Raw genomic sequence first — 57671 nt, forward strand, 5'->3', positions numbered from 1 at the left:
CCCCAACCCCTCTCCCCCTAAAGGGGGCGAGGGGCTTTAGAAGCACCCCGCCGAACCCTAAGCTTCGCCGCGGGTCTCGATTAGGGCGGCGGCGATCGCCTCGGTCGGCGACTTTCCGCCCCACAGGACGAACTGGAACACGGGATAGAAACGCTCACATTCGTCGATCGCGGTTTCGACCAGCAATTCGACCTGGTCGAGCGAGAGGTGGTAATCCTCCTGCCCGTCGAGCAGCGCAGCATGGCGGAACAGGACGATGCCGCTCGACGACCAGAGCTCGAAATGGCCGAGCCAGAGCTGTTCGTTGATCAGCCCGAGCGTCTCGTACATCTCCGAACGCTTCTCGTTCGCGACCTTGATATCGGGCAGCGCCAGGAACTGGAGGACGCGGTCGTCCTCGCGCCAGACCGCGCGCAGCTCATATTTGGTCCAGCTGCCGTCCATCGTCGCGACGATCTCGTCATCGCTGACACGCTCATGCGTCCAGCCATGCGCCGCATAATAGGCCTCGAGCATCTCGATCGGCGCACCGCTCGCGCGATCCGCTTCATACTCGTCCAGGGTCATGCAGGTGTCGCCAGTGCCGTTTCCATGGATGCACTCGTGCAACCGCACGGCCCCGAAGACAAGGCAAAACCGCCTATTGCGGAGATTGAACCGGGGACTTTCCGGTGGATCAGCCTGTGGATTTCGGCTTCCCCTTGGCGGCCGCCTTTGGCGCGGGCTTCGCTGCCGGCTTCGGCTTGACGCCTTCGAGCGCGTCGAGCCGGGCACGCAGCGCGTCGGCCTCGTCGCGCGCGGCCGCGGCCATCGCCTTCACCGCCTCGAATTCGTCGCGGCTGACGAAATCCAGGCCACCGATCCATTCCTTCGCACGCTCGCGCGCCGAAGCCTCGGCCTCGCGGCCAACCCCGGCCAGCGTTCCCGCCGCGCCGTTCACGAACTTCACGAAATCGTCGAAAACACGATTCTGCGACTGCATATTATCCTCCAGATCGGAGATTGGCCCTTGCTACAGGTCTATCTGGGCCTTGGGGGTCGCGGGCGCAAGGGTCGCGGCATCGGGATTGAGGCGATCGATCTGGTAATTGAGCGTCGCGGCGAAGCAGAGCCAGGCGAGATAGGGCAGCATCAGCAGCGCAGCGCCGGGCCGGACGCGCCAGAAAGCAACCGTGGTCGCAACCGCCAGCACAAGCATGGCGAGGATGACCCAGAAAGCGGTGCCGATCTGGTGTGCGGCGAAGAAGATCGGCGACCAGGAAAGGTTGAGCAGGAATTGGCCGACGAACAGCGCGATGGCGATGCCCCGCCCGGCCGCGCGGCGCGCGTTGAGAATGACCGCGAGTGCAAGCCCCATCATGATGTAGAGCAGGGTCCAGGCAGCGCCGAATGCCCAGCCCGGCGGCATGATATCGGGTTTCGCCAGCGCATCGAACCACGGATTGCCATAGCCCGAATTGGCGATCCGTCCCGACGCGACGCCGAGCAGGACGATGAGCGGGACCGCAATGAGCGCCCATCGCGCAAAGGACCAGCGAAGTTGACCCTTTGACGCGATTTCGCTCATGCGATGCTCCCTATTCCGCCGGCGCGGGCACTGGCGCCGGACCGCCAAGCTCACTGTCGAGCGCGCGCCCGACTGCCTCCGGCGACCCCGTATAGCGCGCCAGGCGGCTGTAGAGAATCGGAATGAGGAACAATGTGATGAAGGTGGCGATCGAGACCCCGAACACGATCACGATGCCGATCGCGATGCGCGATGCGGCGCCCGCCCCGCCCGTCGTCACCAGCGGCACCGCGCCCATCACCGTCGCGATCGAGGTCATCATGATCGGGCGCAGGCGCCGCGCCGCCGCGCGGCGGATCGCCTCGGCGATCTCGACGCCTTCGTCGCGGATCTGGTTGGCGAATTCGACGATCAGAATGCCGTTCTTGGCAGCCAGGCCGACCAGCATGACGATGCCGATCTGACTGTAGAGATTGATGGTCTGGCCGGTCAGCGCCAGCCCGATCACCCCGCCCGCCACCGCGAGCGGCACGGTGGTGATAATGACGATCGGGTGGATGAAGCTTTCGAACTGCGCGGCAAGCACCAGGAAGATGATGAGGATGGTCAGGCCGAAGACGATCCAGATCGAGCTGCCGGTTTCCTTGAACGCCTGACTCTGGCCGCGATAGCCCACGGCCGTCACCTCGGGCGAAGCCGCCGCCTGTTGTTCGAGGAAGGTCAGCGCCTCGCCCAGCGAATAGCCGGGAGCCAGCGAGCCGCTGAGCGTGATCGCGCGCATCTTCTGGAAGCGGCCGAGGTCGCGGGGGCCGGCGGTTTCGCGCGTGGTCACCAGGTTCGACAGCGGCACCAGCGCCCCCGTCCGGCTGCGCACATAGATTTGCGACAGATTCTGGAGGTTCGACCGGTCCTTCGCATCGGCCTGGACGATGACGCGATATTCCTCGCCGCGATCGAGATAGGTCGAGACGCGCCGCGAGCCGAGCAGTGACTGCAATGCCTGGCTGATATCGTCGACCGACACGCCGAGATCGCCGGCGCGCGCGGTGTTCACGTCGATGCGGAGCTGCGGCTTGGTTTCCTTATAATCCGAATCGAGGTTGATGATACCGGGATTGGAGGCGGCCGCCGCCAGGATGCGATCGCGCGCGAGCACCAGCCCCTCATAGGTAGTGCCGGCGATCACGAAATTGATCGGATTATTGGCGGAACCGCCGCCGCGTCCGCCGATCGGCGCACGCACCGATGCGTTGCCGCGCACCGTCGGCGTATCGCGCAGAATGGCATTGATCTTGTCGACCACGTCCTGCGTCGTCTGCTCGCGTTCTTCCCACGGCTTCAGGAAGATGGTGAAAGCGCCATTGTTGAAATCGTCGGTCGCGCTGAAGCCGCCGGGGGTCCGCGCGATGATGTTGGCAACGGTGCCTTCCTTCACCATCGGCAGCAGCTTGTTCTGCACATCCATGACGTAATGATCCATCGTGTCGAATCCGGTGCCTTCCGGCGCGTTCATCTGGACCTGGGCGACGCCCATATCCTCGGCCGGGATCAGTTCGGATTTCATCAGCGTGAACAGGCCGCCCGCCGCAGCGAGGAACAACAGCACGCCGCCAATCGTGATTGCAGGCTTGGCGATGATCCGGTCGAGCCGGCGGGCATAGGCGGTTTCGAGCCGCTGGAAGCGATCGTCGATCCATTGGGTGAAACGCCCGCGCGCCTGATGCTTGAGCAGTTTCGAGCAGAGCATCGGCGCCAGGCTGAGCGCGAGGAAGCCCGAAAAGGCGATCGCCGCGATCATCGCGACCGCAAGCTCGCGGAACAGCAGCCCGGTCTGTCCGGCCAGGAACATCACCGGCACGAACACCGCACAGACGACCAAAGTCGTCGAGATCACCGCGAAGCCCACCTGGCGCGTGCCCTTGAACGCGGCGACCAGTGGCGTTTCACCCTCCTCGATGCGGTGATAGACATTTTCGAGCACGACGATCGCGTCGTCGACCACCAGACCGATGGCGAGCACCATCGCAAGCAAGGTCAGCAGGTTGATCGAGAATCCCGCCATCCACAGCACGGTGAAGGCGCTGAGCAGACAGATCGGCACCGTGACCGCCGGGATCAGCGTGGCGCGCACGCTGCCCAGGAACAGGAAGATGACGAGAACGACGAGCACCGCCGCCTCGATCAGCGTTTCCCAGACCCGTGCGATCGCGCGGCTGATGAATTGCGAATCGTCGGAACCGACCATGATCGTCATGCCGTCGGGCAGGCTTGGTCGGATCATATCGGCTTCCGACTTGGCGCGATCGGCGACCTCAAGCGTGTTGGCGCCCGACTGACGCACGATGCCGAGGCCAACCGCCTGACCGCCGTTCCGGCGGAACTGGGAATAGGGATTCTCGGCCCCCTCCTCGACCCGCGCGACATCGCCGAGGCGAACGAGATAGCCATTGGCGCCGCGGCCGACGACGAGCTGCGAGAATTCCGCAGCCGTGGTGAAGGGACGCTCGACGCGCAGCGTGACGTTCTGGTCCTTCGATTCCAGGCGGCCCGCGGGCAGCTCGACATTCTGGCGGCGCAGCGCATTTTCGACATCGGCGGGCGTGAGCTGGAAAGCGGCGAGCCGCTCGGGCTTCATCCAGATGCGCATCGACGGCCGGGCCTCGCCCGCCAGGAAGACGCGCGCCACGCCGTCGATCGCGGAGAAGCGGTCGACAAGATTGCGGTCGGCATAGTCGCTGAGCTGGAGCCGGCTCCAGCCCGGCTTGGAAACGACAAGGAACAGGATCGGCTGCGAATCCGAATCCGCCTTGCGGACCTGCGGCGCCAGCGCTTCCTCGGGCAGATCCTGAACCGAGCTCGACACACGATCGCGCACGTCATTGGCCGCGGAATCGATATCGCGACCGGGATTGAATTCGATGGTGATCTCGGACTGGCCGTCGCGCGACCGCGAGCTGATCGCCAGGATCCCCTCGATGCCGGCAAGCTGCGCTTCGAGCACCTGGGTGATGCGCGATTCGACGACGGTGGCGGCGGCACCGGTATAAACGGTCTGGACCGAGACCACCGGCGGATCGGTGTCGGGATATTCGCGCACCGACAGGCTCATGAACGCGACTGCGCCGACGACGCACAGCAATATCGCGATGACGGTGGCGAAGACCGGCCTGCGGACCGACAGATCGGAAAGCTGCATTCGCCCGCGCCCTTAGTCGCCGGAGGCTGCCGGGCGCTCGCCGCGTGCGCCCGCGAGCGCAACCTTCATCCCGTCGGTGAGCTTGACCACGCCTTCGGTGACGATGCGCTGGCCGGGCTTGAGCCCCTGGAGGATTTCGACGGCGCCGTCCTGGCGCGCGCCGATCCTGACCGGGACCCGTTTGACCTTGCTGTCCGCGCCGACAATGAAGACGTAGCTTTTGTCGCCCTCACCGACCACGGCGAGTTCGGGAACCGAAAGCGACGTGCGCGCGGCCGATTCGACGGTCACCGTCATCAGCATGCCGGGCTTGATCGCGCGATCGGGATTGGGCAGCAGCGCCCGTACCGTCACCGCGCGCGTTTCCGCGCTTACGACCGGATCGATGCTGGCGATGGTGCCGTGGAACGGCCGGCCGGGATAAGCCGCGGCGACCGCGTCGATCCCCTGCCCCACGGCGAGCGTCGACAGCAATGTCTCCGGCACGGTGAAATCGAGCTTGATGCGCGAAACATCGCTGATCGTCGCGATCTCGGTCCCCGCACTGACCACCGCGCCCGTCGAAATATTGCGCAACGACACCCAGCCGCTGAACGGCGCGCGGATCACGCGATCGCCGATCGAGGCACGGGCCTCCGCCGCCTGCGCGGTCGCCGACGCGGCCAGCGCGGTCTGCGAGTCCACCGCAGCGCGTGTCGCGAAACCGCGTGCCTTCAACGCGGCGAGCCGATCGAGCTGCTGGCGGGCCTCGGTCGCGCGCGCGCCGGCCTCCTGAAGCTGTGCGGTTTCCTGGCCCTGGGCGAGCACGGCGACGACCTGCCCCTGTGCGACATAGCCGCCATCGCCGAAATTGAGGCGCGTGATGCGCTCGGTCACCGGGGCGGAAAGCACCACTTGCTCATTGGCGAACGCCGTGCCGACCGCATCGATCCGGTCGATGAAGCGCTTGGCCACGGTCGCGTCGGCACGCACCAGCGGCTCGCCGCCATGCCGGGCTTCCTTGCCGCCGCCACAGGCGGACAGGAGGAGCATCACTGGGATAACGGCGGATATGCGCATGCGCGTCGATCGATGTTCCGGAATGATGGGTCTTGCCCCCGATCGACCCAGCTCGAACGGTAGCAGAGCCGGGTATCGCGCGGGCACGCGCTTGGCAATTCCTTAGTCTGTCGCAAATTGTCGCAAAGGGAAAAAATTATCGATCGATGAAACATTTCTGTAGCCATAGCCTTCGCGCAAGGCGCGTGGAGCACTCACCGACATTTCAACGACGCGCGGCAACCAGGAACTCGACATTGCCCTCCGGGCCGGTGATCGGACTTTCGACGACACCCGCGACCGTCCAGCTGCGCCCCTCGAGCCATGCCACCACCTCGGCGCAGACGCGCGCATGGACGGCCGGATCGCGCACCACCCCACCCTTGCCGACCTCTTCGCGGCCCGCCTCGAACTGCGGCTTGATCAGCGCGACCAGCCGCGCATCGGGCGCGGCGAAGGACAGCGGCACGTCGAGCACCTTGGCCAGCGAGATGAAACTGGCGTCGCAGACGATCAGATCGATGGGCTCGGGGATATGCGCCGCCGTCAGGATACGGGCACTGGTCTTTTCATGGACGACGACGCGCGGATCCTGGCGGAGTTTCCAGGCGAGCTGGTTGGTACCACTGTCGACGGCGTAGACCCGGCGCGCGCCGTTGGTCAGCAGCACATCGGTGAAGCCACCGGTCGACGAGCCGACGTCGATCGCCACCGCATCCGTTACGTCCCAGCCGAAATGCGCGATCGCATGGGCCAGCTTGATCCCGCCGCGCGACACCCAGGGATGATCGCGGCCACGCACCTCTATCGGCGCGTCCTGCGCCAGCGCCTGCCCCGCCTTGTCGATCTTGCGCTCGCCCGAAAAGACGAGGCCGGCCAGGATCAGCGCCTGCGCACGCGTCCGGCTCTCGACGAGCCCGCGATCGACGAGCAGCTGATCGGCACGGGATTTAGGCATAGAAGGGAGTCATGATCGTGGGGGCCTGCGAATAAGCTGCGCCCCGCAATGCAGGAAAGCTTTGGCCACGCCAAGGACTAACGCCCCCGGCATCCAGCGGTTCAGCCGCCGTCGTGCTTTTCCAGATAGCTGCGCATCAGCTTGACGGCATGTTCGCTGAGCGAGACCAGCACGCGGCGATGATCGCGCCCGTCGCTGTGGCGGACGAGCAGACCGCGATCGAGCAATTGCTTCACCCAGCGCTGCGCGGTCGAAAGCGGCACGCCGGCGCCAAGGCTGGCATCCGACAGACAGATGGGCTGACGTCGCTCATGCGCGATGAACAGATCCAGGAGAATATCCCAGGCCGGTTCGCCGAATATGTCTGAATCGGGCGCGAACAGCGCCCTCCGGCTACGGCGCGCCTGATAAATCCGCAGCGCGCGCTGAAGCGGTGAAAATGTACGATCCTGTTCCATGGCCCCACATCCCCCCAAAGATAATCCCCGTATCTCGGCGGCTATTCGTGGTTCTTACACGCAATCATGCCAAATATCCACCCATATCGGAAATAATATTCATCCAATATGGCAGTAATTTCCTAACAATACTTGAAAAAAAGCTACGCCCTCTGGCGACGCGATGTCGTCATTCCCGAATTATCAAAAGATATACCGTACGCGGAACAGGTTACGCAAGACAGGTGTCTAAAATACGAAAACCGAACCACCCACCCCAGGCAATGCAACTGGTCTCATCTATACGCCCAAAGCTTCCGATCTGCAATTGTTCGAAGAGCAATGCCGAAATGGACTGGGTGCGTAACGAAATTTACGGCGCGCAGGGCCGTGCGGCAAACGCCGACGCATCCCAGCGCCGACGAAAGCGAGGCCGATTTCAGACCAATTCGGACCAATCCACGACTTCGATCGCTTGCGCGACCTGGAATCTGCCGCCCTTGCGCTGCCCGACAAAGCCGACCAGTCGGTCGGCTTCACACGTCGCGATCAGGCGCGAGCGCCCTCGATCACGCCGCTGCTATTGTGGCGCAGCGCCTTGAGCACGGTATCGACGATATGCGGCGCGTTGAGCCCCGCCTCGTCATATTGCTTCTCGGGCTTTTCCTGATCCTGGAAGATATCGGGCAACCGCATGGTGCGCAGTTTCAGCCCGGCATCGATGAGCCCCTCGTCGCTGGCGAGCGTCAGCACATGCGCGCCCAACCCGCCGACGCTATTCTCCTCCACCGTCACGGCGACCTCATGGGTCGTGAGCAATTTGCGGATCAGCGCCTCGTCGAGCGGCTTGGCGAAACGCAGATCAGCGACGGTGGTGCTCAGCCCCCGTGCGTCGAGCTGGTCGGCGGCCTTCAACGCCTCTTCCAGCCGGGTGCCCAGCGACAGGATCGCGACTTTCTTGCCCTGACGGACGATGCGGCCCTTGCCGATCTCCAGCCGCTCGGGAATTTCGGGCAGCGCGACGCCGGTGCCGTTGCCGCGCGGATAACGGACCGCGATCGGCCCGCTGTCGTGCATGGCGCAGGTATGGACCATATGGACCAGTTCGGCCTCGTCGGCGGCGGCCATCACGACGAAATTGGGCAGGGCCGCCAGATAGGTGACGTCGAAACTGCCGGCATGGGTGGCGCCATCGGCGCCGACCAGCCCGGCGCGGTCGATCGCGAAACGCACCGGCAGGTTCTGGATCGCGACGTCGTGGACGACCTGATCATAAGCGCGCTGGAGGAAGGTGGAGTAGATCGCGCAGAATGGCCGCATGCCCTGCGCCGCGAGCCCCGCGGCGAAGGTCACCGCATGCTGCTCGGCGATGCCGACATCGAAGCTGCGGTCGGGATAGGCCTGCTGGAACTTGTCGAGCCCGGTGCCCGACGGCATCGCCGCGGTGATCGCGACGACGGTCTCGTCGCGCGCGGCCTCAGCCATCAACGCCTTTGCGAACACCGCGGTATAGCTGGGCGGTCCCGGCGGCGACTTGGCCTGCTCGCCCGAAACCACGTCGAATTTCTGGACGCCGTGATATTTGTCCGCCGCCGCCTCGGCCGGGGCATAGCCCTTGCCCTTCTTGGTGACGACGTGGATCAGGATCGGCCCTTCCTCGGCGTCGCGGACATTCTCGAGCACGGGGATCAGATGGTCGAGATTATGGCCGTCGATCGGGCCGACATAATAAAAGCCAAGTTCCTCGAACAGCGTGCCGCCCATCGTCATGCCGCGCGCGAACTCGTCGGTCTTGCGCGCGGCGTCGTGGAGCGGGCGCGGCAGCCGCCGCGCGAAACGCCGCGCGAGATCGCGCAGGCCCAGGAAACTGCGCGAGGACACGATCCGCGACAGATAGGCCGACAGCCCGCCGACGGGCGGCGCGATCGACATGTCGTTGTCGTTGAGGATGACGACCAGCCGGTTGCCCGCCTGTTCGGCATTGTTCATCGCTTCATAGGCCATGCCGGCGCTCATCGCACCGTCACCGATCACCGCGATCGCCTTGCCCGGCTTGCCCGCCAGCTTGTTGGCGACCGCGAAGCCGAGCGCCGCGGAGATCGAAGTGGAGCTGTGCGCCGCCCCGAACGGATCATATTCGCTTTCGCTCCGCTTGGTGAAGCCGGAAAGCCCACCCGCCTGGCGCAGCGTCCGGATGCGGTCGCGCCGCCCGGTCAGGATCTTGTGGGGATAGGCCTGATGACCGACGTCCCAGATCAGGCGATCCTCGGGCGTATTGAAGACATAATGGATCGCCGTGGTCAGTTCGACCACGCCAAGGCCGGCGCCGAGATGCCCGCCGGTGACGGATACCGCCGAGACCATCTCGGCGCGGAGTTCGTCGGCGAGCTGACGAAGCTGGTCCGGCGCGAGCTTTCTGAGATCGGCCGGAGAAGCGACGGCATCCAGCAGCGGCGTCGCGGGTGAATCGGACATGCTTTCCCTCTTTGCGGGCTCAAGTCTTAGCCCCGCAACGACAAACTGTCGAACGGAACCGTCATGGCAATGCGGTGCAGAATCGGTGCAGACCCTTAATAGTGCATCAGCATTGGTTGAAATTCGGGTCAGGGCGGAGCGAGAATGGTGCCGACCGAGAACCGGAGCGCAGCGTACATCAGTACGTGAGCACCGGAAGCGCAGGGCGGTGCCGTTCGCAGTCCGCCCTCACCCGAATTTCCCTAGTCGCAGTCGGAGCAGCGGCCATGGACCTCTATAACCGGCCGCTCGGGCGAGAAACCCGCCTTGCGCGCCGCGGCGCGGACGCCGGTCGACAGGCTGTCGTCGTCGAGATGCGTCGCCTGCCCGCAGGTGTCGCAGACCAGAAAGATGCAATCGTGCAGGCAATCGGGATGCGCGTTGGCGACATAGGCGTTCACGCTCTCCACCCGGCGGGCCAGATTGGCGCCGACGAACAGATCGAGAATGCGATAGACGCTGTTGGCGGCGACGCGGCGGCCCCGCGCCTTGGAGACGGCTTCGGCGATGTCATAGGCGGATGCGGGCTTTTCGAAGCCGGCAAGCACGTCGAAGATCACGGCGCGCATGTCGGTCCATTGCTCGCCCGATTTCTCGAGCGCAGCCTTGGCGGCATCGGAGAGCGCGACGCCTTCATGCTCATGATGGTGATGATGCTGGGCCATGCCCCAATCTAGGCATGGCGGGCCCGCGCGGCAAGCGCTGCCCTGCGGTTCGATGCTAGTTCGTCGCCCGCCGGTTCAGATCGTGGCCAAGCGCAAGCACGGCGACGCCGAGAATCGTGTACATGATCTCGCTGCCATCATGGTTGAGCGTGATCGCGCCCATCATCATGCCGATGCCGAGCGCGCCGACCGCGGCGGGCAGGACGAAGCCATGCTCGCGGATGCCGACGCCCAGGGCGATGATACCGAGCCCGATCGCGAGGACCAAGCCGACCTCATGAATGCGGTGATCGACGAGCACGCCCCCCGCAGAGGTGAGCAGCACCACCGCGATCGCGCTCGCCACGCAATGGACGACGCACAGCCCCGACAGGCCAATAGCCAGCCGGTCCAGCGACCCAGTGCGAGAAACGATGTTGTTCACGACGACTCCAATTGCCCACCTATTTGGCACGGGCGACGCAAAGTTACAATATATCATGTTGGCGATCACCGAAGCACCACCCCGCGCTTGTGCCACACCGCGCCGCGCGGCATAGCGCGCGGCATGGCACTCGCGCGTCCGGCATCGCCCAATCCCGCCCCTTCCCGGCTGATCGTCTGGCTTCGCTTCGTCGCGGCCTTGGTGTTCGCGATGGTCGTGGTCGGCGGCATCACCCGGCTCACCGAATCGGGGCTCTCGATCACCGAGTGGAAGCCGATCACCGGCGCGATCCCGCCGCTGACCGACGCGCAATGGCTCGCCGAATTCGCCAAATATCAGCAGACCCCGGAATATCAGCAGATCAATCGCGGCATGGATCTGGCCGCGTTCAAGTTCATCTTCTTCTGGGAATATATCCACCGGCTGCTCGGCCGCGTGATCGGCCTGGCCTTTGCGTTGCCGCTGGCCTGGTTCTGGTGGAAACGGCAGATTCCGGCGGGTTACGGCCCACGCCTCGTCGCATTGCTCTTGCTCGGCGGGCTCCAGGGCGCGGTCGGCTGGTGGATGGTCACCTCGGGCCTCGCGCAGCGCACCGATGTCAGCCATTTCCGCCTCGCCACCCATTTGCTCGTGGCGCTGTTCATCATCGCCGGCCTGCTCTGGACCGCACTCGACCTGCAAATGCTGGCACGCGATCCGAGGGCCGGTGCGAAGCGGGCGCGGTTGAGCGGTTTCGGTGCGCTCGTCGCCGTCATCCTGTTCGTGCAATTGCTGTTCGGCGCGTTCACCGCGGGGCTCGATGCGGGCTATCTCTCCAGCACCTGGCCGCTGATGAACGATCATTTCTTCCCGGAAGGGGTGACATGGCTCGGCTCGGCGCTGGCGACGATCGGCAACGACCCCTTCCTGATCCATTTCATCCACCGCTGGTGGGCATGGGCGGTCGTGATCGCGCTGGTAATACTGGCGCGCCGGGCGAAGCGCGCCGGGGAGCGCCGCGCCGCGATCGCGATCCACGCCGCGGTCGGCACGCAGATCCTGCTCGGCATCGCGACCGTGGTCACCGGTATGAATTTCTGGCTGGCCGTGCTCCATCAGGCGGTCGGCGCGCTGGTCGTCGCCAGCGCCACCTGGGGCCTGCACGTCATCGGGCGCCGCGCGGGGTGACGGCGGCGACGGTCTATGCGGTGTTCGGCTCTGCCGAGGATGCCGAACGGATCGGACGCATCGCCGTCGAGGAACGACTCGCAGCCTGCGTCAATATCCTGGCGCCCTGCCGCTCAATCTATCGCTGGCAGGGCGCAATCGAGGACGCCGTCGAAGTGCCCGCCTTGTTCAAGACGCGCGCCACGCTGGCCGAGCGGCTGATCGCCCGTATCGCGGCGCTCCATGATTATGACGTGCCCGCAGCCGTCGCCTGGCCGGCAACCGCCATTTTCACCCCTTTTCACGACTGGATCGCGGCCGAGACAGGCGATTGAAGGTGCAGGATTAATCCAACGGTATCCAGATACCCGTTTGGAAACCCGCGGCTTGCTTGACTTACCGGGCATCATCGGTCATTAGCCCGCTCCAACGACGCCGTCCGCTGGGGCGGCGTTGCTCGTTTCAACCATAGAGGTCCAGGCCCATGAAGGCGCTTGCGAAGACCACCCGTTCGGTAAAGCCGACCGAGGTGGAGAAAAAATGGCATCTGATCGATGCAGAGGGTCTGGTCGTCGGCCGCCTCGCGGTCGTGATCGCCGATATCCTGCGCGGCAAGAACAAGCCGAGCTACACGCCTCACGTCGATTGCGGCGACAATGTCATCGTGATCAACGCTGACAAGGTCCGCTTCACCGGCAAGAAGCTGCAGGACAAGATCTATTACAAGCACACCGGCTATGCCGGCGGCATCAAGGCGGTGACCGCCGCCAAGATCCTCGAGGGCCGTTTCCCCGAGCGCGTGCTCGAAAAGGCCGTGGAGCGCATGATTCCGCGTGGTCCGCTGGGGCGCCAGCAGATGCGCAACCTGCGCGTCTATAACGGCACCGAGCATCCGCATGAGGGCCTTCAGCCCCAGACGCTCGACGTCGCTGCCATGAACCGTAAGAACAAGGTGGGTGCCTGATGTCCGATACCCGTCAATCGCTTTCCGACCTGGCCCAGATCGCCGGCGGCGAAGCGCCCGTCGCTGCGCCGGCTGCCCCGGCTCCGGTTTCGGCCGAAGGTGAGCCCGTCGCGGTTGCGCCCGAGCCCGTCCGTCCCACCATGCCGCTGCGCGATCGCGAAGTCGACGCACAGGGCCGTGCCTATGCCACCGGCCGCCGCAAGGATGCGGTCGCCCGCGTCTGGATCAAGCCCGGCTCGGGCAAGATCACGGTCAATGGCCGCGACCAGGAAGTCTATTTCGCGCGTCCGACGCTGCGCCTCGTCATCAACCAGCCGTTCGGTGTCGCCGGGCGCGAGGGTCAGTATGACGTGATCGCCACCGTCAAGGGCGGCGGGCTTTCGGGCCAGGCCGGCGCGGTCAAGCATGGCATCAGCCAGGCGCTGACCAAGTTCGAGCCGGTGCTGCGCGCGCCCGTCAAGGCCGCTGGCTTCCTGACCCGCGACAGCCGCACGGTCGAGCGTAAGAAGTACGGCAAGGCCAAGGCCCGCCGCAGCTTCCAGTTCTCGAAGCGCTAAAAAGGATTTCGAGGCAGGTGCATCACCTGCCGGCTCGGAAATCCTGGCAATCAGAACTGCGGCTCACGCCGAACGAAAAAAGGGGGTGGTCCGGGAACGGGCCGCCCTTTTTTGTTGTCACATGAGCGGTTAGGAAAGCCCCATGACGTTCGACGATCCCATCATCGCGAAGATTGTGACCTTTCTCGACACGATCGGCATTCCGGCGATCGCCGGCCCGGTCGAGGGGGAAACGCTGTTGCCCGGCCTGACGGTCCAGGGCGGTACGCTGCTCTTCGATCCGGATCGGCTGACCTGGCCTGGAGACTTGCTGCACGAGGCCGGGCACATCGCGGTCGCCGATCCCGCGCTGCGCGATCAGCTTGGCGATGTCGACACGGATCCCGGCGCGGAAATGGCGGCGATCGCCTGGTCCTATGCAGCGGCACTGGAGATCGGCATCGATCCGGCGATCGTGCTCCATGAAGGCGGCTATCGCCAGGTCGGCGGCGGCACTGCCATTCTCCACAATTTCAACAACGGCAAATATATCGGCGCCCCGATGCTGCAATGGTACGGCATGACGGCGGAGCCGCATCAGGCAGAGGCGTTCGGCATGCCCGCCTATCCGACGATGACGCACTGGCTGCGCCAGAAAGTCGATTGAGAACGCCGCTTTCGCGCTTTCTCAATCCCCCGGCTTGAGCCAGCCGGTGTAGCGCACCACCCGGCCGACGATCGGCACGCGGATATCGACCATCAGCCGGAAGCGACCATCCTCCTCCCATTCGCGTGCATCGATCCGCGGCGCCAGCAAGCGCGGCAGGGGAATCCCGAATGCGCTCCAGCGGCGCAGGACCATAAGCAGTCCGTCGCCGTCCGACGGCAACGCAAAGGCGAAGCGCAGCGGACCGAAACGCTCGACCACATAATCCCCGTCCCGGCTCAGCCGACTCGTGAAACAATGGCCGCCGAAATCGCGCGTCCAGCATTCCACGCCCTCACGCTCGGCAAAGGCGACGCGAAGGGGATAATCGCCCGGCGGCGGGAAGCGCATGACCCGGCCGATCAGCCGGGCGAACAGGTTCGCGCCGCGTTCCACCCGCCCCTCGCCCGCCGCGCCGCCATCGCCGTTCACGCTATGGATCGCCTGGACCATTGGCGACAGCGCGGCGAAACGATCACCCATGATCCGGGCATAGAGCGGAATGACCGTTTGCTCACAGGTCTCGTGCCGGATCGCAAGCGCGGCGAAGGCCGGATCGAAATCGGCCAGGTCGAGCATGGCGGAGGCGTCGCTGGCGCCCGGCGCGACGGCATCCGCCAGCATCCGTCCAGCGAGCAGCGCCGCCGCCATGACCGGCACTTCCAGCCCATCCCCCTGGTCGGCGACGAGCGTCCAGCGCCGTTCGAGGGCATCGCCCTTCAACACCACGCGCATCGCCGAACGGGCCCCGCCCAGGCCCAATGTCATCCGGTAGAGCGGCAGCAGCCAGGACGCGCCGCGCATCAGCGACCGCGTCCATCCCCAGCGCACCGGCCAGCTCGCCAGCCAGAGAGCAATCATCTGGAACCCCAGTTCGGTGCCGGCGCGGAACGTCACCGCCGGGCGGCCGGGCAATGAAGCGGGCATCCGTTCCAGATCGGGCACATCGGCCAGCGCGACCAAGCGCCCTCTGACTCCGTGCCCATCGGACAGCAGGAAATCGGCGCGGCGCAGTTCCTGCCAGCCAAAGCCGTAAGTCCAGCGCCGTCCACGCCATAACCGAACGGGCCGGCCGACATAGCTGAGGATCGCCTTCGCCACCGACACGCCCGCGCTCGACCGGTTGGACGCGCTGATCGCGATTTCCACCTGATCGATGCGCATAAGGCCGACGGCGAGATGGCGTGACACTGCCCCCGACAAAGCCGGCACGCTCGATGCACCGGCGACGATCGCCACTCCCGCTTCGCGCGCCGCCTTGTCGAGCGCGCCGATACCGGCAACGAAATCGCGCGCATCGGCCAGATCGAGATAGGGAATATGCATCGCGATGCATGCTTCGGGCACGATGTAACCGCCGGTCTGGAACGGGCCCGCCGCGTCGATCACCAGATCGGGGCGGATGCGCGCCATGACCAGCCCGATGCCGCGCGTGCGGTCCGCCACCACCGGCTCGGCATTGGCCAGCCCCGCGCAGAATGCCGCCCCCTTCTCCGCGCTGCGCCCCGCAACCAGCACATGATGCCCGGCGGCGATCAGCCGCCGGCTCAACCGCGCACCGAAGCCGCCATAGCCGCCGATGACGAGGATCCGCTTCACAGCAGCCGTGCCCGCTGCGCCGCATCGGGAACCCAGCAGGTCGCACGCCGCCCGAACAACCGATAGCGATTGCGCGCGACCCAGCGGTAAAGCGGATCGCGCAGCCCGCGCGGGACCAGGCCGAAGATGCCGAGCGCCCGCCACGGCCAGCCAAGCCCGCGCCAGATGGCGAGGATCGCGTCGCTGTTTCGCAGGGCGTGGTCTCCGCTCACGACGATCAGCGTATCGGGATCGGCCGGATCGATGCCGAAACGGCGATACAGCGCCTGGCCCGTTTCGCCCTGCATCGCCGCCAGCCGGAAATGGCCGCGCCGGTCGTGCCGGAGGATGAAAGCGGCGTTGGCGGAGCACAGCACGCACATCGCATCGAACAGGATGATCGGCGCTTCGCTCATATGTCCCGCTCCGGATCGGCGTGATGCACCTTCACTCCTAATGCAGCAATCGCGCATCGGCGAGCGGCCGATGCCGGTGCGGCCGCTCCCTCGGCGCGGGCGCGCCGACGATCCGCGCAAGCGCCGTCTCGATGCGGGCGTGATGAAAGCCGAAGCCGTGGAACACCGCCTTTACCGGCAGCACGCGCTGGCTGGCCAGGAACAGCTCGTCGGCAAAATCGCGCAGCACCAGCCGCAGCGGCGCAGCGGGAAGCGGAATCATTGCGGGCCGATGGAGCGCGCAGCCCAGTGCCTTGACGAAATCGGCATTGCGCACCGGATTGGGCGCGACCGCATTGACCGCGCCGTGAAGATCGGGCGTCGCGATGGCGAAAACGATCAGCCGGACAAGATCGTCACGGTGGATCCAGCTCAGCCATTGCCGTCCGTCGCCGATGCGGCCACCCAGGCCCGCCTCGAACGGAAAAAGCAGGTTGCCGAGAAAACCGCCGGCGCTCGCCAGCACCAGCCCGATGCGCAGCCGGACGACACGCAGGCCGAGCGTGGCGATCGCGTCCGCCTCCTTTTCCCAGTCCGCACAGAGATCGGCGCAAAAGCCGCGGCCGCGCGCGCCGCCTTCGTCGAGCATCTCTTCGCCGGCATCGCCGTAAAAGCCGATCGCGGAGGCGTTGACGAGAACCGCCGGCGCACAATCGAGCCGCGCGCACAGCGCATGCAGCGCGCGCGTCGTCCCGATCCGGCTGGAGCGGATCGCGGCGCGGCGGCGGCGAGTCCAGAGTCCTCCGGCAATGCTCTCTCCCGCCAGATTGACGATGGCGTCGATCCGGTCGGCATCGCCGACCTGGTCGAGGCTGGTGACGATGCGCAGTGGTGCCGGCAGATGCCGCGCATGCGCCGGATCGCGCGTCAGCACTGTCACGTCATGGCCGGCCCCGGCCAGCGCCTCGACCAATCGCGTGCCGACCAGTCCGGTTCCGCCTGTCACCAGGATCGCGCGGCGCCCGTCGAGCATGTCCGCAAGCGCCGCGCCGTCCGCTTCGACGATCCGGGCGCTGCGCCGGGCAGCGACCAGGTCGCGCACCCCGCTCACCGCCACGCCGATCGCGGCAAGCGCGAACAGGACGGAGAAGACGCCGTTCCAGCGCAGCGGAAGATCGCTCGGCGCGGCAGACGCGGCCCAGAGCGCGGGTAGCAGCAAGGCGAGGATGAGGCCGTAATTGAGCGTGAGCAATGTGTGCGTCACGCGCTCGGTCCAGGGCAGCAGCCGGGTCCGGTCCTCCTCGACGAAATCCCACAGGGTTACAATCGCCTCGCCGGCAAGCAGCAGCATCAACAGCGTCGCCCAGCCGCCTTGCGGTGCACTGAGCCCGAGCGCGAGGAAGACGATCGCATAGACGAGGTTGCGCACGCCGTGCAGCCGGAGCTCGGTCGCCTGGCCGGGACGCCAGGCAAGCCGCTGGGTGAGTTCATGATGATAGAGCGTGTCGAACGCGCCCATCGCGATCTGGGCGATCAGCAGCATGCCCAGCATGGTGTCGATCATGCCGCGTCTCCTTCATCGGGGTCGGCGAAGATCGCCAATTGATGGATCAACTCGCCGGCGAGCGGATGGACGAGGTCGAGCGTGAAAGCGAAACGGCCGCCGCCGCAATCGACATGACCGATGGCGAGATTGCCGGGGGCCAGCCAGCGCGGGAAGCGCAGCCGAAAGCGCCCGAGCCGCAGGAAATAATGGTCGCTGAGGAACCATAATATGCCGTCCCCGGCGGCGAGGCGGAGCGCGATGCCGAAACCAAGGCCGAGATATTCCTCGATCCCGGTCGGGCCGGTGAAACGCTTGGCACTGAAGATCACCTGCGGAAATCCGGCGCGGCGGCCATATTGGCGTGTCCAGAACTGACCGCCGCCCGCAATATCCTCGGTCACGGTCACACAGGCGGGGACCCCGGTGTCGCGATGCAGCGGCAGCGGCGCCCCCACCAGCCGCGCGAGATTGGCGAGCAGCCAGCCGAGCCGGCTCATCCGGCATTCCGCCACTTCGCCGACATAGGTGACGCAGGCCCCTGCCGCGATCCGGCGACGAAAGCGCGCGCGCACCGCCGCTGGCAGCGCGCTCCAGCGCTCGGCGCCCAGCAGGCTGCGGAACGGATGGACCGCATCATCCATTGGCGCGGCGCAGGTCCGCCGCCACAGATGATAGCGGGTCCGCACCCCCCGTGCCGCCGCCAGTTCCATTTTCGCCTCCTTCGATTATTTCTGTATGAACAGAAATTGATAGTCGTGACTGTTTCGCGACCGTACCTTGCATTCAGTCTTTGGTTTTCGATCGCCCCAGCGGCAGGAAGTTGAGCACCTTCCGCCCCATCTTGATCAGCAGCATCAGCCGCGCGGGCGGGATGGTGATCATCTCGCGATGCCAGTCGTCCATCGTCGTCACGAAATCGTGCATTGCCTCGATCCGTTCCTTCGCAGTGCGGGAGATACGCGGATCCTCCTGCGCCTCTGCACGGCATTGTTTGAGTGCGGCGACGGCGGGATCGACCTCACGCTCCTTGCGGCCCTGGGCGATGCGGGTCAGCATCTGCCACAGATCGACCTCGGCCTCGAAATGCTCGCGGCGGTCGCCCATCACCGGCACGCGGCGGATCAGTTTCCAGCCGAGCAGTTCCTTGAGCGAATTGGAGATGTTGCTGCGCGCGATCCCGAGCTTGTCGCCGATCTCGTCGGCGTTGAGCGGCCGGTCGCTGAGATAGAGCAAGGCATGGATCTGGGCGACCGAGCGGTTGACGCCCCATTGTCCGCCCATCTCCCCCCAATGCAACACGAACTGCCGCACCGCAACGGGGAGAGTTTCGGTCTTTTCGTCTATTTCTGTCATAACAGAAACTTCTGACAATTCGGAGCGAGTGTCAAGCGTGATATTTTGGGGATAACCGGACAAGCCCCACTCGTCGCTCCAGCGCAAGCTGGAGCCTATGTGATGCGTCCGCGCTCACTGCAGTTCGAATATCGTATAGGCTCCAGCTTGCGCTGGAGCGACGAGGTAGGCGGGCAGCTAAACCCTAATGATCGCTCGCCCCAGAAGCCCCGATGCCGGTTTCGGCGCGCAGGCGTTGCGCGGGATAGCCGGCCTTGTCGATCGCAGCGCGTGGGCTGTTGTCGATCAGCGAGATCAGCCAGATTGCGAGGAAACCGGCGGGCACCGAGAAGATCGCGGGCGAGCTGTATGGGAAAGGTGCTGCCGCAAAGCCCAGCACATTCACCCAGATCGCTGGCGACAGCACCGTCAGCACGAAAGCCGTCAACAGGCCGATCGTGCCGCCCAGCGCCGCGCCGCGCGTCGTGCAGCCGCTCCACAGCAGCGACATGATCAGCACCGGGAAATTGCCCGATGCGGCGAGCGCGAAAGCCAGGCTGACCATGAAGGCGACATTCTGTTTCTCGAACACGATGCCGAGCAGGATGGCGAGCGCGCCCAGCGCTAGCGTGGTGATGCGCGAGACGCGCAGTTCGTCCGCCGAATCCGCCGCCCCCTTCTTGATCACCGTCGCATAGAGATCGTGGCTGACCGCCGACGCCGCCGACAGCGTCAGCCCCGCGACCACCGCGAGGATCGTCGCGAACGCCACCGCCGAGATGAAGCCGAGAAAGGCATTGCCGCCGATCGCGTGTGCCAGATGGATCGCCGCCATATTGCCGCCGCCGCGCAGCGCCTCGCCGTCGAGATAGGCGGGATTCGTCGCCACCAGAACGATCGCGCCGAAACCGATGATGAAGGTGAGGATGTAGAAATAGCCGATCCATGTGGTCGCCCACAGCACCGATTTGCGCGCGGCCTGCGCATCGGGAACGGTGAAGAAGCGCATCAGGATATGCGGCAGCCCCGCCGTGCCGAGCATCAGCGCCAGCCCGAAGGAGATCGCGCTGATCGGATCCTTGATGAAATTGCCCGGCGCCATGATCGAGAGCCCCTTGGCCGCCGCCTCGGCGGGGGTCGCGCCCGCCGCGATCGCCATGTCGGTCTTCACCTCGACCGCGCGACGGAACAGCGCTTCGGGCGAGAAGCCGAACTGGGCGAGCACCATCACCGCCATGAAGGTGGCGCCCGCGAGCAGCATCACCGCCTTGATTATCTGGACCCAGGTGGTCGCGCGCATGCCGCCGAACAACACATAGGCCATCATCAGCATGCCGACGACGACGACCGCATAGCCATAGGGCAGTCCGAACAGCAGCTTGATGAGCTGGCCGGCGCCGACCATCTGCGCGATCAGGTAGAAGCACACGACAAGCAAGGTACTGCCCGCGGCGAAGCTGCGCACCGCCGGCTGGGCGAAGCGATAGGATGCGACGTCGGCAAAGGTGTATTTGCCCAGGTTGCGCAGTTTTTCCGCCATCAGGAACAGCAGGATCGGCCAGCCGACGATGAAGCCGGTCGAATAGATCAGCCCGTCATAGCCATCGGCGAAGATCTGCGCGGAAATGCCGAGAAAGGAGGCGGCGGACATATAGTCTCCCGCCATTGCCAGACCGTTCTGGAAACCGCTGATGCCGCCACCCGCCGTGTAGAAATCGGACGCGGTGCGCGTGCGCTGCGCGGCCCGGCGCGTGATCCACAGGGTCAGCGCGACAAAGGCCAGGAACATGGCGATCGCCACCCAGTTGATGGGCTGGCGTTCGGCCTGTCCCTCGAGCGCGGCAGCGGAGGCGGGCGCGGCGACGAGCAGCGCCAGCACGATCAGGAGGCGAGGATTCATGCCCGATGCGCCGCCAGGATTTCGGCCATGCGGCGATCATAGACGCGGTTTGCGCGCCAGACGTAGAGCCCGGTCAGCAGGATCGCGAAGAGGATCAGGCCGATGCCCGCGGGAATGCCGAGCGAAGTGACCCCGCCGCCAATCGGCGTGGCCAGTGCCGCCTTGTCGAAGGCGATGAGCCCGATATAGCCGAGAAAGGCCGCGAACATCACGATCGAGAGCGTCCAGGCGAAACGCGAACGATCACGTACCAGTGCTGCATAGCGCGGATCGCGCTCCAGCCTCTCGGCGACCGGATCGACCATGTTTCCTCCCCCTCTTTGATTGGACAGGCTTGTGTCATGGGCGACGGGGCGCTGTCCATCCGCTTCCAGACGAAATGCGATGGCGGATTCCGGACGGGACGGGAGTCTGCCGGAATGTCCCATATTCTCGCCAACACCGTTCGGCTGAGCTTGTCGAAGCCCCGGCCCTTTCTTTGCTCCGCACTTGAAGAAGAACAGGGCTTCGACAAGCTCAGCCCGAACGGTGTTGGGATATGCTGAACGGCGATATGTCGCGCGGCGTGCCTTTCAGCCCCGCACCCGTCCCCCCGCCGGTTTCAGCGCGGCATCGATCGCGGCCATCAGTTCGGCCTGCTCGAACGGCTTGCGCAGGATCACCGCACCATTGCCCGCCGCCGCGTCGAGCGCGTCGCTGTCGGCATAGCCGGTGACGAGGATGATCGGCAGTCGCGGATAGCGCCGTCGCGCCATCAGCGCGGTTTCCGCGCCATTGAGGCCGGGCATCGCGAAATCGAGCATCAGCAGGTCGGGCGCATGCACTTCGAGATCGGCGAGACACGCCTCGCCATCGGCGAGCGCGGTCACGGCATAACCCGACTCGCCGAGCACGTCCTTAAGGAAGCCGCGGACATCGTCATCATCATCGACCAGCATGATGTTGCCGCCGCGGCGTGGCGCGGACCGGCGCTTATGCGCCGAGGCGGGCCCGGCGACCGCGATCAGATCGGCAGCGGGCAGATAGATCGAGACCGTCGTCCCCGCGCCCACCGCACTCTCGATCATCACCGTGCCCCCCGACTGGTGCGCGAGGCCATAGACCTGCGCCAGCCCCAGCCCGGTTCCCTGACCGAACGGCTTGGTGGTGAAAAAGGGCTCCACCGCGCGTTCGAGCACATCGGGGGTCATGCCGGTGCCGGTATCCTCCACCGCGACCGCGACATAGTCCCCGGCCTCGTAGCCGACGCCGCTGTCCAGCCGTTTGCGCCGCGCCGAGAGCGTCAGCGTGCCGCCGCCCGGCATCGCGTCGCGCGCATTGATCGCCAGGTTGAGCACCGCATTCTCGAGCTGGTGCGGATCGCACATCGCGAAGCCGGCGGCTCCGTCGAGTTCCGACCGGATGGTGATGCCCGGTCCCAATGTCCGCCGCATCAGATCGACCATCTGGCCGATCTGCGCACCGACATCGACGGGTTTCACGCTCAGCTTCTGCACCCGCGAAAAGGCGAGGAGCTGGCCGGTCAGCTTGGCGGCGCGGCGCGCGGCTTCCAGCGCGCCCTCCGCCAGCCGCTTGTGACGCGGATCGGTGACCCCCGCCGCAACGATCTCCAGCCCCCCGATCACCGGTGTCAGCAGATTGTTGAAATCATGGGCGATCCCGCCGGTGAGCTGGCCGACCGCCTCCATCTTCTGCGCCTGGCGCAACGCGTCCTCGGTCGCCACCTGCGATGCGAGCGCGGCCGCCACCCGCTCCTCCAGCCGATCGTTGAGCCCGCGCAGATCGGCCTCCGCCTGTTTGGCGACGGTCACATCATGGGCGACGCCGATAAAGCCGATATGCGCGCCGTCCGGCCCCCAGCGCGGCTGGCTCTGCGAGCGCAGCCAGTGCCATTCGCCGTCGGACAGGCGATAGCGCGCCTCCAGCGTGAAGGGCTTGTGCGAAGTTTCGCCCGCCACCTGCTCCTTCAGGATGCGCGGCAGGTCGTCGGGATGGAGCAGATCGCGCCAGTCATAATCGACCGCTACGTCGTAGGACGCACCCAACATCTCGCAATAGGCGCGGTTGACGAATTCGCGCTTGCCGCCAAGCTTGCTGACCCACATCGGCACCGGCGAGGAATCGGCGATCAGCCGGAAGCGTTCCTCGCTTTCGCGCAGCGCCGCTTCGGCATGTTTGCGTTCGGTGATGTCGATGACGACACCGACGAAGCGCCTGACCCCATCGGGGTCCCGCGCACGCACTTCGCCGCGACGCGCGATCCAGCGCTCCTCCCCCGTGTCCGCACGAAAGATGCGATATTCGGAATATTGCAGGGGATTGGGATCAGTGCCGATTCGCGAGGTGCCGGCAAGCCCGCGATCGTCGGGATGGATCCGCGACACCAGCATGGCATCGGTGACCGGGCTGTCGGCCGGCAGGCCCCAGAGGCGCCGGAACGCATCGGACACGGTCAGCACGCCGACTTCGGGAAACCATTCGAACACGCCAACCTGACCCGCTTCCTGCGCCAGGCGGACACGCTCGGTCTGCTCGCGCAGCGCGGCCTCGCTCATCCGCAGCGCCGCTTCGATCGCGCGCTGCGCCGTCACATCCCAGCTCACCCCGATCATCCGCGACAATGCGCCATGCTCATCGCGACGCAGCCGGCCGCGTATCTGCAGGACATGGATGCTGCCGTCGGGCCAGATACAGCGATACTCGATGTCGTAATCCTCGCCCGTCTCCAGCGAGCGCTCGGCCGCGGCCTGCATGCGCGGCAGATCGTCGGGATGGATCTGGCCGAGCAACATTTCATAAGTGAAGGGTTCGTCGGGCAAGCGGCCGTAATTGGCCTTGCAATTGGGCGACGCATCGAGCGTCCGGCTGAGCACGTCAAATTCCCACCAGCCCATGCCGCCCGCATCGAGCGCAACGCTCAGCTTTTCTTCGCCCGGAGTCGTATCCATCACGCCGTCACCCCGATCGGAGACGGTGCCGTTGGTCCCGCCGTCCAGTTCGTTCGACATCTTGTTACGCCAGTGCAAACATATGATAAATATAACCTAACATAGCTTCATTGCACCATCGGAATCGGGTTGCGATGCGCCCGATGCGGGCATCACCCGCACCGTCACGTCGAGCGTGCCATGCGCCAGGACAAGCTCGTTGAAACTCGGCGCAGTGGTCCGGACACGTTCGGACAATGTGCCCGCGCCGATCAGCCGTACCGCGCGTCCGCCGACGGGATGGCGGAAATCGAAGGGATCATGGACATGCCCGCTCAGCACGACATCGGCACCCGCCGCAGACAGCGCGGCCAGCGCCTTTTCCCCGCCCAAGGTGCGGCTGCGCTTCGTCATTGCCTGGGTGTCGATCAGCGGGTGATGGCAGGTCACGATCTTCAGCCGGTCCGACGGGCAATCGGCAAGCGCCCTGACCGCCATCGCCAGGCTGACCGGCCGGACGACACCCCATGACCAGTTGCTCCGCCATTGCGCGCGAGCAGTGGTGCGCAAGGGTATGGTGCAGATGCCGGCGACCTCCAGCCGGTCCTCGATCGCGCGTTCGACCCGGCGATAGCGGCGATAGGGCGCGAACAGTCGCGCGATCGGGTTGAAATAGGGCAGGTCGTGATTGCCCGGCTCGATCGTGACGGGAAGATTCAGCCGCTGCAGCCATTCGGTCGCCGCCGCGAACTCGGCACCGCGCGCGCGATAGGTCAGGTCGCCGGTGATGATTACCGCATCGGGCCGCTCGGCGGTCACGCGTGCGGCGAACCAGTCGAGCGCGCCCTGATCCTCACGTCCGAAATGAAGATCGCTGACATGGAAAATACGCGCCGCCATCTTCGCTCAACTGCGGTGGCGGCGATCCGTTCCCCGAGCGTCACAAAGTGACGTGTGGCGTATGACCCGCCATACGTCACCCCGGCGCGAGCGCATCGATGATGCGGCAATCAGCGATCGTGCCCCGTCCGCATTGATCGATCAGGCTGGCGAGTTCGCGGCGCAGCGCGGTGAGATCGGCGATCTTGCGCTCGACCGAAACGAGCTGCGCGCGCGCGATCTCGTCGACCGCGCCGCAGGGCCGCGCGCGATCGTCCGACAGGTCGAGCAAGGCGCGGACCTGATCGAGCGGAAAGCCCAGATCGCGCGCGCGCCGGATAAAGGACAATCGGGCCAGATGATCGGCGCCATAGGCACGGTAATTGGCCGATGTCCGGCCAGGCGCGGCAAGCAACCCGGATTTCTCGTAGAAGCGGATCGTCTCCACCTTGGTGCCCGTCGCCCGCGCCAGCTCGCCGATCTTCACAGCCGGATTCCGATACGCGATGCCGCCAGCGTCATGCCGGCATAGAGCATGATGGTCAGCACACAGCCCATCGCCAGCGCCGGCCAGAAACCAAGCCCTTTACGGAGCAATAGCGGGATCAGCAGGAACATCGGCAGCGACGGCAGCACATACCAGAATGTCGCCCCGGCATGCGCGGCCATCCTTTCCGCGTCGTGCGTATCGCGCCACAGCCAGATCATGCCGAGGATCGAGATCAGCGGCAGAGACGCGACCAGCGCTGCGACACCGGGGCTGCGCCGCGCGATCTCGGAGACCAGGGCGATCAGGATGCCGGAGATTCCGGCTTTCACGAACAGATAGAACATGGCTTGACCCTGTAGTTGCTACAGGGTGCATAAGCCGAGTCGTCTTGAGGAGTCGAGTAAAGATGGCGGACAGTTGCTGTGGTGCGAAAGCGGGCAAGACCGCGCTGAACGATCCCCACTGGCGGCGCGTGCTGTGGATCGCATTGCTGCTCAACGCGGCGATGTTCCTCGTCGAGTTCGGCGCGGGCGCCTCCGCCGATTCGCGCGCGCTGCAGGCCGACGCGCTCGATTTCCTGGGTGACGCCGCCAATTATGCGATCAGCCTGGGCGTCGCGGGCATGGCGCTGGGCTGGCGCGCGCGGACCGCGCTGCTCAAGGGTGTCACCATTCTGGCGTTCGGCCTGTGGGTGCTCGGCTCCGCGATCTGGGCGTTCATGACGGGCACTGCCCCCGAACCGCTGGCAATGGGCGCGATCGGTACGCTCGCACTTGTCGTGAACGTCGCCGTCGCGCTGATGCTCTATCGCTACCGCACCGGCGACGCGAATATGCGTTCGGTCTGGATCTGCTCGCGCAACGACGCGATCGGCAATGTCGCGGTGCTGTTCGCGGCGCTCGGCGTGGCCGGCACGGGCAGCGCCCTGCCCGATCTGATCGTCGCGCTGCTGATGGCGGCGCTCGGCATCAGCGGCGGCTGGCAGGTGATCCGTGCCGCCCTGTCGGAGCTCGCCTCCGGCCGGTCGCTTGCCCGGCAATCCGCATCATGATAGCGCCCGCCCCATGTTCCGCCGCGCGCTGAGCCTTGTCCTGCTGCTGACCGTCCTCGTGGCGGGCACCGGCGCGCCCGCGCTCGCGCACATCCATCAGGGGTTGGGCGCGCATGCGTTCGAACATGATGGCGGCGACGCGGCGGAAGCGCAGGACAGGTCCGATACCCCGGCCCCGACGCCCGGCGACCAGCCGTCGCATGTCGGCCACCACCATCATTGCGGCGCCGACATCGCCGTCGCCTGCGCCGATGTCGCCGATACCGGCCTCGCCGCGCGCCTGATCCTGATTCCCCGCGCATCGGCCACCATGCCCTCGCGCGCGCTCGCGCCCCCCATCGAGCCGCCAGCCGCCTGATCCAGCCGCACCGCACGGACCGCTTGCCGTCCGTGCCGTTCCCGCTGATCAGGAGCATTCCCAATGCCTATCCATTCGCGTTCGGCCCGTGGGCCGAATGCTGTCGTCCGATTGGGCGGCGCACTCTGCGTCGCTCCGCTGCTACTCGCCCCATTGCTGCTCACTCTGTCGACGGCGGCCGCCCAGACCTATGGCCCCGACGGTCCACCGCCGGACGCCACCACCACCATGCCAGCCGCGCGCACCGGCCCATTGCCGGCCGCGCTCTCGCTCGATCGCGCGCTCGAAGAGGCGGAGGCCCGCGCCCCGGCGATCGTCGCCGCGCGGGCGGCGCTGGAGGCCAGCCGGGGACGGCTGCGTCAGGCCGGGCTTCGCGCCAATCCGCAGCTCGACGTCACTGTCGAGAATTTCGCGGGCACCGGTCCCTATGCCGGCGTCGACGGGACCGAGACCAGCGTCCAGCTGAGCCAGCGGCTCGATCTGGGCGGGCGTCGGTCCGCGCGGATCGGCGCGGCGCAAGCCGCATTGCATGCCGAGGAAATGCGGCTTGCCATCGCCCGGGCCGATCTCGCGCAATCGGTGCGCAGCCAGTTCGGCACCGCGCTTGCCGCCGAAGCACGGCTCGAAATGGCGCGCATCACGCGCGACCGCGCCACCGAGCTGTCGCGGATCGCCGAGGCGCTGGTCGCGGCGGGCCGTGAGCCACCGCTGCGCGCCTATCGCGCCCGCGCCAATGCGGCACAGGCCGATGCCGCGCTGAAAACCGCAGAGGCGGACGAAGCGGCGGCGCGGCGGACACTCGGCGCGCTGCTGGGCAGCGAGATGCCGGTCACGCGCATCGTCGGCACGCTCGACCTGACCAAGCCGGCAAGCGCCGCGCCACCCACGACGCTCGACGCGCGGCTGGCCGAGGCAGATCTCGCCGTCGCCGAAGCCGGGTTGAGGCAGGCGCAAGCAGAGGGACGGATCGACCCGTCGATCGGCATCGGCGCGCGCCGGATCGAGGAGACCGGCGATCGCGCGCTGCTCGCCAGCCTGTCGGTGCCGCTTGCGATATTCGATCGCAACCAGGGCAATATCGCCGCCGCGCGCGCCGATATCCGGGCGGCGCAGGCGCTGCGCGACGCGGCGATCGCGCAGGCGGCCGCGCGGATCGGCAATGCCGAGACGACGTTCGACGCGGCGCTGATCCGCGTCCGCGCGTTGCAGGACGTCGCCGCGCCGCAAGCGGCGGAAGCGGTGCGGCTGGCCGACCTTGCCTATCGCGCCGGCCGCATCCCGCTCACCGAACTGCTCGACGCGCAGGAGGCCTTCGCCGCCGCGCAAACCCAGCTCATCGACGCGCATCTCGCGCTGGTGGAGGCGCGCGCCGTGCTGGCGCGCGCCCCCCCCCCCCCCCCCGCCGCTCAATAAGGATCCGACCCAGATGGATATCACGCAGAACCGCACCCGGCTGATCGCCGGTGCAGCCGGCCTCGCCCTGCTCACAGGCGTGGGCGGCGTGCTGATCGGCCGCACCATGCCGACACCCGACACCCCATCCACGCCCGCCGCAGCCGAAGCCGAAGCTGAGGAGGATCATGGTCCCGAAGGCTTTGTCGCGATGGACGCGGCGCGCGCCAGTGCCGCGGGCATCGTCGTCCAGCGCACCGTCGATGGCGCATTCGGCGCCGAGATACTGGCGCAGGCGATGGTGGTGGCGACGCCCGACGGCGAAGCCGCGCTTACCGCGCGCGCCGACGGCGCGATCATCCGCATCACCAAGCATCTGGGCGACAGCGTGCGCGCGGGCGAAACCGTGGCGCTGCTCGAAAGCCGCGATGCCGCGACCTTCACCGCCGACAGCAACAGCGCCGCCGCCCGCGCCAATGCGGCCCGGCTTGCCTATGCCCGCGAAAAGCGCCTGTTCGATGCGCGCGTGACCGCGCGGCAGGATCTGGAAGCGGCGCAGAGTGCGCTGGCCGAAGCGGAAGCCGAATTGCAGCGCGCCCGATCCACCGCCGCGGCGGCGGGCACGGCCGGCGGCCGCCATCTCGCCGTCACCAGCCTGATCTCCGGCCGGATCACCAAGACCGATGCGAAGCTGGGCCATTATGTGGCGGCGGGCACGGAACTGTTCCGCGTCTCCGATCCGGACCGCGTTCAGATCGAAGCCGCGATCCCGGCATCGGACGCGGGCCGGATCATGCGCGGCGACCGCTCCGTCGTCGAACTGACCGACGGCAATGTCGTCGGCGCCGCCGTGCATTCTGCGACGCCGAGCCTCGATCGGCAGAGCCGATCGGCGACCGTGCTGCTCGATCCCGAGGCGTCGGGGCGGCTGATCCCCGGACAGGGCGTGCGCGTCCGCATCGCGCCGCGCAGAGCGGGAAGCGCAAGCGGCATCGTCCTGCCCGAAGAGGCGGTGCAATCGGTCGGCGGGCGCGATGTCGTGTTCGCCGCCACCGCCAAGGGTTTCCAGGCAGTGCCCGTCACCACGGGCCAGCGCGGCGGCGGGCGGATCGAGATCGTCGCCGGGCTGAAACCCGGCCAAGCCGTCGCAACGCGCGGCGCCTTCCTGCTCAAGGCCGAGCTCGGCAAGGGCGAAGCGGAGCATTGATGCCATGATCCATCGTCTTCTCGACGCCGCGATCCGCTTTCGCTGGTCGGTGGTGTTCATCACCCTTCTCGTCGCGGTCTATGGCGCGTTCCAGCTCATGAAGCTGCCGATCGACGCCGTTCCCGACATCACCAACAAACAGGTGCAGATCAACACGGTCGACCCCGCGCTCGGCCCGCTCGATATCGAGCGGCTCGTCACCTTTCCGATCGAAACCGCGATGGCGGGCATTCCGGGGCTGCAAAGCACGCGATCGATCTCGCGCAACGGCTTCAGCCAGGTCACCGTCATCTTCGAGGACTATAGCGACCTCTATTTCGCGCGCGCGCAGGTCGCCGAGCGGCTGAACCAAGCGAAGGGCACCTTGCCCGACGGGGTCGAACCGCAAATGGGGCCGGTTTCGACCGGGCTCGGCGAAGTACTGATGTACGTCGTCGATTTCGACGCCAAGGCACCGCGCGCCGCGGGCAAGCCCGGTTTCCAGCCCGACGGATCCTATCTCACCATATCGGGCGAGCGGCTGACCGACGATGTCGCGAAGCTCGGTTATCTGCGCACCGTGCAGGATTGGGTGATCCGGCCGCAACTGCGCTCCGTCCGCGGCGTCGCGGGCATCGATTCGATCGGCGGCTATGAAAAGCAGTTCGTCGTCCAGCCCGATCCCGCGAAACTCGCGACCTATGGCATCTCGTTCAGCGAGCTGGCCGAGGCGCTGGAGCGCGCCAACATCTCGGTCGGCGCCAATTTCATCCAGCGCGGCGGCGAGGCTTTCCTCGTCCGCGCCGATGGCCGCATCCGATCGGTCGACGAGATCGGCCGCGCCGCCGTGGCGACACGTGGCGGCGTGGCGGTGGCGGTGCGCGACATCGCGACCGTCCAGATCGGCGGCGGCCTGCGCACCGGCACTGCGTCGCAAAACGGCCGGGAGGTCGTGATCGGCACCGCGCTGATGCTCGCCGACGGCAATAGCCGCATCGTCGCGGCGTCGGTCGCCGACAAGCTGGAAAGCGTGGCGAAAACGATGCCGCCCGGCATCAAACTGACCACGGTGCTCGACCGCTCCACCCTGGTCGATGCGACGATCGGCACGGTCGAGAGGAATCTGGCGGAAGGCGCGTTGCTGGTCGCGGCGATCCTGTTCTGGCTGCTCGGCAATTTCCGCGCCGCGATCATCGCGACCCTGGTGATCCCGCTCTCCTTCCTCGTGATGGGCACGGGCATGACCATGTTCGGCGTCTCGGGCAATCTGATGAGCCTGGGCGCACTCGATTTCGGGCTGATCGTCGACGGATCGATTATCATCATCGAAAATTGCCTGAGGCGGCTGGCTGAGCGCCAGCAGCATGAGGGACGATTGCTGACATTGCCCGAGCGACTGCACGAAGTGTTCGAGGCCTCGCGTGAGATGGTGCGCCCCACTTTGTTCGGCCAGGCGATCATCGTCCTCGTCTTCGTGCCGCTGCTCACTTTCACCGGGGTCGAGGGCAAGACCTTCTCGCCGATGGCGATCACGGTGCTGCTCGCGCTGGGTGGCGCGTTCATCGCATCGCTCACCTTTGTGCCCGCGATGGTCGCGATCCTGATCCGCGGCAAGGTCGCCGAAAAGGACGTGAAGGTGATCGCCTGGACCAAGCATCGCTACGCCCCGCTGCTCGAAAAAACGGTGGCGCGGCCCTGGCCCTGGATCGGCGCGGGCGCAGGCGTGTTCGGCGCCGCCGCCTTGCTGTTCGCCACGCTCGGCAGCGAATTCATGCCGGTGCTGGGCGAAGGCAATCTCGCCATGCAGGCGCTGCGCATCCCCTCCACCTCGCTCGATCAGTCGACCAGGCTCCAGGCGCAAGTGGAGCGCGCGGTCGCGACATTGCCCGAAGTGTCGTTCATCTATTCGAAGACCGGCACCGCCGAAGTGGCGAGCGATCCGATGCCGCCCAATGCATCGGACACCTTCATCATCCTCAAGCCGAGCGACCAATGGCCGGCGGGAGTGAGGAACCAGGCGGACATCATCGAACGCGTCGAAGCGAAGGTGCAGCCGCTCGTCGGCAACGCCTTCGAGATCAGCCAGCCGATCCAGCTCCGCTTCAACGAGCTGATCGCGGGCGTGCGCGGCGACATCGCGATCAAGCTCTATGGCGACGATCTGGAGGAGATGGGCCGCGTCGCCCAGCAAGTCGCCGGCATCCTCAACACCGTGCCTGGCGCGGCCGACGTCAAGGTGGAGCAGACCGAGGGTTTTCCGACGCTCGACATCCAGTTCGATCGCGATGCGATCGCGCGCTACGGCCTGTCGGTGCAGGAGGTCAGCGACACCGTGGCGGCGGCACTGGGCGGGCGTGAGGCCGGCATCGTCTTCGAAGGCGATCGGCGGTTCGACATCGTCGTCCGGCTCGATGCCGCTACGCGCGACGATCTCGACGCGGTCGGGGCGCTGCCGGTGCTGCTGCCCGGCGAGGGCGGCGCGCGCACATCGGTGCCGCTGCGCGAACTGGCGCGCTTCTCCTTCTCGGAGGGGCTCAACCAGGTCAGCCGCGAAAATGGCAAGCGGCGCATCGTCGTCCAGGCCAATGTTCGTGGCAGCGATCTCGGGAGTTTCGTGTCCGAAGCGCGCGCCAAGGTGGCGGAGCAAGTGAAGCTGCCTTCAGGGGCCTTTGTCGAATGGGGCGGCCAGTTCGAGAATCTCCAGGCGGCCTCGGCGCGGCTGTCGCTGGTGATCCCGGTCATCTTCGCCGCGATCTTCGGCATATTGTTCGTGGCGCTCGGCGGCGTGCGGCCGGCGGCAGCGGTCTATTCGGCGATCCCGCTCGCGTTGGCGGGTGGCGTCTTCGCGCTGGCGCTGACCGGCCTGCCCTTCTCGGTCTCCGCAGCGGTCGGCTTCATCGTGCTGTCGGGGGTGACCGTGCTCAACGGGCTGGTGGTGATGACGAGCATCGGCCAGCAGATCGCATCGGGCAAACCGGTCGACCGCGCGGTGATCGACGGCACGATGGAACGCGTCCGCGCGGTGCTGATGACGGGCATCGTGCCCGCGATCGGCTTCGTGCCGATGGCGATCGCGACGGGCACGGGTGCGGAAGTGCAGAAGCCGCTCGCCATCGTCGTGATCGGCGGGCTGATCACCTCTACACTGCTCACCCTGTTCGTGCTGCCCGCGATCAGCCGATTGCTGTTGCGCGGGCGGACCAAATCCCATGAGGAAGGCGATTATTCCGATGTCTCGACATTGGGTTCGCCCGTGGAGCAACCGTGATGAACATTGCGCAAAATGGCGATCATGCCGGGCATGATCATACGGCCGGCGCCAATAGCCGGTCGCTCGCCATCGCCCTGGCGCTGACCGGCAGCTTCCTGATCGCCGAACTGGTCGGCGCGTACATCTTCAACAGCCTCGCCTTGCTGTCGGATGCCGCGCACATGTTCACCGACGCCATGGCGCTCGCCATTGCCTTGCTGGCGATCAGGGTCGGCATGCGTCCGCCCGACGAGCGGCGCAGCTTCGGCTATCGGCGCTTCGAGATCCTGGCGGCCGCATTCAACGCGATCCTGCTGTTCCTCGTCGCGGGTTATATTCTTTGGGAGGGGGTCGGGCGTTTCTTCGATCCCCAGCCCGTCGAATCGATCGGCATGCTGGTGGTCGCGGCAATCGGCCTGATCGTGAACCTGATCGCGATGCGCATCCTGTCGTCAGGCAAGGACCGGAGCCTGAACCTCAAAGGTGCCTATCTCGAGGTCTGGGCCGACATGCTGGGTTCGGCCGGAGTGATCATCGCCGCCATCGCGATCTGGGCGACCGGCGCGAGCTGGATCGATCCCGTCGTCGCCATCGTCATCGGCCTGTGGGTGTTGCCGCGCACCTGGACGCTGCTGCGCGACGCGATCAACATCCTGCTGCAAGGCGTCCCGCCAGGCATGACATTGACCGAGATCCGCGCGGCGATCGAAAGCATCGGGGGCGTGGCGAGCGTCCACGACCTCCATGTCTGGGCGGTCTCGAGCGAAGAGACGACACTGACCGCGCATATCCTAGCCGGCCCGGATCCCGAAACCGTCCGGCGCGCGTTCACCGCCATGCTGGCCGCGCAATTCAGCATCCGGCACGTCACGCTGCAGGTGGAGACCGCCCCCGAAGAAGAGGGCGAGGCGATGCACCGATGATGCCGGTTCCGGGCGGATCGTCGATCCGCCCGGCACTCACCAGCTCAGCACGACCTTGCCCGACTGGCCGGAGCGCATGGCGTCGAAGCCCTGCTGGAAATCCTGCGCGGCGAAGCGGTGGGTGATCAGCGGTTCGAGGTCGAGGCCGTTGCGGATCAGGCCGAACATCTTGCGCCAGGTCTCGAACATCTCGCGGCCATAGACGCCACGGATCGTGATCGCCTTCAGGATGATGTCCGCCCAGGCGACGTGCATCGCGCTCGACGGGATGCCGAGCATCGCCAGCCGACCACCCATCATCAGCACATCGATCGCCTGCGCGATCGCGGGCTGCGCACCCGACATCTCCAGCGCGACGCCGAAGCCGTCTGCGATCCCTTCACGTGCCATCACGTCGCGCAGATCCTCGCGCGCGACATTGACTGGCCGGATATCGGCGATGCGCGCCGCCAGATCCAGCCGATAGTCGTTGACGTCGGTCAGGATCACCGAGCGGGCACCCGCGCGGCGGGCGACGGCAGCGGCCATGATGCCGATCGGTCCGGCGCCGGTGACGAGCACATCCTCCCCCAGCAGATCAAATTGCTGGGCGGTGTGGACGGCATTGCCGAACGGATCGAGCAGCGCACCGATGTCGAGGCTGACATCCTCGGGCAGCGGCACGACGTTGAAGGCGGGGATCGCCAGATATTCGGCGAACGCGCCCTGGCGATTGACGCCGACGCCCTGGGTACCCGGATCGAGATGGAAGCGGCCCGCGCGTGCGGCGGCGCTGTCGATATCGATCAGATGCCCCTCGCCCGAAACGCGCTGTCCGACATGGAGCGGCCGGGTGACGGCGGCGCCGATCTCGACGATCTCACCCGCGAATTCATGGCCGAAGATCATCGGCACCGGCACGGTGCGCGCGGCCCATTCGTCCCAATTATAGATATGGACGTCGGTGCCGCAGATCGCTGTGCGCTGGACGCGGATCAGCACTTCGTCGGCGGCCGGGGTCGGCACCGGCGCGGTGGTTCCCCACACGCCCTCCGCCGCCTCCAGCTTGGCAAGGCCGAACATGGTGGTCGCGGAAACCGCGCGGCGGTCGAGAATGGCGACGCTCATGCCACGATCCCCAGTTCGCGGCCGGCAGCACCAAACGCGGCGACCGCCCGGTCGACCTGTTCGGGTGTGAAAGCGGCCGACATCTGCGTCCGGATCCGCGCCAGCCCCTTGGGTACGACGGGAAAGGAAAAGGCGGTCACATAGACGCCGTGATCGAGCAGCCGCTCGGCCAGCGCCACCGCGCGCGGCGCATCGTGAAGCATCACCGGGATGATCGGATGCTCGCCGGGCAGCAGGGTGAAGCCCAGCCCTTCGAGTCCTGCACGGAACCGCGTCGCATTGGCGGTCAGTTGCGTCCGCAGCTTTTCGCCCTCGTCCGAGCGGGCGATGTCGATCGCCGCCGCCGCCGCGCCGCACACCGAAGGCGCGAGCGCATTGGAGAAGAGATAGGGCCGTCCACGCTGGCGCAGCAGTTCGACCAGCGGCCGCCGCGCGGCGACGAAGCCGCCCATCGCGCCGCCCAGCGCTTTGCCGAAGGTGCCGGTGACGATGTCGATCCGGCCTTCGACGCCGCGAAACGCTGGCGAGCCACGCCCGCCCTGCCCCAGAAAACCCGTGGCATGGCAATCATCGACCAGAGTCAGCGCGCCATAGCGCTCGGCCAGATCGGCGATGCCCGCCAGGTTGGCGACGGTGCCGTCCATCGAGAAGACGCCGTCGGTGACGATCAGGATCTGCCCCGATCCCTCGCGCCGCGCCTGTTGCAGCGATTCCTCCAGCGCCGCCATGTCGTTGGTGGCGAAGCGATAGCGCCGCGCCTTGGCGAGCCGGATGCCATCGATCAGCGAAGCATGGTTGAGCGAGTCCGAGACGATCGCATCGTCGGGGCCGAACAGCGGCTCGAACACCGCGCCATTGGCGTCGAAGGCGGCAGCGAACAGGATCGAGTCCTCGAAGCCCAGATAATCGGCGATCTGCGCCTCGAGCTGCTTGTGCGGCAATTGCGTGCCGCAGATGAAGCGGACCGAGGCCAGCCCCGCACCCCAGTCGCGCGTCGCCCGGATCGCACCGTCGATGACGCGTTCGTCGGACGCCAGCCCGAGATAATTGTTGGCGCACAGATTGAGGACGTCGCGTTCGCCGTTTGGCGTGGCCACGCGTACCTGCCCACCCTGTGGAGACAGCAGCACGCGCTCGCGCTTGGTCAGCCCCTGGGCGTCGATATCGGCCAGCTCCTGTCCGATTCGCTCGTAAAATGCGTCGTTCGCCAATCCCGCCTCCTCTGCTGGAGACGGGCAAGTACAATATAACGGATTACGAGTCTAGTATCCCGGAAACAGGATTTGCCATTGTGGGGTCGCTCCGCGAAGCGCCCGATCGAGCGCACGGAGCAATTCGCCCACTCGCCCACCGCCGGCCGGCGCCGGGGGATAGCGGCACAATATCCCGATGAGCTTTGGCGTCGCACGCCGGACAGCGCGATCGGCATGATCCGCGCCGGCATCGGGTAAGCCCGCGACAAGTTCGACGGCCCGGGCGCCATGCGCCGCGGCTCCCAGAATGTGCCGGACTTGGGTGGCGCGCGCCAGGGGATGGAGCCAGGGCGCGGACACGGCGGACATCGCGGCCCGCGCCGCCTGGCTCGCGGCCGCATCTTCGGACTCCTGCGCCGCCTTGAGCGCGGACCAGGCCGCATCGCGCAACGCCTTCACGCGCCGGCCGCCCCGCGCGAATGCCCATGCGGTGTCGATCGCATCGCGCGGACGCGGATCCGAGGGACAGGATCGCTCGAAGATCTCCAGCACCTCCGCGGCGCTTTCGGCGGCGTAGGCGGTGACCGTGCGAAGATCCTCGATATCGAGAACGATCTCGCCGGTCACGACTAGCTGGTCACCACCAGCAGCGCTTTCGCGTCCCCGGTTCCGTCATTGCGGATCTCATGTTCGACATCGGCGGGATAGCGCGCGGTCGCGCCCAGCGGCACGGTCTGGCGTTCGCTCGCCGCAATGACCTCGAGCGAGCCTTCGAGCACCGTCAGATGCTCGCGCGTGCCGCGCGCGTGCGGCGACGAAACCAGCGCACCGCCGGGGGCGAAGGTCAGTTCATACCATTCCAGGCTGTCGGCGCGGTCGGCGGGGCTGAGAATGCGCAGCAGGCAGCGCCCGTCCTCGGTGCGGATCTCGGGCGTGAACGAGGCGGAGGCGACGTCGATGCGGACGCGCTTTTCGGGCTGGCGGAAACCGATCAGTTCGGAGACGTCGACCTTCAGCGCCTCGGCCAGCGCCCAGACCGTCGCCAGGGTCGGGTTGGTCTGTCCGCGCTCGATCTGCGAGAGCATCGATTTCGACACGCCCGAGATCTTGGCGAGCCCATCCAGCGTCAGCCCCTGCCGCCGGCGGAGCTGATGGATATAGGGGCCGATCTGCGGTGAACCCCCGCTAGGCATGATGGCGGCGCTCCCGGCGCGCGCGAAAAATCCGGCATTGCATGACAATGCCATAGCAAGCGGCAAGCGGCTTGTCGCTCATCGGCGCGCACCGTCGAAATCGCGCAGGATCGCGGCGAACATGTCGATCCCGTCCCACAGATTCTGCAGACGCAGATTCTCGTTCGCGGCATGCTGGTTGTTGTCGGCATTGACCGTCGGCAGCAGCACCGCCGGCGTCGACAGCCCATCCGCTATGACGGACATGGGGATGCTGCCGCCCAGCATCGGCGTCACCAGCGGCGGCTTGCCCAGCGCATGCGTCACCGCGCGGATCACCGCCTGGGTGCCCGGTGCCGATGCAGGGGCGCGATATGCGGGATAGCCCGGCACCCATTCGGCACGCAGCACCTTGGGATGGCCGAGCAGCATTTCCGTATCAGGGGCATCGGCGGTGACGAACCAGCCCTGGTCGCGGAAAAACCGTTCGGTGACGGCGCGGACATGGTCTGGCGTCTGGCCGGGCACCAGCCGCATGTCGATCGATGCCATCGCGCGTGTCGGAATGACATTGGCGGCCTTGTCTCCGACAGCGCCGGCAGAGATGCCCCGGATGTTGAGCGCCGGCCGCATGACGCCGTCCATCAGCCTCGGCGCGCCTTCGCTATGGCCGATCTGAAGATCGCGGCGCAGCCCGTCCTCGATGGCGGGCAGCGCATCGAGCAGGCGCCGGTCCTCGGCATCGATCGGCTTCACCCCGTCCTCGAAACCGGGGATCGTGACCTGCCCCTGATCGTCGCGCATCGCCGCGAGCAACCGCGCAAGCGCCATGGCGGGATTGGGCGCCCAATTGCCGTAATGGCCCGAATGCAGCCCGCGCCGGGGCCCATAGGCCGTGAGTTCGAGCGACATGATGCCGCGCGCGCCGAGGATCACCTGCTGCGCGCCGCTCGCATGGACGGGGCCGTCGCACAGGATCCAGAGATCGGCCTTGAGTGCATCGGCATGGGCGCGGAGCTGCGCCGCGATATCGGGCGACCCGGCTTCCTCCTCTCCGTCGAGGAACAGGATCACATTGACGCCAGGCGCCTGCTTCGTCGCGCCGAGCGCATCGATCGCGCGCAGGATCGCGACGATCGGTGCCTTGTCGTCGCTCGCCGAGCGGCCATAGAGCCGGGCTTCGGGCGCCAGCGCGGTCGGCGGACCAGCCAGGTCGATGACGGGCGCGTCGGCGCCGGGACCGGCGCGCAGCACGGGCTGGAACGGCGGCGTCCGCCATTCGGGCTGGCCGACGGGCTGGCCGTCGAAATGCGCGTAGAAACCGAGCGTGCTCCGCGCGCCGGGCACATCGCGCCGCGCGATGATCGAGGGTTTGCCGGCATTGCCCGTCTGGATCCGCGTGACCGAGAAACCGCGCCGCTTCAGCATCGCGTCGAGTGCGCGGACGTTCGGCTCCATCTCGGCCGCCGTGCCGCCGGCATTGGGGACGGCGACGAAATCGGCGAGTTCGCGCACGATCTCCCATTCATGGGCGATGCGATATTGGCGAACCGGATCGGGCCTGGCCGGCGCGGCGAGCGCGGGCACCGGCAACAGGGCGGCGAACGCGACAATCGGCAGCGGAAGACGGCGGATCATGATGCGAGTGCGGTGACAGCGGACATGGCGTGGATTCCCCTTCCGACGATGCGTCGGGACGATGAATAGGACGCCCGCGCGCGATTACAAACGCCGATCAGATCGGCATCGCATCGATCATCCACATCATGAAATGATGCGATATATAGCCTTTGTCTATAGTTGAAATTTCGTGATTTGCAGCGCAGCATGCCCGTGCGCAAAGCAGGGCGGTCTGCGATCGGCGACGACGGAAACCAAGTCCGTTCCACAACATCGCGGATATCGAGCAGAGCATAGCCTATGCCGGTCACGACATATAATCCAACCCGAACGCCGCACGAATGCCCCGGCTCGACGCAAGTGCATGGCGCACACAATCCCACCGATCGCCCGGAATGGCGAGGTTCCGCGATCATGAGCCGGCCGGATTCGGTATAGCTGTGAGCTATAGAGCTATGAACCCTTTGTGCTGGATTTGTGACGGCCAACGCATTGATGTTGCGTTGCGACAATAAAATCAGGGGGACTCGACATGACCGCGCTTGCTTCACAACCTTTTCCGGGGAGCGCGGCACGTCGCGCAAAGCTCCTTCTTCTCGCCGGCGGCAGCGCGATGCTGTGCCTGGCGCATCCCGCCCTGGCCCAGACCGCACCACAGGCTCCGCAGGCCGCCGAGGCCGAACCGGAAGCCGACATCATCGTCACCGGCTCGCTCGTGCAGCGCAACGGCTTCGACACGCCGACGCCGGTCACGGTGATCGGCGCCGAGACGCTGACCCGCGTCGCCGCGCCCAATATCGCCGACGTCATCAACCAGATGCCTTCGGTGCGTCCCTCGCTGACTCCGACCAGCACGGTCAATCTCGGCAGCCTCGCCGCCGGCAACTATATCGACCTGCGCGGCCTGGGTTATCAGCGGACCCAGGTCCAGGTCGACGGCCGCCGCTATGTGCCGACCACGCCCGCGGGCGGCGTCAGCATCTCCTCGATCCCGCAGGCGATGGTCAACGGTATCGACATCGTCACCGGCGGCGCCTCTGCAGCCTATGGTTCCGACGCCGTCGCCGGCGTCGTCAATCTGCGCATCGATTCACGCTTCAAGGGATTGAGGGGCAGCGTCCAGGGCGGCATCTCCAACTATGGCGACTATGAGAATTTCCTCGCCTCGGTCAGCTACGGCACCAGCTTCATGGACGATCGCCTGCATCTGGTCGTCGCGGCAGAGGCCTCGCAAAATGGCGGCATCCGCTGGCTGCGCGACCGGCCGTGGAGTGCGAAGAACCCCGGCACCATCGCCAACCCCGCCTTTCCCGGTGACCCCAATGCGCCGAGAAACCTGCTCGTCACCGAAGGCATCCGTCAGACCAATGTCGCTTATGGTGGCGTGATCACCGGCGTCAATTTCAATGCCGGCGGTGGATCGGGGATCACCGACATCACGAAATTGCCCTCTTATCTCAAGGGCATCCAGTTCGACGCCAACGGCAATGCCGTCCCCTTCGCCTTCGGCACGCTGGTGACGCAATCGACCCAGATCGGTGGAGACGGCGCCAACGGCATTGCCGACAGCCTCGGCGCGGTGCCGGTCAACCGTTATACCGGTTTCGGCCGACTGACCTTCGACGCGAGCGACGCGATCACCCTGTTCGGCGAATTTTCGTACAACAAGGTGACGTCGGAATATCTGGGCCTTGCCTCCGCGCACCAGATGACCGTCCGGTCGGACAATGTCTTCCTGCCCGCGGCGCTGCGCCAGACGCTCGCCGCGAACAATGTCGCATCGATCGTCGTCGGCCGCAGCGTGCTCGACAATGCCCGCACCGTCTCCAACCTCGATATCGAGACGATCAACGCGCTGGGCGGCTTCAATGCCAAGCTGGGCAGCGGCTGGACGCTTGACGGCAGCTTCAGCTATGGCCGCACCAAGAACCGCGCGACGACGAGCAACAACCGGATCAACTCGCGCTTCAACCTGGCGATCGACGCGATCGACGATCCGCGCACGGCCGGCGTGATCGATCCGATCTGCCGCTCGACGCTGACCGACCCGACCAATGGCTGCGTGCCGCTGAACCTGATCGGCGAGGATCGCTATTCCGATGCCGCGCTCGCCTATGTGAACGGCACCGGTTTCCGCCTGTGGGACATCAAGCAGAAATCGGCGATCATGACGCTGCGCGGTTCGCCGTTCGACACCTGGGCCGGACCGGTCTCGATCGCGGCGGGCGGCGAGTATCGCGAGTTGAGCGTCAAGACGACGTCCGATCCGATCTCGACCGCGCAGGCCTTTTTCGGTGGCGGCACCATCCCCTATGCGGGCAAGGTCACCGTCAAGGAAGGGTTCGGCGAAGTCATGGTCCCGCTCGCCAAGGATACGAGCTGGGCGAAGGATCTGAGCGTCGACGCCGCGGTGCGCGTCACCGATTACAGCACGTCGGGCACCGTCGTCACCTGGAAGGGCGGCATCAGCTATGCGATCAACGATTCGATCCGGCTGCGTGCCACGCGCTCGCGCGATATCCGCGCGCCCGGCCTTGAAGAGCTGTTCCAGGCCGGATCGACATCCCAGCTGACCGTCGAGGATCCGAAACTCAACAACATCTCCTATCTCGTCACCGCGGCGAACCAGGGCAACCCCAACCTGACGCCCGAAAAGGCCGACACCTTCACCGCCGGCCTGGTGCTGACGCCGACGATCATCCCGCGCCTCAAGCTCTCGCTCGACTATTACAAGATCGAGCTCAACGACGCGATCATCGCGCTCACCCCCGCGACGATCGTCGACCGCTGCTACAAGAACATATCACCCCAAGCATGTTCGCTGATCATCCGCGGCGGCGTCGACGATCGCATCACCCGCGTGATCAACGGCCCCGTCAACCTGACCTCGGTCAAGACCAGCGGCATCGACGTCGAGGCGCAATATTGGTTCCCCATCGGCGCGGATCGCCTGAACCTGCAGGCGCTGGTCACCTATATCGACAACACCTCGATCTTCGACGGCATCACGCTTACCCAATTGGGCGGCAGCGTCGAGCAGCCGACGGTCGCCGCGGTCGGCGGCAACCCGCACTGGAAGGTCAACACGCATGTCAGCTATGTGAACCCCGGCTTCACGCTGAGCGTGGCAGCGCGGTATATCGGCGGCGGCGCGATCAACAAACGCTTCACCTACAAGGATCTCGACGTTCTGAGCGTCAAAGGCCGGGTCTATTTCGACCTTCAGGGCGAAGTGACGCTGATCGAGAATGACGACAATCGCGTCGCCCTGTTCGGATCGATCCAGAACGTCTTCAACAAGACGCCACCGATCACCGGCGCGGGCGGGTACGGCACCACCCGGGCGCTGTACGACACGCTCGGCCGGATGTTCACCGCGGGCGTCCGTTTCAAATTCTGATGATGACATGTCCGGGCCGCAATCGCGGCCCGGACCATTTTGGGAGGATCCGGATGGCCCGTTTCGCCTGGCTGCCGCTCGCCGCATTGCTCGCGACGCCCGCTCATGCCGATCTGGGGGCACCCGGCCGGATCGCGACGGCGCTCGGGGTTCCCTCCCCCACCGCGCCGGGCTGCGCGGTCGGCATCTTCCGCGACGGCAAGACGGCGGAGCTGGTCAATGCCGGCGCCGCCGATATCGCGACGGGCCGTGCGATCGGGTCCGACACGCAATTCTACGCGGCCTCGGTCTCCAAGCAATTCACCGCGGTCGCGCTGATGCAGCTCGTCGTCGCGGGCAAGGTCTCGCTGACCGACGACGTCCGGAAATTCATTCCGGAGTTGGCCGATTACGGCACCGTCGTCACCGTCCAGATGCTGCTCAACATGACCGGGGGCATCCGGGATTCGCTCGCGCTGCTCGCGCTGGAGGGCAATCTCAAGATTTCGGAGCCCAGCCGCGCCGACGCGCTGGCCGGCGTGCTGCGGCAGAAGGAGACCAATTTCAAACCCGGCACCGAATATGATTACACCAATGGCGGCTATCTGCTGCTGTCCGAGATCATCGAGCGCGTGTCGAAACAGCCGTTCGAAACCTATGTGAACGCGAATGTGCTGAAGCCTTTGGGCATGACGCGCAGCTTCATGATGCTCGGCAAGCGCACCGCCGACGCCAATGCGACGCACGGTTATGTCACGGCCGCCGACGGCAAGGTGACCTCCGCCGACGAATATCCGCTGTTCGGCGGATCGGGCGGGCTGATCACGACGGTGAACGACCTGGCCAAATGGGATCGCGACATCGACACCGGCCATAAGGTGTGGACGCCGGAGATCACGCGGCTGATGATCACGCCGGGCAAATTCACCAACGGTGCGCCGGTGGTGCGATCGGGGCGCGGCATCGCCTATGGCAATGCGCTGATCGTCGGACCGCACTGGTTTCACCACACCGGCGGAGCCGCCGGCTACAAGACGCTTTATGGCCGCCTGCCCGAAAAAAGGATGGGCATCGCGCTGCTCTGCAACAATGGCGCGATCGATCCCGCGAAAAAGGCGGATGAGGTGATCGCAGCGCTCAACGAGGGGCTGCCGGCGATCACCGAACCCAGCTCCGACGGCTCGGCCCTCAACGGCCGCTATCGCAATCCCAACATCGCCGCGACCTATATCGTCGACGCCAAGGGCGACACGATCAACCTGACGCTGGAGACCGCAAAGGGCGGCACGACCGGCCCGCTGGCGCTCAAGCGCAACGACGAAGGCGCGTTCAAGAGCGGGCCGTTCAGCATCACCCCCGACGACGATGCGCGCGGCTTCGTGCTAAGGACGTCCCGCATCACGCTTCATTTCGATCGGGCACAATGACGATGACCGGATTGCGTCGCTCCGCCGCCGCCCTCGCCCTGCTCGCGCCGCTGTTGGGGGCCGCTCCGCCACAGACCACGATCGTGATCGCCGGCGGCGCCATCTATGACGGCGCCGCGACGAAACCGGTGATCGGCGACGTGGTCATTGCCGGCGACAAGGTGATCGCGATCGGACCGCGCGCCGGCCGCAAATATCGCGGCGCGCGTGTGATCGATGCCAAGGGAATGATCGTCGCGCCCGGCTTCATCGATCCGCACACCCATGCCGACGCGCTTGTCTGGGGCGATACGGCGGAAAAGCGGCTGGTGACGCCGTGGCTGACCCAGGGCGTGACGACGATCATGACCGGCAGCGACGGCTATGGCCAGGGCCCCGAAGGATCGCCGGCGAAGCTGTTCGACCATGTGGCCAAGGCGGGCGTCGGCCCCAATGTCGCCGCGTTCGTCGGCTTCGGCTCGGTCCGCGAGGCAGTGATCGGCGACGATGCACGAGCGCCCTCGCCAAGCGAGCTGCAGCGCATGCAGTCGATCACGGCGCGGGGCATGTGCGAAGGCGCGCTCGGCCTGTCGGCGGGGCTGTTCTATGCGCCGCAGAGCTTCGCCAAGACCGAGGAAGTGATCGCGGTCGCGCGCGAGGCGGCGAAGCGCGGCGGTGTCTATGACACGCATCAGCGCGACGAATCCTCCTACACGATCGGTCTGATGGCCTCGGTGCGCGAAGTGATCCGCATCGGCCGCGAAGCGGGCCTGCCCGTCCATTTCTCGCACCTCAAGGCGCTGGGCGCCGATGTCCAGGGCAAGGCGGCGGACGTGATCGCGATCATCGACGCGGCGCGCGGCGCAGGGCAGAGCGTCACCGCCGATCAATATCCCTATGAGGCATCGGGATCGAGCCTGATCGCCTCGCTGGTGCCGCGCTGGGCGCAGGATGGCGGTGCGGCGGCGCTTGTCCGCCGGATCGAGACCCCGGCCGATCGCGAGAAGATCGTCGCCGAGATGAAAGTCAATCTGGTGCGGCGCGGCGGCCCCAATGCGGTGCTGATGCGCGATGCCGGCCGTCCCTGGTCGGGCAAAAGGCTCGACGTCATCGCCAGGGATTGGGGCGTCGATCCGGTCGAGGCGGCGCTGCGCATCATCGTGGCGAACAAGGGCGATGGATCGAGCATCGTTTCGTTCAACATGATCGAGCCCGATATCCGGCTGTTCATGCAGCAGCCCTGGATGATGACGGGCTCCGACGGGTCGGCCGGCCATCCCCGGATGTACGGCACCTTCCCCACCAAATACGCCAAATATGTCGTCGCGGAGAAAGCGATCAACGTCGCCGACTTCATCAATTCGAGCACCGGCCGCACCGCCGATTTCTTCAAGCTCGACCGGCGCGGTCATCTGAAACCCGGCTATTTCGCCGATGTCGTGGTGTTCGATCCCAAGACCTATCGTCCGCGCGCGACCTATCTCGAACCGGCATTGTCGAGCGAGGGTGTCCGCACGCTGATCGTCAACGGCACGCTGACGATCGACGGCGGGCGCGTGACGGGCAAGGCCGGCGGGCGCGCGGTGAAGCATAGGCCGACGCAGGGGAGTTGCGCATAGGGCGAGGCCGTACCCGGATTCAGGCCAGGGCCTTGGTCAGGGCACGGGCAAAGGCGGCATTCAGCGCGTCACGCGGCGCTTCCGAGGGCTTGGGCCAGGCGCTTTGCAGGACGAGCAGCAGGTCCGCCGCAGGATCGATATGGAGCAGCTGACCGAAGACGCCTTCGGCCCGATAATTGGCGGGCGTGCGCTGGATCCACCATTGATAGCCATAGTCGGACGCACTGCCATTCGCCTTGTGCGGTGCCGATGGCTGGGTGGACTCCGCCATCCAGCCCGCCGGCAGGATCCGGCGCCCCGCGGCGATGCCGTCGTTCAGGCAAAACAGGCCCAGCCGCGCGACATCGCGCGCCGTCGCGCTGATGCAGCCCCCGCCCCATTCGGTGTCCCCTTCGGCATTGCACACCCAATAGGCGTCGGCCTCCATGCCCATCGGCTGCCAGATTCGCTCGGAAAGATAGGGCGACAGCGGACCGCCGATCGCGGCCGCCACCACTTCACCCAGCATGCAGGATTCGCCGGTCTTATACTGGTGGACGGTCCCGGGCGGATAGGCACGCGGCAGCGATGCCAGATGCGCGAAGAATTGGCCCTTGCGATCGCGTGCGGCGGAAAGCGCGAGCAGCCGGTTCACGTCGGATGCGGGATCGAGATAATTCTCGCTCCAGCGGATGCCGGAGGACATGCGCAGCAGATCGCGGATGATCGTCCCGTCGAACGCCGTGCCCTTGAGCGCGGGCAGATAACGCACCACCGGATCGGTCACCGCGCCGATCTGTCCGTCGGCAATGGCGGCCCCGACCAGCAGCGAGGTCACCGATTTCGCCATCGAAAAGGATGTCCATAGCGTCGCGGCGTCGTTGCCCAGCGCATAGCGCTCCAGCACGACCCGACCCTTGTGCACCGCCACCAGGCTGGCGACGCGATTGAACGCCATGAACTGGGCCAGGGTCCAGTCGCGCCCGTCATGGCTGAACACCAGGTCGGGCCCGGTCGCGGCGCGCGGCAACGGTGCCGTCACGCCGCCCCTGCGGATGGGCCGCGTCGCGAACAGCCGGTCCATGTTGCGGAATGCGCGGATCTGCGCGTCCCCCTCCAGGAACAGCAGCTTCGCGGCATCGCGCGACGCATCATCTGTCGCGCGCGCCCAGGATCGCCCCGGCATCGCCGATGCCGTCAGGCCGGTGCCCAGCCATGCCAGCATGCGGACCGCATCGCGCCGGTAGACCGGCGTGCCGGTCATCGTCCCGCCTCCGCCCTGCAGTGCGCGGCGCCGGCCAGCGCGTCGAGTTCCGCTCGGTCATGCAGCCTGCCGCCCGCGACGACCGCGCGGATGGCACGCAGCGCATCCAGGTCGCGTGAGGGATCGTCTTCGAGCAGCAGCAGGTCCGCGCGCGCGCCGGCCTCGACGGTGCCGAAATCGGCGGCCCAGCCCAGCGCCGATCCCCGCCGGGGCAGCGATCGGAAATAGTCGCGCGGCACCACCGTCGCGCTGCGCAAGGCCTGTATCGGCGTCAGCCCCGCGGCGGCGAGTGCCTTGAGTTCGCTCAACAGCCCTTCGCCCCAGAGGTGATAGGGTTGCGGCGTATCCGATCCGGCCATGATGCGTACGCCCGCACGCACATAGGCCGCGGCGATCGCGCGGCGCAGGCGCACAAAGGCCGTGGCGGCCTCCACCGGCATCGCCCGCTGCATGGCTGCGCGGCGCGCCGGCCAGGTCCGGCGCTGTTCGGCATCGGCCAGGCAGGCCGCCATGCCCGCCGCCAGGGCACGGGTGTCCGCGGCAGGATCGAAGGCGCGTTCGAACGATGCGAGCGTCGGCACCTGAAAGGATCGCGCCCGGGCAACGCGCCGCGCCAGGCCGTCGACCTGCGCGGGTTCGGCGGCGGACGCGGCAGCGACCACCGCTGGCGGCGGAACCTGCGCGAACGGTTCGAGATCGGCGCCATGTTTCGGCAGCAATTCCTGGATCGCGCCATCGAGATGCTCGACCTCCTGCCCCGCCGCGAGCGCCGCGGGCAGGCCGACCGCATTGTCGACATGGCCCGCCACCGGCAGCCCGGCGCGGCGCGCTTCATCGATCAGCGCGCGCCAGACCGCCGGATGCGTGATCTGGTGCGCCTTGACGAGGTCGTATCGCCCATCCGCCGCGCTGCGCACCGCCGCGCGACCGGCTTCGGCCGTCGCTGCGTTGTCGTCGTTGACGATCGGCGCGGCCACATAAAGGCGCGGGCCGAGCAGAGTGCCGCGCTCGACCGCCGAACGCACATCGCGCGCGACCGCCGGCGCCTGCATCGCGCGCGCCGTCGTCACACCAGATCCGATCATCAGCGCGAGCGAGCGTCGCAGCGCGCCGTCGGTCGCCGTCGCGGCATCCGGCAGATGGACATGCATGTCGACCAGGCCCGGCATCACCACCAGCCCCCGCGCCATGATCCGGCGCGCACCCGGCGGCACCCTAACGCGCCGCCGCGGGCCGATGCGCACGATCCTGTCGCCGCGCACGATGATCGTCTGGTCGCGCAGGCGGGCCTGCGCGGTCATCGGCAGCACCTCCGCGCCGACGATGGCGAGCGTTTCCGGAGTTTCCTTGGGTGCCGGCGCTGCGATAGCGGGCGTGACGAACGGCAGCAGCATGGGCAGCAGCCGGACGACGCGGCACACGCTCATGCCTCTCCTCCGCCGATCGCAAGCATGGCGCGCGCAGGAAAATGATGCGGCGGCACCGGCAGATTGGTCGGCGCCGGCCCCTTGCGGACTCGCCCGGACAGGTCGAATTGCGAACCGTGGCACAGGCACAGCCAGCCGCCATCGTCGCCCAGCCCGGCGAACGGCTCGCACCCTTCATGCGTGCAGCGGCCGATCACCACCAGCCAGTCGGGATCGTGCGTGCGATCCTCGTCGCGTTCGGGGTCGCGCAGCGTCGAGAGCGGCACCGCGCGCACCGCCGCGATCTCCGCCGCACTGCGGTAACGGACGAAGACGGGCTGGCCGCGCCAGGCAATGCGCAGTTGCTCGCCTTCGCCGATCCCGTCGAGCCGTACCAGCAGCGGCCCGGCGTCGTCATGCGCGGCCGTCCGGCCACAGGGCAGCGCCGCCAAACCGGCCAGCATCTCGCGCCGACGGATGCCGGGCATCACGGCCTGGTTACGCGGCCGGGCACGTCGACCACCTTGACGCGCGCCGAACCCTTGCCGCCGGTCTTCACCCGCTTGAGTTCCTGCAAAGTGGCGACGTCGATCACGCTCACTTCGTTGCTCGTGCGGCAGCCGACATAGGCGTATCGGCCGTCGGGCGCGAAAGTGATCCAGTTGGGACCCGCGCAGACCGGGATCGTCTTCACCAGTTCCAGCCCGGGATGCGTATAGATGGAGACAGTGTTGATGATGCTGCCCGCGGCGAACAGATATTTCTCGTCGGGCGACAGCTCCAGCCCGTGATTGACGTTGTGCGGCCATTCGAGCGGCGGCGTGAAATCGGCGGGCAGGCCGGGCAGGCGCACCGTCCGCGTCACCTTTCCGCTCTCCAGATCGGCGACGGCAAAGCCGTGCAGGCGCGAGAGCTGCGTATAGAGCGTCTTTTCGTCGCGCGTGAAAGTGAACGGGCGCACCCCGTCCTGGAAGCTCAGCAGCTTGGCCAGCCGGTTCTTCTCGGTATCGAGCACATAGATCGACTGAGTGAACATCGATCCGGCGTAGAGGCGCTTGCCGTCCGCCGACAGCCGCGTGGTGTGCATGCCCCATTGGCCGTCGAGCCGGCCGGTGACCACCCCGCGCCGGGTGTCGATCACCTCCAGATATGCGCGGTCGTAGAGCGGCGCGTAGAGCGTCCCCGTCTTCGAGATGCTCAGATGATGCGGCCATCCGTCCTTCAGCGGCAGGCGCCAGAGGATCCGGTCGTCCGCGGTGCTGATCGCGACGATCTCGCCGGAATCGGGAACGCCCCAGCCATGCGACTTGGAAATACCGACATTGACATAGACCGCCTTGCCGTCGGGCGATCCGATCACGTCGTCGGGATGATGGCCGACGGGGATCACGCTCACCAGCTCATGTTCGGGGATGCTGATCACCGAAACATCGCCACTCTCGCCGTTCTGGACATAGAGATACGGCTTGGCATGAAGCGCCGTCGGCAGCGCGAGCGCGGCGGCGGCCAGGCCGCAGAGCAGCCGTCCGGTTACAGTCACCATATGCGAACCCTTTTCTCTTCTGGCAGGTAGAGTGCACGCCCCGGCTGCACGTTGAATGCGCGGTACCAGCCGGGCAGGTTGCGGACGATCCAGACGCGCTGTTCGGGCGGCGCATGGACATCGGTGCGCAGCGCCTGCATGCGCGCGGCCTCGCGGTAATTGACGCGCCAGATCTGCGCCCATCCCAGGAAGAAGCGCTGGTCGCCGGTCAGCCCGTCCTTCACCGGCAGTTCCTTGCCGCCCAGCGAATGGCGATAGGCATCCCAGGCAACGGTCACACCGGCCAGATCGCCGATATTGTCGCCCACGGTCAGCCGGCCGCTGACGAACTTGCCCGGAAAGATCTCATAGGCGTCATATTGCTTCACCAACGCCTCGGTCAGCGCGTTGAAACGGCTGACGTCCTCGGGCGTCCACCAGGTGCTGAGCACGCCGCGCTCGTCATATTTCGCGCCCTGGTCGTCGAAATGATGGCCGATCTCGTGCGCGATCACCGCGCCGATCGCACCATAGTTGAGCGCGGGATCGGCATGAGCGTCGAAGAAAGGCGGCTGCAGCAGCCCGGCGCTGAACACGATCTGGTTGGACCGGTGATTGGCATAGCCGTTCACCGCCATGGCGGGCAGGTCGGTATACCATTGCCGCTTGTCGATCGGCCTGCCCAGCATGTTCAGCTGGCGCTGATGCTCGAACTCGCGGGCGCGCCGGACATTGCCGAACAGATCGTCGCGCCGGATCGCAAGCGATGCATAGTCGCGCCAGCGGATCGGATAGCCGATCTCGGCGACCATCGCGCGCAGCTTGGCGCGCGCACGATCGCGCGTCTGCGGAGACATCCAGGCCAGCGTGCCCAGCCGCCGGTCCCAGGCGGCCAGGATCTCGCGGACCAGCCGGTCGGCCTCCGCCTTCGCTTCGGGCGGGAAATGGCGCTCGACGTAGATCCGGCCCACCGCGTCGCCCATTGTCATCGAGACCAGATCGGCCGCGCGCTTCCATTCGGGGCTGTTCTGCGGAGCACCGCTCATCACCGTTCCGTTGAACCGGAAATGCGCGTCGACGAACGGCTGCGACAGATAGGGCGCATAGGCCTGGAGCAGCCTGAGCTTCAGATAGTCGCGCACCACCGCAGGGGCCGCCGTCGCCATCAGCGCCGCATTCTTCGCGATCGCATCGGGCTGGCGGATCAGCATGCGCCCCTGCCCTTCGAAACCCGCCGCACGCAGATAGGCGTCCCATGCGAATTGCGGCGCCGAGCGCCGGATCTCGTCGATGCTCAGCCGGTTATAGGCGCGGTCGGGATCGCGCGTGTCGACCTGCGGCCATTGGCCCGCCGCCAGCGCCGCCTCGAAGTCGAACACCGCGCCCGCCCGCGCCTGCGCATCCTTCTGCCCGAGCAAGGCAAGCAGTTCGGCCAGATATTGGCGGTAGGCATCGCGCCGGGCGTCGAGATCCTTGCCCTTGTCGAGATAATATTGGCGCTCGAGCATGCCGAGCCCGCCCTGATGGACGATGACGATCGCCGCCTCGGGCACGCGATCGTCGGCCTCGACCATCGTCCAGAACGGCGCCTGGACCTTCATCCGCGTCAGCGTGCCCATCACCGTCGCCAGCGCGCCGACATCCGCCGCGCGGTCGATCTCGGCGAGCAGCGGATCGATCGGGCCATGGCCCAGCGCATCCACCCGCTGCCGATCCATGAAGCTGGCATAATAGTCGCCGATCGCTGATCGGGGCTTGCCGGCCTGCTCCTCAAGGATCGCGCGCACGCGCCGTGCCGACAGATCCTCCAGCGCGGTGAATGCGTCGACGCCGATCTGGTCGGGCGGGATCGGCGTCGCCCTTACCCAGCCGCCGCTGGCGTAGAGATGGAAATCATTGCCGGGGTCGACATTGCTGTCCATGCCCGCCAGATCGAAGCCCCAGCGGCCGATCTCCGCCTGCCCCCGTCCGCCCGGCCGCACTGCGGCCGGTTCGGATGGGGCCGACTGCACCTGCGGCGCGATCGCCATCGCGATGACGGCCAGCATCGCCGTGCCGGCGATGGGCAGCCGGCCGGGCCTGCGCCCGCCTTCATCATGTCGCGCCATGTCAGAACCGCGCCGCCACGCCGACGTAGAAGAAGCGGCCGATATTGCTGTACACGCCCGATCCCGGCGTGATCCCGACCAGCCCCGCGGGCGGGCGCCGATTTGTGAGATTGTCGACGCCGACATAGGTGTTGAAGCGGCGATCGACGTCGAATGAGACCCGCACGTCGTGATAGACCACGCTCGGCAGATAGCGGACGTCGAAGGCGTCGAGATCCTCGGCGGGGCGCCCCTGCACCGATTTGATGTTCTCGATCGCGCCGGGGGTCATCCGGCCGACATATTTGAGCTGATAGCCCAGGGTGATCGGACCGCGTTCGATATCGAGCGCCAGATTGAAGGCGTCGCGCGGGAAGCCGATCTCGTCCAGATTGCGGTCCGCCCGGCCCGGATTCTCCGGATCGAGGAAGGAATCATTCTGCAGGACATGGGTGTAGTTGAGCCTGAGGCCGACGGTCGCGACATCGGCGATCCGGCGGCGGAATGCAGCGCCCACGTCCAGCCCGCGCGTCCGCAGCGCGGCATAGTTGAGCGGCGTCAGGTCCAGGCTGTTCTGGATGATCTCGCCCGGCTTCTCGCCGTTCGGTCCAGGCGTCGACCCCATATTGCGCGCGAACAGCTTGCAAAACTGGTTGTCGATCCCGCTGGCGTCGTAACAGGCGTTGAGCACCTGCTGCACGCCGGGCGAGGTGATCACGTCCTCCACCTTGATGTCGTAATAGTCGACGGTCACCGACAGGCCGGGGATCCAGCGCGGCTGGAAGACCAGCCCCGCGGTCAACGACTTGGATCGTTCCTCCCTCAGGTCCGGATTGCCGCCGGCCTGATAGGGAAAGGATGTCATATAGACCTTGTCGAAACCGACAGGCACGCCCGCCGCGCGGCAATTGGCGGCGCGCGCCGACGATCCGGAACCGATATTCTGGACGGAACAGGGGTCGCTGATCAGTCCGGCCGAATAATGCTGGCTGTACGGGCGATACACCTCCACCTGATTGGGTGCGCGCACCGCCGTCGCATAATTGGCGCGGAAGCGCAGATCGTCGACGGGCGCCCATTCGATGCCGCCGTTCCAGGCGAGCACCGTACCCGCCCGCCCCCGATAATCGGCGGCGCGCGCGGCGGCGTTGACGGTCAATTCCCGGAAGAAAGGCCGATTGGCGAGCAACGGCAGGCTGATTTCGCCGAACACTTCCTTCACCGCAAAGGCCGGCGGCAGGAAGGCGGGCGCGGGCGTGTAGAAAGTCAGCCCCGCCTCGACCAGCGGATCCTGCGTGTTGCGCAGCCGCTCGCGCCGATATTCGGCGCCGATCGCGAAGCCGACCGGACCGCCCGGCAGTTCGAACCAGTCGCTGCTGTCGCCGTTGACGAAGGCGTTGAACACGAACTGGCTCAGCTTCGATCGGGCAATGGAATCGGTGAGCAGATAATCCTTCCCCGCCTGCGAGATATTGCCCTCTCCGAACGGATTGAGCGGAGCGCAGGCCGCGACGTCGGCGCCAAGCCGGCCGGCGGCGAAGGCCTGGTTCGTGGCGCCTTCATAGGTTCGGGCAGCGGCGGGATTGATGGTGGAGCGGCAGACGATCCGGCCGGTCGCGGGATCGCGCACCGTGTCGATCGCCAGCAGATAGCGCTGCATGTCGACATTGCCGAGGATGCGGGTGCGCGTATCGACCTCAGCGACGTTGACCGACGCCTCGTAGCGCCAGTCGCCGTTGAAGCGGCCCCTGGCGCCCCCCACGACGCGCCAGGTGTCGCGCCGCGTCGCTTCCTGCCGCGTGCCCAGTTCCAGGAAGTTGCGCGCGAAATAGAATGGCGCATCCTGCCCCGCCGGAATCCCCATGGTCTGGCGGATCAGATTTGCTGCGGCGGCGGAAAGATAGGGATTGTCGGTCCGATAGCTTTCGCGCGGGCTGCGGTCAGCGATCGAGAAGAACGGCCCGACCGAGCTGCCCAGCGCATCCGAGCGCACGAACTTCGCCTCGATGAAGGGCTCGAACGCCTCGCTGACCGTGAAATGGCTCAGCAGGTTGATGCTGTAGCGCCGGACATCGGGCGCCAGGCCGAGCTGGCGCCCCTCCTGCAGATTGGATCCGTTGCCGCCCTGGTAGAAACCGAAGGGCGCCAGGCCGATGCGGTCGCCGGTCTGGAGGACCAGCGAACCGTCGGGCTGGAACAGATAAGCCGGCAGATGCCCGTCGGCGCCGGGCGCGAGCACGACATATTGGCCGCCATTGCTGGCATCCAGATAGCGAATATCGCTGAACAGCCGGCGATCGGGCACGCCGTCGCTGCCATTGGCGAGGCCCGGCGCATCCTGGTCGACCTGCAGATAGGCGGTCAGCCGATTATAGTCGGGTCGCTGCGACGCATACCAATCGTCCTGCCTGGCGAATTCGGCGCTGACGACGACATTGCCGCGCCCGTCGCCGAAATTGGTGCCCGCCGTCGCGCTCAGGAAATATTGGCCGGCATCGCCATAGCGGCTGATCCCGGCCTGTCCGCGCATACGCAGGCCTTCGAAATCGCGCTTGAGCACGAAATTGACGACGCCGGCGATCGCGTCCGAACCATAGACGGCCGAACTGCCGCCCGTCACGATATCGACGCGTTCGATCAGTTCGGTCGGAATTGCGTTGACGTCGGGCGCCGATCCGTTGGGCGAACCGGCGATATGGCGGCGCCCGTTCTGCAGCACCAGCGTACGATCGGTGCCCAGGCCCCTCAGATCGAGCAGGTTCAGGCCCGATCCACCCAGGATCCGCGTCGAATTGGCCTGGGTGACGGTGCTGCGAAAGCTCGGCATTTCATTGAGCACCTCGCCGATCGACGTGTTGCCCGTCTGGAAGAACTCCTCGCCGCGCATCGTGGTGACGGGCACGGGGGATTCGACGTTGACGCGCTGGATGCGCGATCCGGTGACGACGATCGCCGGTGCCTCCTCAGCAGCCGGGCCCGCCATCGCGACCGCGTCCGTCGCGGCGGGCTGCTCGGCGGCCGCGCCCTGGCGGCGGCGGATGGCGACCGCGCCCGATGCATCGACATAGGATGCGAGATCGCTGCCCGCCAGCAGCCGGTCGAGCGCGGCGATCACGCCCAGCTGCCCCTTCGCGCCGCGGGTACGGACGGGGCGGACATCCTCCATCCGATAGATGACCTGCCGGCCCGATTGCCGCACAAAGGCATCCAGCCCAGATTTCAGATTACCCGCCGGAATATTGAATGTACGGATTTCATCCGCTGCATGAACTGGTGAAGCAGACACGATAATTGCTGCGCTCGTCGCAAGCGCGAATACCATCCCCCGCATTGATCACTCCCCCGATGTACCATTGTTGTCTGATCAGTAAGACAGTCGGCACATCCGAAATCCGTTACGCATTAACGCGAGATATATATTTTTTCTTCGTCGGTGATGACTTTCAGACCATAGGCCTCGCGCAGCAGCCGGCCGAATATATCGACATTCTTGGCCTCGAAGCTGCCGCCGATCGCCATCTGCGCGACATCGCGGTCGGCGATCACGATCTGCTTTCGGTTATAGCGATTGAACTCGTCCGCCGCCTCGCCCAGCGTATCGCCGTCGAAAACCAGCCGGCCCTCGCGCCAGGCCATTTTTTCCTGCACGCGATCCTCGCTGCGGTCGGCGATCAACATCGTCGGCCCTTCGGCCACCGCGATATTGCCGGTGGTGATCGTCGCCGACCGGTCGACCATGTCGCCGCGCACCTCATCCACGCGCACCCGCCCTTCCGACACGATGATCGTCACCCGCCCCCGCGCGCGACGCACCGAGAATTTGGTGCCCAGCACGGTGATCATCCGCGATCCCGCATGAACGACGAAGGGCCTGGCCGGATCCTTTGCAACGTCGAAATAGGCTTCACCGCTGTCGAGCCAGACTTCGCGGCGCCCCTTGTCCACGCCGGCCCGAATGGCAGTGGCGGTGTTGAGTTCGACGCGGCTGCCGTCGGGCAGTCCGACGATCTTGTGCCCGCCGATGGCGGTCTCCACGCGCGCCAATTCGATCGTCCGGACGGGTTCCGGCGAAAACGGCACCGGCAATTTTCCGCTCGCAACGATCACCGCCACGATGAGCAGAAACGACAAGGATGCCGCGATCGCCGGTATCGGCCGGCGCCAGTCGAAGGAAAAGCGTGAGATGATGGGTGCCGGCATATCCGCGACGGCACCGATCGCGCCGATGCGATCCGCCGCGCGCCAGCCATGCTGCAGACGCCAGAATGCGACCTTGTTCGCGGTAGAGGCCGCGAGCCAGGCGTCGAGCTGCACCTGATCGGCCTCGGACCAGCCCGGTTCTTCGCTGCGCAGCACCCATTGCGCGGCCTCGTCCTGAAGAGAGCGTTGCGCCGTCATCTGCGCCCGATCTTTCTGTGCGACCGGCCGGGCCGACTGATCCGGCCAGCCCCGCCCAGCATGAAATCGACGAGCGCGCGCATGCCGAGCGTCAGCTGCTTCTCGACAGTGTCGATACTGATCCCGAGATGGGTCGCGGTTTCGGCCGTGGACAACCCGTCGACCTTACGGAGCCGGACGACCTCGCGGCAGCGCGGCGGCAGATTGTCGAGCCCGACCTGTGCCCGGCGCAACTCATCGCGTGCGATCAGATTGGGTTCGGGCGCCGGATGATCGAATGCGTCCTCCTTCGTCGTCATGTCGGCAACGAGTTCGAACGAGACAACACGCTCGTGCTGCGCGCGATTGATCAGGTGGTTTCGCGCGACCGCATACAGATAATATTTCACATTGCGCGGCAGTTCGTTGCGCACGCCGATCACCATACGTTCGTAAACCTCCTGGCGCAGATCGTCGACATCGGCGGAAACCGGCCAATTGCGACGGATGAACTGCGTGAGCATCGCTTCGTGCGGCAGCACTTCCTCGCAAAACCAGGCTCTGAGCGCCGCATCGTCAATCATCAGCGAAAGTGCATCCTCCGGGCATCGACCTCGACCAGCCCTCGCTTCTCAAGACAGACGAGCCGCAAAATCCCGTGACGACAAGCCCGATGTTTTTTTGCGACACCGCCGTACCGGGAACGTCCCCACCGCCGGTCTAACCGTTCGAGACGAAAATCGGGACGGATCGATATGATTGCGCAAAGGGTGAGGAAGACGATCGGAGCGATGCGGGCCGCAAGCAGGATCCTGTCATGCGCAGCCCTTGCCTGGCCCTGCATCGGAATGGCGGCACCATCACCGACAGCCCCGGCAGACGCGGTGGAGCCCATGATCGCAGGTATCGCCGCCGCGCTCGACACGCATCCCCTGGTCGGTCTGGGCGAGCTTCATCGTCAGGCGTCGATCCATCATCTGTATCGCCGGCTAGTCGCCGACCCGCGCATTCTGTGCCGCATCGACGACATCGTCGTCGAGTTCGGCAACAGCCGGTTGCAGCACATCGCCGACCGCTATGTCGGCTATCGTCGCGGCGCACCGGTGTCGCCTCCGGAAAAGCGCACCATCTGGCGCGATACCGGCCAATGGATGGTGTGGGATTCCCCACTGTACGAAGGGTTTTTCGACGCGGTTCGCGACGCCAATGCACGCAAGATGTGCGCGAAGCCCGTCCGCGTGCTGCTCGCCGATCCCCCGATCGACTGGTCCCGGGTGAAAAGCGCCGAGGACTATCGACGCTACCGCATTCGGGACCAGTTCTTCGCGGACATGCTCGAAAACCAGGTCCTGAAACCCGGCCGGCGGGCGCTAATCATCGCCGGCAGCCCGCATCTATGGCAGGCGCTGCCCCGGAATACCGCCGAAAAGCCGACCATGGGCCAGATCGTCCGGGCCCGGCATCCGGGTGCGATGCTGTCGCTGATCATGCTCCCCGATGCCGGAATCGCGGCGAAACTCGGCCTGCCGCCGGCGCCTGGCCTGATATTGATCGAGGATATGGAATTGGGACGCCGCTCGTTCGGCGATATGGTTCCCGCCGACGAGCCAATCGAAATGATGGTGGATGGCAAGGCGACGGCGCCGCCGATGGCAGAGGTGCCCTGGCCCGCGGCTGCGCTGGTGGTGGGTGGCCTTCTCAACCTGGAAATCGGCGCCCCGGTCGAGCCCCGCACCGATATCTACCGCGATCAGGACTATCAGGCCGAGCTGAGGCGCCGCGCGGCGATCCTCCGCCAGGTCCATGGGGTGGATTTCGAAGCCACGCTCGACGCCATGCTGAAGGCGCCATCATCCGCTTCGGCAAGGATCGACCATTGAGAAGCAAGCTGCGCGCGCCGGATTCCCTGCGATCACATCGCCTCGCCACCATGATCGGGCGTGAAGCGGCGGGCGTCGAAGCTGTAGGGCACCTGCGCGCTGTCGCCGTACAATTCGTGATGAGGCGCGGCTTCGGCAAAGGCGGCGGCCAATAGCAGGGCGTTATAGTCCGCCGGATCGTCGGGCCGCGCCGGAAGCGTGGCGAGATGCGCCAGCAGGGCCTCGAGCCGGGGCGCCATGAGCGCGTCGAAGCCGATGAAATCCGCCGCCGAAGCCGATAGCCGGATGGCGTTGCGTTCATTCTCGGTGGGTCTGGCCCAGTGCGCGACCAGCGGCTCGAGTTCGTGGAAGCCGGCGGGTAA

51 protein-coding genes (1 of these 51 running past the window's edge) are annotated in these 57671 nt (G+C 66.3%); 15 read left to right on the forward strand and 36 right to left on the reverse strand.

Annotated features, from left to right (window positions below; all coding sequences use genetic code 11):
- Nucleotides 1–57: 57 nt before the first annotated feature.
- The 10 genes from AC3WN8_RS21845 to AC3WN8_RS21890 all read right to left on the reverse strand — a co-directional run bounded on the left by AC3WN8_RS21845 (nt 58) and on the right by AC3WN8_RS21890 (nt 10739).
- Complete coding sequence (locus AC3WN8_RS21845) at nt 58–567, reverse strand: type III secretion system chaperone family protein (protein WP_492671601.1); 510 nt, start codon at nt 565–567, stop codon at nt 58–60.
- A gap of 109 nt (nt 568–676) precedes the next feature.
- Complete coding sequence (locus AC3WN8_RS21850; RefSeq protein ID WP_492671602.1) at nt 677–982, reverse strand: accessory factor UbiK family protein; 306 nt, start codon at nt 980–982, stop codon at nt 677–679.
- Nucleotides 983–1012: 30 nt separating this feature from the next.
- Nucleotides 1013–1567 carry a TspO/MBR family protein gene (locus tag AC3WN8_RS21855; RefSeq protein WP_492671603.1) on the reverse strand — a complete coding sequence of 185 codons (555 nt, stop codon included), beginning with the start codon at nt 1565–1567 and terminating at the stop codon, nt 1013–1015.
- 10 nt (nt 1568–1577) lie between these two features.
- Nucleotides 1578–4703, reverse strand: a complete 3126-nt coding sequence (locus tag AC3WN8_RS21860; RefSeq protein WP_492671604.1) for an efflux RND transporter permease subunit — start codon at nt 4701–4703, stop codon at nt 1578–1580.
- Nucleotides 4704–4715: 12 nt separating this feature from the next.
- Nucleotides 4716–5735: an efflux RND transporter periplasmic adaptor subunit gene (locus AC3WN8_RS21865; protein WP_492671605.1), complete on the reverse strand. Its 1020-nt coding sequence runs from the start codon at nt 5733–5735 to the stop codon at nt 4716–4718.
- A gap of 232 nt (nt 5736–5967) precedes the next feature.
- A complete protein-coding gene (locus AC3WN8_RS21870) occupies nt 5968–6699 on the reverse strand; it encodes a TlyA family RNA methyltransferase (RefSeq protein WP_492671606.1) in 732 nt (243 codons plus the stop codon).
- A 101-nt stretch (nt 6700–6800) separates the two neighbouring features.
- Complete coding sequence (locus AC3WN8_RS21875; protein ID WP_492671607.1) at nt 6801–7157, reverse strand: hypothetical protein; 357 nt, start codon at nt 7155–7157, stop codon at nt 6801–6803.
- A 528-nt stretch (nt 7158–7685) separates the two neighbouring features.
- Nucleotides 7686–9611: a 1-deoxy-D-xylulose-5-phosphate synthase gene (gene dxs, locus AC3WN8_RS21880; protein WP_492671608.1), complete on the reverse strand. Its 1926-nt coding sequence runs from the start codon at nt 9609–9611 to the stop codon at nt 7686–7688.
- Nucleotides 9612–9853: 242 nt separating this feature from the next.
- Complete coding sequence (locus AC3WN8_RS21885) at nt 9854–10315, reverse strand: Fur family transcriptional regulator (RefSeq protein WP_492671609.1); 462 nt, start codon at nt 10313–10315, stop codon at nt 9854–9856.
- 55 nt (nt 10316–10370) lie between these two features.
- Nucleotides 10371–10739, reverse strand: a complete 369-nt coding sequence (locus AC3WN8_RS21890) for a MerC domain-containing protein (protein WP_492671610.1) — start codon at nt 10737–10739, stop codon at nt 10371–10373.
- A gap of 123 nt (nt 10740–10862) precedes the next feature.
- On the opposite strand from AC3WN8_RS21890, the gene AC3WN8_RS21895 reads away from it, so the two are divergent.
- From AC3WN8_RS21895 to AC3WN8_RS21915, 5 genes are all read left to right on the forward strand, one after another.
- On the forward strand, nt 10863–11906 hold the full coding sequence (locus AC3WN8_RS21895) for a COX15/CtaA family protein (protein ID WP_492671611.1): 1044 nt from the start codon (nt 10863–10865) through the stop codon (nt 11904–11906).
- On the forward strand, nt 11903–12220 hold the full coding sequence (cutA, locus tag AC3WN8_RS21900) for a divalent-cation tolerance protein CutA (RefSeq protein WP_492671612.1): 318 nt from the start codon (nt 11903–11905) through the stop codon (nt 12218–12220). Before AC3WN8_RS21895 ends, cutA begins: the two co-directional genes overlap by 4 nt.
- Nucleotides 12221–12369: 149 nt before the next feature.
- Complete coding sequence (gene rplM / locus AC3WN8_RS21905) at nt 12370–12849, forward strand: 50S ribosomal protein L13 (RefSeq protein ID WP_492671613.1); 480 nt, start codon at nt 12370–12372, stop codon at nt 12847–12849.
- Complete coding sequence (rpsI, locus tag AC3WN8_RS21910; RefSeq protein ID WP_492671614.1) at nt 12849–13406, forward strand: 30S ribosomal protein S9; 558 nt, start codon at nt 12849–12851, stop codon at nt 13404–13406. Before rplM ends, rpsI begins: the two co-directional genes overlap by 1 nt.
- Nucleotides 13407–13548: 142 nt before the next feature.
- Entirely contained in the window at nt 13549–14052 is a 504-nt protein-coding gene (locus AC3WN8_RS21915; protein WP_492671615.1) for a hypothetical protein, read from the forward strand.
- 21 nt (nt 14053–14073) lie between these two features.
- Here the strand turns inward: AC3WN8_RS21915 and AC3WN8_RS21920 are convergent, their stop codons facing one another.
- The 11 genes from AC3WN8_RS21920 to AC3WN8_RS21970 all read right to left on the reverse strand — a co-directional run bounded on the left by AC3WN8_RS21920 (nt 14074) and on the right by AC3WN8_RS21970 (nt 25482).
- A complete protein-coding gene (locus tag AC3WN8_RS21920) occupies nt 14074–15690 on the reverse strand; it encodes a saccharopine dehydrogenase family protein (RefSeq protein WP_492671616.1) in 1617 nt (538 codons plus the stop codon).
- Nucleotides 15687–16085 (reverse strand): thiol-disulfide oxidoreductase DCC family protein, encoded by a 399-nt coding sequence (locus AC3WN8_RS21925; protein ID WP_492671617.1) that lies wholly within the window; start codon nt 16083–16085, stop codon nt 15687–15689. The genes AC3WN8_RS21920 and AC3WN8_RS21925 overlap by 4 nt, the downstream gene beginning before the upstream one ends.
- A gap of 37 nt (nt 16086–16122) precedes the next feature.
- Nucleotides 16123–17628: a TIGR01777 family oxidoreductase gene (locus AC3WN8_RS21930; protein ID WP_492671618.1), complete on the reverse strand. Its 1506-nt coding sequence runs from the start codon at nt 17626–17628 to the stop codon at nt 16123–16125.
- Nucleotides 17625–18320 (reverse strand): DUF4166 domain-containing protein, encoded by a 696-nt coding sequence (locus tag AC3WN8_RS21935; RefSeq protein WP_492671619.1) that lies wholly within the window; start codon nt 18318–18320, stop codon nt 17625–17627. The genes AC3WN8_RS21930 and AC3WN8_RS21935 overlap by 4 nt, the downstream gene beginning before the upstream one ends.
- Before the next feature lie 73 nt (nt 18321–18393).
- Nucleotides 18394–18963: a GbsR/MarR family transcriptional regulator gene (locus tag AC3WN8_RS21940; protein WP_492671620.1), complete on the reverse strand. Its 570-nt coding sequence runs from the start codon at nt 18961–18963 to the stop codon at nt 18394–18396.
- A gap of 184 nt (nt 18964–19147) precedes the next feature.
- On the reverse strand, nt 19148–20842 hold the full coding sequence (locus AC3WN8_RS21945) for a cation acetate symporter (RefSeq protein ID WP_492671621.1): 1695 nt from the start codon (nt 20840–20842) through the stop codon (nt 19148–19150).
- Nucleotides 20839–21147 (reverse strand): DUF485 domain-containing protein, encoded by a 309-nt coding sequence (locus tag AC3WN8_RS21950; RefSeq protein WP_492671622.1) that lies wholly within the window; start codon nt 21145–21147, stop codon nt 20839–20841. The genes AC3WN8_RS21945 and AC3WN8_RS21950 overlap by 4 nt, the downstream gene beginning before the upstream one ends.
- A gap of 267 nt (nt 21148–21414) precedes the next feature.
- Complete coding sequence (locus AC3WN8_RS21955; RefSeq protein ID WP_492671623.1) at nt 21415–23850, reverse strand: PAS domain-containing protein; 2436 nt, start codon at nt 23848–23850, stop codon at nt 21415–21417.
- Nucleotides 23851–23886: 36 nt separating this feature from the next.
- The gene (locus AC3WN8_RS21960; protein ID WP_492671624.1) at nt 23887–24669 is read right to left on the reverse strand and encodes a metallophosphoesterase family protein; all 783 of its coding nucleotides are present in this window, start codon (nt 24667–24669) and stop codon (nt 23887–23889) included.
- Nucleotides 24670–24745: 76 nt separating this feature from the next.
- A complete protein-coding gene (locus tag AC3WN8_RS21965) occupies nt 24746–25135 on the reverse strand; it encodes a MerR family transcriptional regulator (protein WP_492671625.1) in 390 nt (129 codons plus the stop codon).
- On the reverse strand, nt 25132–25482 hold the full coding sequence (locus AC3WN8_RS21970) for a DUF3147 family protein (RefSeq protein WP_492671626.1): 351 nt from the start codon (nt 25480–25482) through the stop codon (nt 25132–25134). The genes AC3WN8_RS21965 and AC3WN8_RS21970 overlap by 4 nt, the downstream gene beginning before the upstream one ends.
- 62 nt (nt 25483–25544) lie before the next feature.
- Here AC3WN8_RS21970 and AC3WN8_RS21975 point away from each other — a divergent pair, with 62 nt between their 5' ends.
- The 6 genes from AC3WN8_RS21975 to AC3WN8_RS22000 all read left to right on the forward strand — a co-directional run bounded on the left by AC3WN8_RS21975 (nt 25545) and on the right by AC3WN8_RS22000 (nt 33298).
- Entirely contained in the window at nt 25545–26189 is a 645-nt protein-coding gene (locus AC3WN8_RS21975; protein ID WP_492671627.1) for a cation efflux transmembrane domain-containing protein, read from the forward strand.
- Nucleotides 26190–26202: 13 nt separating this feature from the next.
- Nucleotides 26203–26547 carry a hypothetical protein gene (locus tag AC3WN8_RS21980; protein ID WP_492671628.1) on the forward strand — a complete coding sequence of 115 codons (345 nt, stop codon included), beginning with the start codon at nt 26203–26205 and terminating at the stop codon, nt 26545–26547.
- Nucleotides 26548–26610: 63 nt separating this feature from the next.
- Nucleotides 26611–27960 carry a TolC family protein gene (locus tag AC3WN8_RS21985; RefSeq protein ID WP_492671629.1) on the forward strand — a complete coding sequence of 450 codons (1350 nt, stop codon included), beginning with the start codon at nt 26611–26613 and terminating at the stop codon, nt 27958–27960.
- 13 nt (nt 27961–27973) lie between these two features.
- Nucleotides 27974–29146 carry an efflux RND transporter periplasmic adaptor subunit gene (locus AC3WN8_RS21990; protein WP_492671630.1) on the forward strand — a complete coding sequence of 391 codons (1173 nt, stop codon included), beginning with the start codon at nt 27974–27976 and terminating at the stop codon, nt 29144–29146.
- 4 nt (nt 29147–29150) lie between these two features.
- Nucleotides 29151–32393, forward strand: a complete 3243-nt coding sequence (locus AC3WN8_RS21995; RefSeq protein ID WP_492671631.1) for an efflux RND transporter permease subunit — start codon at nt 29151–29153, stop codon at nt 32391–32393.
- A complete protein-coding gene (locus tag AC3WN8_RS22000) occupies nt 32393–33298 on the forward strand; it encodes a cation diffusion facilitator family transporter (protein WP_492671632.1) in 906 nt (301 codons plus the stop codon). The genes AC3WN8_RS21995 and AC3WN8_RS22000 overlap by 1 nt, the downstream gene beginning before the upstream one ends.
- 36 nt (nt 33299–33334) lie before the next feature.
- On the opposite strand, the gene tdh is transcribed toward AC3WN8_RS22000, so the two are convergent.
- The 6 genes from tdh to AC3WN8_RS22030 all read right to left on the reverse strand — a co-directional run bounded on the left by tdh (nt 33335) and on the right by AC3WN8_RS22030 (nt 38701).
- Nucleotides 33335–34405 carry an L-threonine 3-dehydrogenase gene (gene tdh / locus AC3WN8_RS22005; RefSeq protein WP_492671633.1) on the reverse strand — a complete coding sequence of 357 codons (1071 nt, stop codon included), beginning with the start codon at nt 34403–34405 and terminating at the stop codon, nt 33335–33337.
- The gene (locus tag AC3WN8_RS22010) at nt 34402–35616 is read right to left on the reverse strand and encodes a glycine C-acetyltransferase (RefSeq protein WP_492671634.1); all 1215 of its coding nucleotides are present in this window, start codon (nt 35614–35616) and stop codon (nt 34402–34404) included. Before AC3WN8_RS22010 ends, tdh begins: the two co-directional genes overlap by 4 nt.
- A 51-nt stretch (nt 35617–35667) precedes the next feature.
- Complete coding sequence (locus tag AC3WN8_RS22015) at nt 35668–36225, reverse strand: putative immunity protein (protein ID WP_492671635.1); 558 nt, start codon at nt 36223–36225, stop codon at nt 35668–35670.
- Between the two features lie 2 nt (nt 36226–36227).
- Nucleotides 36228–36791, reverse strand: a complete 564-nt coding sequence (locus tag AC3WN8_RS22020) for a helix-turn-helix domain-containing protein (protein WP_492671636.1) — start codon at nt 36789–36791, stop codon at nt 36228–36230.
- A gap of 78 nt (nt 36792–36869) precedes the next feature.
- A complete protein-coding gene (locus AC3WN8_RS22025) occupies nt 36870–38408 on the reverse strand; it encodes a M20/M25/M40 family metallo-hydrolase (RefSeq protein WP_492671637.1) in 1539 nt (512 codons plus the stop codon).
- On the reverse strand, nt 38405–38701 hold the full coding sequence (locus AC3WN8_RS22030) for a hypothetical protein (RefSeq protein ID WP_492671638.1): 297 nt from the start codon (nt 38699–38701) through the stop codon (nt 38405–38407). The genes AC3WN8_RS22025 and AC3WN8_RS22030 overlap by 4 nt, the downstream gene beginning before the upstream one ends.
- 221 nt (nt 38702–38922) lie before the next feature.
- Between AC3WN8_RS22030 and AC3WN8_RS22035 the strand changes: the two genes are divergently transcribed.
- The 3 genes from AC3WN8_RS22035 to AC3WN8_RS22045 are packed head-to-tail and all read left to right on the forward strand — an operon-like array spanning nt 38923 to nt 44794.
- Nucleotides 38923–41790, forward strand: coding sequence for a TonB-dependent receptor domain-containing protein (locus tag AC3WN8_RS22035; RefSeq protein ID WP_492671639.1), 2868 nt, complete (start codon nt 38923–38925; stop codon nt 41788–41790).
- Between the two features lie 53 nt (nt 41791–41843).
- Entirely contained in the window at nt 41844–43196 is a 1353-nt protein-coding gene (locus AC3WN8_RS22040) for a serine hydrolase domain-containing protein (RefSeq protein WP_492671640.1), read from the forward strand.
- Nucleotides 43197–43198: 2 nt separating this feature from the next.
- Nucleotides 43199–44794 (forward strand): N-acyl-D-amino-acid deacylase family protein, encoded by a 1596-nt coding sequence (locus AC3WN8_RS22045; protein ID WP_492671641.1) that lies wholly within the window; start codon nt 43199–43201, stop codon nt 44792–44794.
- A 19-nt stretch (nt 44795–44813) separates the two neighbouring features.
- Here the strand turns inward: AC3WN8_RS22045 and AC3WN8_RS22050 are convergent, their stop codons facing one another.
- From AC3WN8_RS22050 to AC3WN8_RS22085, 8 genes are all read right to left on the reverse strand, one after another.
- Nucleotides 44814–46037 carry a serine hydrolase domain-containing protein gene (locus AC3WN8_RS22050; protein WP_492671642.1) on the reverse strand — a complete coding sequence of 408 codons (1224 nt, stop codon included), beginning with the start codon at nt 46035–46037 and terminating at the stop codon, nt 44814–44816.
- Nucleotides 46034–47464, reverse strand: a complete 1431-nt coding sequence (locus tag AC3WN8_RS22055) for an amidohydrolase family protein (RefSeq protein ID WP_492671643.1) — start codon at nt 47462–47464, stop codon at nt 46034–46036. The genes AC3WN8_RS22050 and AC3WN8_RS22055 overlap by 4 nt, the downstream gene beginning before the upstream one ends.
- Nucleotides 47461–47931 (reverse strand): ubiquinol-cytochrome c reductase iron-sulfur subunit, encoded by a 471-nt coding sequence (petA, locus tag AC3WN8_RS22060; RefSeq protein ID WP_492671644.1) that lies wholly within the window; start codon nt 47929–47931, stop codon nt 47461–47463. The genes AC3WN8_RS22055 and petA overlap by 4 nt, the downstream gene beginning before the upstream one ends.
- Nucleotides 47931–48986, reverse strand: coding sequence for a beta-propeller fold lactonase family protein (locus AC3WN8_RS22065; protein ID WP_492671645.1), 1056 nt, complete (start codon nt 48984–48986; stop codon nt 47931–47933). The genes petA and AC3WN8_RS22065 overlap by 1 nt, the downstream gene beginning before the upstream one ends.
- A complete protein-coding gene (locus tag AC3WN8_RS22070) occupies nt 48980–51073 on the reverse strand; it encodes a M13 family metallopeptidase (protein ID WP_492671646.1) in 2094 nt (697 codons plus the stop codon). Before AC3WN8_RS22070 ends, AC3WN8_RS22065 begins: the two co-directional genes overlap by 7 nt.
- 1 nt (nt 51074) lies before the next feature.
- Nucleotides 51075–54251: a TonB-dependent receptor domain-containing protein gene (locus tag AC3WN8_RS22075; RefSeq protein WP_492671647.1), complete on the reverse strand. Its 3177-nt coding sequence runs from the start codon at nt 54249–54251 to the stop codon at nt 51075–51077.
- Between the two features lie 203 nt (nt 54252–54454).
- Nucleotides 54455–55450: a FecR family protein gene (locus AC3WN8_RS22080; protein ID WP_492671648.1), complete on the reverse strand. Its 996-nt coding sequence runs from the start codon at nt 55448–55450 to the stop codon at nt 54455–54457.
- Nucleotides 55447–56013: an RNA polymerase sigma factor gene (locus AC3WN8_RS22085; RefSeq protein WP_492671649.1), complete on the reverse strand. Its 567-nt coding sequence runs from the start codon at nt 56011–56013 to the stop codon at nt 55447–55449. Before AC3WN8_RS22085 ends, AC3WN8_RS22080 begins: the two co-directional genes overlap by 4 nt.
- Nucleotides 56014–56322: 309 nt before the next feature.
- On the opposite strand from AC3WN8_RS22085, the gene AC3WN8_RS22090 reads away from it, so the two are divergent.
- Nucleotides 56323–57309: a hypothetical protein gene (locus AC3WN8_RS22090; protein ID WP_492671650.1), complete on the forward strand. Its 987-nt coding sequence runs from the start codon at nt 56323–56325 to the stop codon at nt 57307–57309.
- Between the two features lie 32 nt (nt 57310–57341).
- Here AC3WN8_RS22090 and AC3WN8_RS22095 read toward each other — a convergent pair whose 3' ends face one another.
- A protein-coding gene (locus AC3WN8_RS22095; protein ID WP_492671651.1) for a hypothetical protein crosses the window boundary here: on the reverse strand, nt 57342–57671 show its 3' portion. Its footprint extends 15 nt past the window's final position; only the last 330 of its 345 coding nucleotides appear in the window; the start codon falls outside the window, past its right edge; it ends in the stop codon at nt 57342–57344.

Source organism: Sphingobium sp. FW305-3-2-15-F-TSA7, from assembly GCF_058787155.1.

Bases quoted from the DNA above. Each gene is read 5' to 3' on its own strand.
- AC3WN8_RS21865 (WP_492671605.1), bottom strand. From the start codon at position 5,735: ATGCTCCTCCTGTCCGCCTGTGGCGGCGGCAAGGAAGCCCGGCATGGC.
- AC3WN8_RS21870 (WP_492671606.1), bottom strand. From the start codon at position 6,699: ATGCCTAAATCCCGTGCCGATCAGCTGCTCGTCGATCGCGGGCTCGTC.
- AC3WN8_RS21975 (WP_492671627.1), top strand. From the start codon at position 25,545: ATGGCGGACAGTTGCTGTGGTGCGAAAGCGGGCAAGACCGCGCTGAAC.
- AC3WN8_RS21925 (WP_492671617.1), bottom strand. From the start codon at position 16,085: ATGAGCGAAGCGCCGATCATCCTGTTCGATGCGATGTGCGTGCTGTGC.
- AC3WN8_RS22050 (WP_492671642.1), bottom strand. From the start codon at position 46,037: ATGACCGGCACGCCGGTCTACCGGCGCGATGCGGTCCGCATGCTGGCA.
- AC3WN8_RS21995 (WP_492671631.1), top strand. From the start codon at position 29,151: ATGATCCATCGTCTTCTCGACGCCGCGATCCGCTTTCGCTGGTCGGTG.
- petA (WP_492671644.1), bottom strand. From the start codon at position 47,931: ATGCCCGGCATCCGTCGGCGCGAGATGCTGGCCGGTTTGGCGGCGCTG.
- AC3WN8_RS21955 (WP_492671623.1), bottom strand. From the start codon at position 23,850: ATGTCGAACGAACTGGACGGCGGGACCAACGGCACCGTCTCCGATCGG.
- dxs (WP_492671608.1), bottom strand. From the start codon at position 9,611: ATGTCCGATTCACCCGCGACGCCGCTGCTGGATGCCGTCGCTTCTCCG.
- AC3WN8_RS21950 (WP_492671622.1), bottom strand. From the start codon at position 21,147: ATGGTCGATCCGGTCGCCGAGAGGCTGGAGCGCGATCCGCGCTATGCA.
- rpsI (WP_492671614.1), top strand. From the start codon at position 12,849: ATGTCCGATACCCGTCAATCGCTTTCCGACCTGGCCCAGATCGCCGGC.
- AC3WN8_RS21850 (WP_492671602.1), bottom strand. From the start codon at position 982: ATGCAGTCGCAGAATCGTGTTTTCGACGATTTCGTGAAGTTCGTGAAC.
- tdh (WP_492671633.1), bottom strand. From the start codon at position 34,405: ATGAGCGTCGCCATTCTCGACCGCCGCGCGGTTTCCGCGACCACCATG.
- AC3WN8_RS21940 (WP_492671620.1), bottom strand. From the start codon at position 18,963: ATGACAGAAATAGACGAAAAGACCGAAACTCTCCCCGTTGCGGTGCGG.
- AC3WN8_RS21860 (WP_492671604.1), bottom strand. From the start codon at position 4,703: ATGCAGCTTTCCGATCTGTCGGTCCGCAGGCCGGTCTTCGCCACCGTC.
- AC3WN8_RS21875 (WP_492671607.1), bottom strand. From the start codon at position 7,157: ATGGAACAGGATCGTACATTTTCACCGCTTCAGCGCGCGCTGCGGATT.
- AC3WN8_RS22055 (WP_492671643.1), bottom strand. From the start codon at position 47,464: ATGAGCGTGTGCCGCGTCGTCCGGCTGCTGCCCATGCTGCTGCCGTTC.
- AC3WN8_RS21990 (WP_492671630.1), top strand. From the start codon at position 27,974: ATGGATATCACGCAGAACCGCACCCGGCTGATCGCCGGTGCAGCCGGC.
- AC3WN8_RS21980 (WP_492671628.1), top strand. From the start codon at position 26,203: ATGTTCCGCCGCGCGCTGAGCCTTGTCCTGCTGCTGACCGTCCTCGTG.
- AC3WN8_RS21945 (WP_492671621.1), bottom strand. From the start codon at position 20,842: ATGAATCCTCGCCTCCTGATCGTGCTGGCGCTGCTCGTCGCCGCGCCC.
- AC3WN8_RS21960 (WP_492671624.1), bottom strand. From the start codon at position 24,669: ATGGCGGCGCGTATTTTCCATGTCAGCGATCTTCATTTCGGACGTGAG.
- AC3WN8_RS21985 (WP_492671629.1), top strand. From the start codon at position 26,611: ATGCCTATCCATTCGCGTTCGGCCCGTGGGCCGAATGCTGTCGTCCGA.
- AC3WN8_RS21845 (WP_492671601.1), bottom strand. From the start codon at position 567: ATGACCCTGGACGAGTATGAAGCGGATCGCGCGAGCGGTGCGCCGATC.
- AC3WN8_RS22020 (WP_492671636.1), bottom strand. From the start codon at position 36,791: ATGCCTAGCGGGGGTTCACCGCAGATCGGCCCCTATATCCATCAGCTC.
- AC3WN8_RS22000 (WP_492671632.1), top strand. From the start codon at position 32,393: ATGAACATTGCGCAAAATGGCGATCATGCCGGGCATGATCATACGGCC.
- AC3WN8_RS21970 (WP_492671626.1), bottom strand. From the start codon at position 25,482: ATGTTCTATCTGTTCGTGAAAGCCGGAATCTCCGGCATCCTGATCGCC.
- AC3WN8_RS22085 (WP_492671649.1), bottom strand. From the start codon at position 56,013: ATGATTGACGATGCGGCGCTCAGAGCCTGGTTTTGCGAGGAAGTGCTG.
- AC3WN8_RS22070 (WP_492671646.1), bottom strand. From the start codon at position 51,073: ATGGCGCGACATGATGAAGGCGGGCGCAGGCCCGGCCGGCTGCCCATC.
- AC3WN8_RS21915 (WP_492671615.1), top strand. From the start codon at position 13,549: ATGACGTTCGACGATCCCATCATCGCGAAGATTGTGACCTTTCTCGAC.
- AC3WN8_RS21930 (WP_492671618.1), bottom strand. From the start codon at position 17,628: ATGATCGACACCATGCTGGGCATGCTGCTGATCGCCCAGATCGCGATG.
- AC3WN8_RS22025 (WP_492671637.1), bottom strand. From the start codon at position 38,408: ATGATCCGCCGTCTTCCGCTGCCGATTGTCGCGTTCGCCGCCCTGTTG.
- AC3WN8_RS21885 (WP_492671609.1), bottom strand. From the start codon at position 10,315: ATGGCCCAGCATCATCACCATCATGAGCATGAAGGCGTCGCGCTCTCC.
- AC3WN8_RS21895 (WP_492671611.1), top strand. From the start codon at position 10,863: ATGGCACTCGCGCGTCCGGCATCGCCCAATCCCGCCCCTTCCCGGCTG.
- AC3WN8_RS22080 (WP_492671648.1), bottom strand. From the start codon at position 55,450: ATGACGGCGCAACGCTCTCTTCAGGACGAGGCCGCGCAATGGGTGCTG.
- AC3WN8_RS22035 (WP_492671639.1), top strand. From the start codon at position 38,923: ATGACCGCGCTTGCTTCACAACCTTTTCCGGGGAGCGCGGCACGTCGC.
- AC3WN8_RS21935 (WP_492671619.1), bottom strand. From the start codon at position 18,320: ATGGAACTGGCGGCGGCACGGGGGGTGCGGACCCGCTATCATCTGTGG.
- AC3WN8_RS22040 (WP_492671640.1), top strand. From the start codon at position 41,844: ATGGCCCGTTTCGCCTGGCTGCCGCTCGCCGCATTGCTCGCGACGCCC.
- AC3WN8_RS22065 (WP_492671645.1), bottom strand. From the start codon at position 48,986: ATGGTGACTGTAACCGGACGGCTGCTCTGCGGCCTGGCCGCCGCCGCG.
- rplM (WP_492671613.1), top strand. From the start codon at position 12,370: ATGAAGGCGCTTGCGAAGACCACCCGTTCGGTAAAGCCGACCGAGGTG.
- AC3WN8_RS22090 (WP_492671650.1), top strand. From the start codon at position 56,323: ATGATCGCAGGTATCGCCGCCGCGCTCGACACGCATCCCCTGGTCGGT.
- AC3WN8_RS22045 (WP_492671641.1), top strand. From the start codon at position 43,199: ATGACCGGATTGCGTCGCTCCGCCGCCGCCCTCGCCCTGCTCGCGCCG.
- AC3WN8_RS21855 (WP_492671603.1), bottom strand. From the start codon at position 1,567: ATGAGCGAAATCGCGTCAAAGGGTCAACTTCGCTGGTCCTTTGCGCGA.